The 55,339-nt window shown below is 64.8% G+C and carries 55 protein-coding genes, 1 tRNA gene, 1 pseudogene and 2 riboswitches (2 of these 59 only partly in view); of the genes and pseudogenes, 23 read left to right on the top strand and 34 right to left on the bottom strand.

What is annotated here, in order from left to right; genetic code table 11:
* Both AB7535_RS20765 and lepB read left to right on the top strand, forming a co-directional pair.
* Positions 1-678, top strand: the 3' portion of a protein-coding gene (locus tag AB7535_RS20765; RefSeq protein ID WP_085404364.1) for a slipin family protein. Its footprint begins 474 nt before the window's first position; the window shows 678 of its 1,152 coding nt (coding positions 475-1,152); its start codon lies off the left edge, out of view; the stop codon is at positions 676-678.
* Positions 679-840: 162 nt separating this feature from the next.
* Positions 841-1,587 (top strand): signal peptidase I, encoded by a 747-nt coding sequence (lepB, locus tag AB7535_RS20760; protein WP_085404365.1) that lies wholly within the window; start codon positions 841-843, stop codon positions 1,585-1,587.
* 127 nt (positions 1,588-1,714) lie between these two features.
* Here lepB and groL read toward each other — a convergent pair whose 3' ends face one another.
* On the bottom strand, positions 1,715-3,355 hold the full coding sequence (groL, locus tag AB7535_RS20755; RefSeq protein WP_071912538.1) for a chaperonin GroEL: 1,641 nt from the start codon (positions 3,353-3,355) through the stop codon (positions 1,715-1,717).
* 44 nt (positions 3,356-3,399) lie between these two features.
* Complete coding sequence (locus AB7535_RS20750; protein ID WP_008139213.1) at positions 3,400-3,714, bottom strand: co-chaperone GroES; 315 nt, start codon at positions 3,712-3,714, stop codon at positions 3,400-3,402.
* A 378-nt stretch (positions 3,715-4,092) separates the two neighbouring features.
* Between AB7535_RS20750 and AB7535_RS20745 the strand changes: the two genes are divergently transcribed.
* Positions 4,093-4,380 carry an usg protein gene (locus tag AB7535_RS20745; protein ID WP_014494242.1) on the top strand — a complete coding sequence of 96 codons (288 nt, stop codon included), beginning with the start codon at positions 4,093-4,095 and terminating at the stop codon, positions 4,378-4,380.
* Positions 4,381-4,540: 160 nt separating this feature from the next.
* On the top strand, positions 4,541-5,080 hold the full coding sequence (locus tag AB7535_RS20740) for a cupin domain-containing protein (protein ID WP_085401601.1): 540 nt from the start codon (positions 4,541-4,543) through the stop codon (positions 5,078-5,080).
* A 117-nt stretch (positions 5,081-5,197) separates the two neighbouring features.
* Here AB7535_RS20740 and AB7535_RS20735 read toward each other — a convergent pair whose 3' ends face one another.
* Positions 5,198-6,448 (bottom strand): NupC/NupG family nucleoside CNT transporter, encoded by a 1,251-nt coding sequence (locus AB7535_RS20735; protein ID WP_085401602.1) that lies wholly within the window; start codon positions 6,446-6,448, stop codon positions 5,198-5,200.
* 160 nt (positions 6,449-6,608) lie between these two features.
* On the opposite strand from AB7535_RS20735, the gene AB7535_RS20730 reads away from it, so the two are divergent.
* A complete protein-coding gene (locus AB7535_RS20730) occupies positions 6,609-7,847 on the top strand; it encodes an MFS transporter (protein WP_085401603.1) in 1,239 nt (412 codons plus the stop codon).
* Between the two features lie 210 nt (positions 7,848-8,057).
* Here AB7535_RS20730 and AB7535_RS20725 read toward each other — a convergent pair whose 3' ends face one another.
* The 7 genes from AB7535_RS20725 to AB7535_RS20695 all read right to left on the bottom strand — a co-directional run bounded on the left by AB7535_RS20725 (position 8,058) and on the right by AB7535_RS20695 (position 14,920).
* Positions 8,058-8,816 carry an SDR family oxidoreductase gene (locus tag AB7535_RS20725; protein ID WP_028150002.1) on the bottom strand — a complete coding sequence of 253 codons (759 nt, stop codon included), beginning with the start codon at positions 8,814-8,816 and terminating at the stop codon, positions 8,058-8,060.
* 33 nt (positions 8,817-8,849) lie between these two features.
* A complete protein-coding gene (locus AB7535_RS20720) occupies positions 8,850-9,608 on the bottom strand; it encodes a proteasome-type protease (RefSeq protein ID WP_028154691.1) in 759 nt (252 codons plus the stop codon).
* 114 nt (positions 9,609-9,722) lie between these two features.
* Positions 9,723-10,130: a carboxymuconolactone decarboxylase family protein gene (locus AB7535_RS20715; RefSeq protein WP_028154692.1), complete on the bottom strand. Its 408-nt coding sequence runs from the start codon at positions 10,128-10,130 to the stop codon at positions 9,723-9,725.
* 54 nt (positions 10,131-10,184) lie between these two features.
* The gene (locus tag AB7535_RS20710) at positions 10,185-11,384 is read right to left on the bottom strand and encodes a flavin-dependent monooxygenase (RefSeq protein ID WP_085401604.1); all 1,200 of its coding nucleotides are present in this window, start codon (positions 11,382-11,384) and stop codon (positions 10,185-10,187) included.
* A gap of 150 nt (positions 11,385-11,534) precedes the next feature.
* A complete protein-coding gene (locus AB7535_RS20705; protein WP_063982452.1) occupies positions 11,535-12,383 on the bottom strand; it encodes a transglutaminase family protein in 849 nt (282 codons plus the stop codon).
* A 169-nt stretch (positions 12,384-12,552) separates the two neighbouring features.
* Positions 12,553-13,497, bottom strand: coding sequence for an alpha-E domain-containing protein (locus tag AB7535_RS20700; protein WP_028150006.1), 945 nt, complete (start codon positions 13,495-13,497; stop codon positions 12,553-12,555).
* A gap of 4 nt (positions 13,498-13,501) precedes the next feature.
* Entirely contained in the window at positions 13,502-14,920 is a 1,419-nt protein-coding gene (locus AB7535_RS20695; protein WP_085401605.1) for a circularly permuted type 2 ATP-grasp protein, read from the bottom strand.
* A 277-nt stretch (positions 14,921-15,197) separates the two neighbouring features.
* Here AB7535_RS20695 and AB7535_RS20690 point away from each other — a divergent pair, with 277 nt between their 5' ends.
* The 3 genes from AB7535_RS20690 (at position 15,198) to AB7535_RS20680 (ending at position 17,208) form a co-directional block, all read left to right on the top strand.
* On the top strand, positions 15,198-15,935 hold the full coding sequence (locus AB7535_RS20690) for a competence/damage-inducible protein A (protein ID WP_085401606.1): 738 nt from the start codon (positions 15,198-15,200) through the stop codon (positions 15,933-15,935).
* Between the two features lie 38 nt (positions 15,936-15,973).
* Complete coding sequence (gpt, locus tag AB7535_RS20685) at positions 15,974-16,501, top strand: xanthine phosphoribosyltransferase (RefSeq protein ID WP_028150009.1); 528 nt, start codon at positions 15,974-15,976, stop codon at positions 16,499-16,501.
* Between the two features lie 86 nt (positions 16,502-16,587).
* Entirely contained in the window at positions 16,588-17,208 is a 621-nt protein-coding gene (locus tag AB7535_RS20680; RefSeq protein WP_085401682.1) for a hypothetical protein, read from the top strand.
* A gap of 39 nt (positions 17,209-17,247) precedes the next feature.
* On the opposite strand, the gene AB7535_RS20675 is transcribed toward AB7535_RS20680, so the two are convergent.
* Together AB7535_RS20675 and AB7535_RS20670 are read right to left on the bottom strand one after the other, a co-directional pair.
* Positions 17,248-17,478 (bottom strand): hypothetical protein, encoded by a 231-nt coding sequence (locus AB7535_RS20675; protein ID WP_439036804.1) that lies wholly within the window; start codon positions 17,476-17,478, stop codon positions 17,248-17,250.
* The gene (locus AB7535_RS20670; protein ID WP_085401607.1) at positions 17,478-18,500 is read right to left on the bottom strand and encodes a methionine synthase; all 1,023 of its coding nucleotides are present in this window, start codon (positions 18,498-18,500) and stop codon (positions 17,478-17,480) included. Before AB7535_RS20670 ends, AB7535_RS20675 begins: the two co-directional genes overlap by 1 nt.
* A gap of 110 nt (positions 18,501-18,610) precedes the next feature.
* Between AB7535_RS20670 and AB7535_RS20665 the strand changes: the two genes are divergently transcribed.
* The 3 genes from AB7535_RS20665 (at position 18,611) to AB7535_RS20655 (ending at position 21,069) form a co-directional block, all read left to right on the top strand.
* Entirely contained in the window at positions 18,611-19,312 is a 702-nt protein-coding gene (locus AB7535_RS20665; RefSeq protein ID WP_085401608.1) for a glutathione S-transferase N-terminal domain-containing protein, read from the top strand.
* Between the two features lie 171 nt (positions 19,313-19,483).
* Positions 19,484-20,092, top strand: coding sequence for a 2-hydroxychromene-2-carboxylate isomerase (locus AB7535_RS20660; protein ID WP_085401609.1), 609 nt, complete (start codon positions 19,484-19,486; stop codon positions 20,090-20,092).
* Positions 20,092-21,069, top strand: coding sequence for an NADPH:quinone oxidoreductase family protein (locus AB7535_RS20655; protein ID WP_085401610.1), 978 nt, complete (start codon positions 20,092-20,094; stop codon positions 21,067-21,069). Before AB7535_RS20660 ends, AB7535_RS20655 begins: the two co-directional genes overlap by 1 nt.
* A gap of 107 nt (positions 21,070-21,176) precedes the next feature.
* Here the strand turns inward: AB7535_RS20655 and AB7535_RS20650 are convergent.
* From AB7535_RS20650 to AB7535_RS20610, 9 genes and pseudogenes are all read right to left on the bottom strand, one after another.
* Positions 21,177-22,066, bottom strand: a pseudogene (locus tag AB7535_RS20650) (crotonase/enoyl-CoA hydratase family protein).
* A 138-nt stretch (positions 22,067-22,204) separates the two neighbouring features.
* Positions 22,205-23,626 carry an amidase gene (locus AB7535_RS20645; RefSeq protein WP_085401611.1) on the bottom strand — a complete coding sequence of 474 codons (1,422 nt, stop codon included), beginning with the start codon at positions 23,624-23,626 and terminating at the stop codon, positions 22,205-22,207.
* Between the two features lie 2 nt (positions 23,627-23,628).
* On the bottom strand, positions 23,629-24,792 hold the full coding sequence (locus AB7535_RS20640; protein WP_085401612.1) for a M20 aminoacylase family protein: 1,164 nt from the start codon (positions 24,790-24,792) through the stop codon (positions 23,629-23,631).
* 13 nt (positions 24,793-24,805) lie between these two features.
* A complete protein-coding gene (locus AB7535_RS20635) occupies positions 24,806-26,311 on the bottom strand; it encodes a M81 family metallopeptidase (RefSeq protein ID WP_085401613.1) in 1,506 nt (501 codons plus the stop codon).
* Between the two features lie 213 nt (positions 26,312-26,524).
* Complete coding sequence (locus tag AB7535_RS20630; protein WP_085401683.1) at positions 26,525-28,174, bottom strand: ABC transporter ATP-binding protein; 1,650 nt, start codon at positions 28,172-28,174, stop codon at positions 26,525-26,527.
* 14 nt (positions 28,175-28,188) lie between these two features.
* Positions 28,189-29,076, bottom strand: coding sequence for an ABC transporter permease (locus AB7535_RS20625; RefSeq protein ID WP_028150021.1), 888 nt, complete (start codon positions 29,074-29,076; stop codon positions 28,189-28,191).
* 20 nt (positions 29,077-29,096) lie between these two features.
* On the bottom strand, positions 29,097-30,038 hold the full coding sequence (locus AB7535_RS20620; RefSeq protein ID WP_014494267.1) for an ABC transporter permease: 942 nt from the start codon (positions 30,036-30,038) through the stop codon (positions 29,097-29,099).
* A 181-nt stretch (positions 30,039-30,219) separates the two neighbouring features.
* Positions 30,220-31,521, bottom strand: a complete 1,302-nt coding sequence (locus AB7535_RS20615) for a D-amino acid dehydrogenase (protein WP_085401614.1) — start codon at positions 31,519-31,521, stop codon at positions 30,220-30,222.
* Between the two features lie 67 nt (positions 31,522-31,588).
* Positions 31,589-31,703, bottom strand: a riboswitch (glycine riboswitch).
* A gap of 3 nt (positions 31,704-31,706) precedes the next feature.
* Positions 31,707-31,810: riboswitch (glycine riboswitch) on the bottom strand.
* A 94-nt stretch (positions 31,811-31,904) separates the two neighbouring features.
* Positions 31,905-33,035, bottom strand: a complete 1,131-nt coding sequence (locus tag AB7535_RS20610; RefSeq protein ID WP_085401615.1) for a M20/M25/M40 family metallo-hydrolase — start codon at positions 33,033-33,035, stop codon at positions 31,905-31,907.
* A gap of 267 nt (positions 33,036-33,302) precedes the next feature.
* On the opposite strand from AB7535_RS20610, the gene AB7535_RS20605 reads away from it, so the two are divergent.
* Together AB7535_RS20605 and AB7535_RS20600 are read left to right on the top strand one after the other, a co-directional pair.
* Complete coding sequence (locus tag AB7535_RS20605) at positions 33,303-34,913, top strand: ABC transporter substrate-binding protein (RefSeq protein ID WP_085401616.1); 1,611 nt, start codon at positions 33,303-33,305, stop codon at positions 34,911-34,913.
* A 213-nt stretch (positions 34,914-35,126) separates the two neighbouring features.
* A complete protein-coding gene (locus tag AB7535_RS20600) occupies positions 35,127-36,722 on the top strand; it encodes a glycosyltransferase family 39 protein (RefSeq protein WP_231142239.1) in 1,596 nt (531 codons plus the stop codon).
* A 203-nt stretch (positions 36,723-36,925) separates the two neighbouring features.
* On the opposite strand, the gene AB7535_RS20595 is transcribed toward AB7535_RS20600, so the two are convergent.
* Together AB7535_RS20595 and AB7535_RS20590 are read right to left on the bottom strand one after the other, a co-directional pair.
* Positions 36,926-38,128, bottom strand: coding sequence for a multidrug effflux MFS transporter (locus AB7535_RS20595; RefSeq protein WP_371497853.1), 1,203 nt, complete (start codon positions 38,126-38,128; stop codon positions 36,926-36,928).
* A gap of 197 nt (positions 38,129-38,325) precedes the next feature.
* Positions 38,326-38,910, bottom strand: a complete 585-nt coding sequence (locus AB7535_RS20590) for a TetR/AcrR family transcriptional regulator (protein WP_085401618.1) — start codon at positions 38,908-38,910, stop codon at positions 38,326-38,328.
* Between the two features lie 98 nt (positions 38,911-39,008).
* On the opposite strand from AB7535_RS20590, the gene AB7535_RS20585 reads away from it, so the two are divergent.
* Entirely contained in the window at positions 39,009-39,788 is a 780-nt protein-coding gene (locus AB7535_RS20585; RefSeq protein WP_085401619.1) for a crotonase/enoyl-CoA hydratase family protein, read from the top strand.
* A 203-nt stretch (positions 39,789-39,991) separates the two neighbouring features.
* Positions 39,992-41,323, top strand: coding sequence for a hypothetical protein (locus AB7535_RS20580; RefSeq protein ID WP_085401620.1), 1,332 nt, complete (start codon positions 39,992-39,994; stop codon positions 41,321-41,323).
* Between the two features lie 121 nt (positions 41,324-41,444).
* On the opposite strand, the gene AB7535_RS20575 is transcribed toward AB7535_RS20580, so the two are convergent.
* Positions 41,445-41,533 (bottom strand) — tRNA-Leu (locus AB7535_RS20575).
* Positions 41,534-41,708: 175 nt separating this feature from the next.
* Between AB7535_RS20575 and AB7535_RS20570 the strand changes: the two genes are divergently transcribed.
* On the top strand, positions 41,709-42,131 hold the full coding sequence (locus AB7535_RS20570; RefSeq protein ID WP_231142238.1) for a twin-arginine translocation pathway signal: 423 nt from the start codon (positions 41,709-41,711) through the stop codon (positions 42,129-42,131).
* 21 nt (positions 42,132-42,152) lie between these two features.
* Here AB7535_RS20570 and AB7535_RS20565 read toward each other — a convergent pair whose 3' ends face one another.
* Both AB7535_RS20565 and AB7535_RS20560 read right to left on the bottom strand, forming a co-directional pair.
* Positions 42,153-43,355, bottom strand: coding sequence for an FAD-dependent monooxygenase (locus AB7535_RS20565; protein ID WP_085401622.1), 1,203 nt, complete (start codon positions 43,353-43,355; stop codon positions 42,153-42,155).
* Positions 43,356-43,374: 19 nt separating this feature from the next.
* Positions 43,375-43,620 carry a zinc-finger domain-containing protein gene (locus AB7535_RS20560; protein ID WP_008562814.1) on the bottom strand — a complete coding sequence of 82 codons (246 nt, stop codon included), beginning with the start codon at positions 43,618-43,620 and terminating at the stop codon, positions 43,375-43,377.
* A 330-nt stretch (positions 43,621-43,950) separates the two neighbouring features.
* On the opposite strand from AB7535_RS20560, the gene AB7535_RS20555 reads away from it, so the two are divergent.
* Positions 43,951-45,087: a hypothetical protein gene (locus tag AB7535_RS20555; protein ID WP_231142237.1), complete on the top strand. Its 1,137-nt coding sequence runs from the start codon at positions 43,951-43,953 to the stop codon at positions 45,085-45,087.
* A 114-nt stretch (positions 45,088-45,201) separates the two neighbouring features.
* On the top strand, positions 45,202-45,957 hold the full coding sequence (locus tag AB7535_RS20550; protein ID WP_085401623.1) for an alpha/beta fold hydrolase: 756 nt from the start codon (positions 45,202-45,204) through the stop codon (positions 45,955-45,957).
* On the opposite strand, the gene AB7535_RS20545 is transcribed toward AB7535_RS20550, so the two are convergent.
* Positions 45,943-47,319, bottom strand: a complete 1,377-nt coding sequence (locus AB7535_RS20545) for a hypothetical protein (RefSeq protein ID WP_085401686.1) — start codon at positions 47,317-47,319, stop codon at positions 45,943-45,945. The genes AB7535_RS20550 and AB7535_RS20545 overlap by 15 nt on opposite strands.
* A gap of 277 nt (positions 47,320-47,596) precedes the next feature.
* On the opposite strand from AB7535_RS20545, the gene cysE reads away from it, so the two are divergent.
* Positions 47,597-48,421 (top strand): serine O-acetyltransferase, encoded by an 825-nt coding sequence (gene cysE, locus AB7535_RS20540; RefSeq protein WP_014494283.1) that lies wholly within the window; start codon positions 47,597-47,599, stop codon positions 48,419-48,421.
* A 124-nt stretch (positions 48,422-48,545) separates the two neighbouring features.
* Positions 48,546-48,764: a DUF3126 family protein gene (locus AB7535_RS20535; RefSeq protein WP_007602550.1), complete on the top strand. Its 219-nt coding sequence runs from the start codon at positions 48,546-48,548 to the stop codon at positions 48,762-48,764.
* A 116-nt stretch (positions 48,765-48,880) separates the two neighbouring features.
* On the opposite strand, the gene AB7535_RS20530 is transcribed toward AB7535_RS20535, so the two are convergent.
* Entirely contained in the window at positions 48,881-49,276 is a 396-nt protein-coding gene (locus AB7535_RS20530; protein ID WP_231142235.1) for a PaaI family thioesterase, read from the bottom strand.
* A gap of 72 nt (positions 49,277-49,348) precedes the next feature.
* Complete coding sequence (locus AB7535_RS20525; protein WP_085401688.1) at positions 49,349-50,056, bottom strand: hypothetical protein; 708 nt, start codon at positions 50,054-50,056, stop codon at positions 49,349-49,351.
* Positions 50,057-50,279: 223 nt separating this feature from the next.
* Here AB7535_RS20525 and AB7535_RS20520 point away from each other — a divergent pair, with 223 nt between their 5' ends.
* The 3 genes from AB7535_RS20520 (at position 50,280) to AB7535_RS20510 (ending at position 51,798) form a co-directional block, all read left to right on the top strand.
* Positions 50,280-50,609 carry a DUF6949 family protein gene (locus AB7535_RS20520; protein WP_014494286.1) on the top strand — a complete coding sequence of 110 codons (330 nt, stop codon included), beginning with the start codon at positions 50,280-50,282 and terminating at the stop codon, positions 50,607-50,609.
* 80 nt (positions 50,610-50,689) lie between these two features.
* Positions 50,690-51,220, top strand: coding sequence for a gamma carbonic anhydrase family protein (locus AB7535_RS20515; RefSeq protein ID WP_085398694.1), 531 nt, complete (start codon positions 50,690-50,692; stop codon positions 51,218-51,220).
* A 206-nt stretch (positions 51,221-51,426) separates the two neighbouring features.
* Positions 51,427-51,798: a hypothetical protein gene (locus tag AB7535_RS20510; protein ID WP_085398693.1), complete on the top strand. Its 372-nt coding sequence runs from the start codon at positions 51,427-51,429 to the stop codon at positions 51,796-51,798.
* A 221-nt stretch (positions 51,799-52,019) separates the two neighbouring features.
* Here the strand turns inward: AB7535_RS20510 and AB7535_RS20505 are convergent, their stop codons facing one another.
* The 5 genes from AB7535_RS20505 to AB7535_RS20485 form a co-directional block, all read right to left on the bottom strand.
* Positions 52,020-52,511 carry a hypothetical protein gene (locus AB7535_RS20505; RefSeq protein ID WP_085398692.1) on the bottom strand — a complete coding sequence of 164 codons (492 nt, stop codon included), beginning with the start codon at positions 52,509-52,511 and terminating at the stop codon, positions 52,020-52,022.
* Between the two features lie 177 nt (positions 52,512-52,688).
* Positions 52,689-53,420 carry an aspartate/glutamate racemase family protein gene (locus AB7535_RS20500; protein ID WP_085398691.1) on the bottom strand — a complete coding sequence of 244 codons (732 nt, stop codon included), beginning with the start codon at positions 53,418-53,420 and terminating at the stop codon, positions 52,689-52,691.
* Positions 53,421-53,440: 20 nt separating this feature from the next.
* Positions 53,441-54,319: an ABC transporter permease gene (locus AB7535_RS20495; protein ID WP_014494293.1), complete on the bottom strand. Its 879-nt coding sequence runs from the start codon at positions 54,317-54,319 to the stop codon at positions 53,441-53,443.
* 3 nt (positions 54,320-54,322) lie between these two features.
* Positions 54,323-55,282 carry an ABC transporter permease gene (locus AB7535_RS20490; RefSeq protein WP_085398690.1) on the bottom strand — a complete coding sequence of 320 codons (960 nt, stop codon included), beginning with the start codon at positions 55,280-55,282 and terminating at the stop codon, positions 54,323-54,325.
* A 4-nt stretch (positions 55,283-55,286) separates the two neighbouring features.
* On the bottom strand, positions 55,287-55,339 hold the 3' portion of the coding sequence (locus AB7535_RS20485; protein ID WP_028150047.1) for an ABC transporter substrate-binding protein. 1,237 nt of this gene lie beyond the right edge of the window; 53 of the gene's 1,290 nt are visible here — the last part of the coding sequence; its start codon lies off the right edge, out of view — the gene reads right to left on this strand; the stop codon is at positions 55,287-55,289.

Raw genomic sequence — 55,339 nt, 5'->3', positions numbered from 1 at the left:
GAGGGCCGGCTCGTGGAGCGGCTTGCGCCCGGCCGGCACGCCTTCTGGACCGTCGGCCGCAAGATCGAGGTGAAGCGCCTCGACCTGCGGCCCCAGGCGGTCGAGATCACCGCGCAGGAGATGCTGACCAAGGATCGCATCGCGCTGCGGGTGACGCTGACGGCGTTCCGCAGGATCGTCGATCCCGAGCGCACGGTTGCGACCGTGCCCGACGTGGATGCGTGGCTGTACCGGCTGGTGCAGTTCGCGATCCGCGAGGCGGTGGCGGGCCGGACGCTGGACGAGGTGCTGTCTGCGAAGGCGGCGCTGGATGCGGAGCTGCGCGACTATGTGCGTGCACGCGTCGCGGAGTCCGGCATGGAGGTGACCGAGCTCGGCGTCAAGGACGTGATCCTGCCCGGCGAGATCCGGGAGCTGGTGAACAAGGTGGTGGAGGCGGAGCGGGTCGCGAAGGCGAACCTGATCCGTCGGCAGGAGGAGACCGCGGCGACGCGTTCGCTCCTGAACACCGCCCGCCTGATGGAGGACAACCCCCTGCTGCTGCGGCTCAAGGAGCTGGAGTCGCTGGAGCGGCTGGTCGAGAAGGTCGGCCGCATCGACCTCCACGCCGGCAACGGCGAGGGCCTCGATGCCCTCCTGACCCGGCTCGTGCGCCTGAAGGCGCCCGAGATTGCATGAAGCAGAAGGGCCGCCCACGGGCGGCCCTTCACATGTTCATTGTCGACGCTTGCGATGAACGCGTGCGCGCGCCTGTGCGACCAAACCATGCGTGGGTATTGCACGCGCGCGAAGGTTGCGTAATCTCACGGTGACGACCACAATCTCGATCATGGCAAGCGAATGACCACTCTTCAGCAAACGATCCGCCCTACGGCCCGGCCGCGGGAATGGAAGGCGATCGTCGTCCTGATCCTGATGATCCCGGTGCTGTGGTCGCCGCCGTTCCTGTTTCGCTTCTTCCTGTATCAGCCGTTCAACATCCCGTCGGGTTCGATGGCACCGACGCTGATGGTCGGCGACTACGTCTTTGCCGCCAAATATGCTTATGGCTACGGCCGCTATTCCTTCCCTTTCGCGCCGTCCTGGATCTCGGGCCGTGTCTTTGCCGCCGAGCCCGAGCACGGTGACGTCGTCGTGTTTCGCGCGCCAAAGGACACCTCGGTCGACTACGTCAAGCGCGTGGTCGGGCTGCCCGGCGACCGCATCCAGATGCGGCAGGGACAGCTTGTCCTCAATGACAGACCGGTGACGCGCGTCGCGCTCGCAAACGGGCTCGCCGGCACCGCCTGCGGTCTGGATGGCAGCGTCAAGGTCAAGCGCTGGCGCGAGACGCTGCCCAATGGCAATTCCTACATCACCTACGACTGCGTCGAGAACGGCTACTACGACAACACCAATGTCTACACCGTGCCGCCCGGCCATTTCTTCGTGCTGGGCGACAACCGCGACAATTCGAGCGACAGCCGCGTGATGGCAACGATGGGTTTCATCCCGATGGACAACCTCGTCGGGCGGGTGACCCGGATCTTCTGGTCGCTCGATGAAGACGGAGAGCCGCACATGGAGCGGCTGGGGAAGGTCTGGTGAGGGGCCCTGTCATTCCGGGCTCGCGCTCCGCGCGCCCCGGAATGACGGGGGAGAGAGTTTGCCCAAAACAGAAACCCCGGCATCGCTGCCGGGGTTTCGCATTCCGTGTTGTGCCAGAGCTCGGCGCTTAGAAGTCCATGCCGCCCATGCCGCCGCCCGGGGGCATCGCCGGACCGGCGCCGCCCTTCTTGGGCAGCTCGGCGACCATGGCTTCCGTGGTGATCAGGAGCGCGGCAACCGAGGCTGCGTTCTGGATCGCGGTACGGACCACCTTGGTCGGGTCGATGATGCCCTTGGTGACCAGGTTGACGTACTCGCCGGTCTGGGAGTCGAAGCCGTAAGCGTAGGTCTTGTTCTCCAGGATCTTGCCGACGATCACCGAACCGTCTTCACCGGCGTTGATCGCGATCTGGCGAGCGGGAGCCGACAGCGCCTTGCGCACGATCTCGACGCCGGTCTTCTGGTCGTCGTTCTTGGTGCGCAGACCCTTGAGCTGCTCGGAGGCACGGAGCAGGGCGACGCCGCCGCCCGGGACGATGCCTTCCTCGACAGCCGCGCGGGTCGCATGCATCGCGTCATCAACGCGATCCTTGCGCTCCTTCACCTCGACCTCGGTCGCGCCGCCGACGCGGATCACCGCGACGCCGCCTGCGAGCTTGGCGAGACGCTCCTGGAGCTTCTCACGGTCGTAGTCCGAGGTGGTCTCCTCGATCTGCGCCTTGATCTGGGCCACGCGCGCCTCGATGTCGGCCTTCTTGCCGGCGCCGTTGACGATCGTGGTGTTCTCCTTGTCGATCATCACCTTCTTGGCGCGACCGAGCATGTTGAGCGTGACGTTCTCGAGCTTGATGCCGAGATCTTCCGAGATCGCCTGGCCGCCGGTCAGGATCGCGATGTCCTGCAGCATGGCCTTGCGGCGATCGCCGAAGCCCGGAGCCTTGACGGCCGCGACCTTCAGACCACCGCGCAGACGGTTCACGACGAGGGTCGCAAGCGCTTCGCCTTCGACGTCCTCGGCGACGATGACCAGCGGCTTGCCGGTCTGCACTACGGCCTCGAGCAGCGGCAGCAGCTCGTTCAGCGAGGAGAGCTTCTTCTCGTTGATGAGGATGTAGGCGTCGTCCATCTCAACGCGCATCTTGTCGGCGTTGGTGACGAAGTAGGGCGAGATGTAGCCGCGGTCGAACTGCATGCCCTCGACGACGTCGAGCTCGGTCTCGAGCGACTTGGCTTCCTCGACGGTGATGACACCCTCGTTGCCGACCTTCTTCATGGCGTCGGAGAGGAACTTGCCGATTTCGGCATCGCCGTTGGCGGAGATGGTGCCGACCTGGGCGATCTCGTCGTTCGAGGTGACCTTCTTGGAGTTCTTGACGAGGTCGGCGACCACGGCTTCCACGGCCAGGTCGATACCACGCTTCAGGTCCATCGGGTTCATGCCGGCGGCAACCGACTTGGCGCCTTCACGAACGATCGCAGCCGCGAGCACGGTTGCGGTGGTGGTGCCGTCGCCGGCCGCGTCAGCCGACTTGGAGGCGACTTCGCGCACCATCTGCGCGCCCATGTTCTCGAACTTGTCGTCGAGCTCGATCTCCTTGGCGACGGTGACGCCGTCCTTGGTGATGCGGGGAGCGCCGAACGACTTGTCGAGGACGACGTTGCGGCCCTTGGGGCCGAGCGTCACCTTGACGGCGTTGGCGAGGATGTCGACGCCACGCAGCATCTTGTCGCGTGCATCGACGCCGAATTTGACTTCTTTAGCTGACATCTGGATTTTTCCTTAGGTGTTTAGCTGGTGGGGAGAGGGGGCTCTTAGGCCGCCTTCTTCTTGGAAGCGGGGACGTCGAGGACGCCCATGATGTCGCTTTCCTTCATGATCAGCAGGTCGACGTTGTCGATCTTGACCTCGGTGCCGGACCACTTGCCGAACAGCACGCGGTCGCCGACCTTCAGGTCGATCGGGATCAGCTTGCCAGCTTCGTCGCGGCCACCGGGGCCGACGGCGACGACTTCGCCCTGCGAGGGCTTTTCCTTGGCAGTGTCGGGGATGATGATGCCGCCGGCGGTCTTCTCTTCTGCGTCGATACGCTTGACCACGACGCGGTCGTGAAGCGGACGGAATTTCATGCAGTCCTCCTAAGTAGTTGCACGGTATGGGAATTTTTTGGCGTTAGCAGTCTGTGCCAGCGAGTGCTAGCACAGGCGAGGCTGAAATAGGACAGGAATTTTGCGGGGGCAAGGGCTTCTAGCAGAAAAATCGGCACTCTGAAGGCCCGGGTGCCAGAATCTCTTTACCATCGTTAACCCGCCCGGTGACCGTATTAGCACGGAGCCGCCTCTGCTGCTAAAGCATTGAATTTCAACAGCTTGTTAAACTTTTAGGCTTGAGATGGATTGTCAGTTTGCGTCACATTTCTCTCATGTGAGCGCATCAGTACCGGGTGGCTCGTAAGGCGCACACCGACCAAGCCGCCCCTTGAATGCGCTCCTGCAAAGGAGGTTGGCATGGGCTTGCGGAGTGGGGGCGTTTCCGAAGATTTCCGGAAACAGCTTTTGGGTTACGGGCTGACGACGGCGCAAATTCTCTATCGGATGCCCGATCATCCCTCGCTTCTCCAGACCTACGTCTGGCAGAACTACGACATGTTTCCGAAATTTCCGGCGCTGAAGGATTTCCTGGCGTTCTGGCAGGAGAAGCTCGACGGTCCGCTCCATTCGGTCACCGTCGCGCATTCCAAGCTGATCAAGCCGGCCGAGCTGCGCGCCGTGGATGGCGTGTTCCGGCTGCATTGAACAGCGCGCCGGCATCGTAGAGTGGGCAAAGGCGCGCTCGCGCCATGCCTACCATCTCTCCACGATTGCATCTGGCAATGGTGGGCACGCTTTCGCTTTGCCCACCCTACGATATCTCGTTCTGTGCTAGCCTCCGCCCATAACAACAGGGAGGCGGCCCATGGCCAAGAAAACAAAATCGCGCAGTGCAGCCCAGGCCGCGGTGAAGAAGCGGAGCGGAGCCAAGGCCGTGGCACGATCCTCGGCGCGCAAGGCGGTGAAGGCGAAGGCGCGCACGACACCGGCAAAGGCCGTTCCGAAAAAGCCCGCGCGTCCCAAGCAGCGCATCGCCATCAGCCATCACCGCGAGGAAGACTTCAAGGCCGACGGCCTGCGCACCTACGCCAAGTACCGCGACCTCGGCATCGCCGAAGCCAGCCACGGCCTCGCGCAAGCCCACGTGATCCGCCTGCAAGGCCCCTGCGATCCGAACGAGGTGTCGAAGCTGCACTTCCACGACGTCGAATTCCAGATGGTCTACGTGCTCAAGGGCTGGGTGAAGACCTACATGGACGGCCAGGGCGAGACCTTGATGAAGGAAGGCAGCGCCTGGACCCAGCCGCCGAAGATCAAGCACATGATCCTGGATTATTCGGATGACGTGGAACTGCTGGAGGTGATCCTGCCGGCGGAGTTCAGGACGGTGGAGTTGAAGAGCTGATGTCATTCCGGGGCGCGCGCAGCGCGAGCCCGGAATCCATTTCTCGGCATGTGCTGACGCCCGATGGATTCCGGGCTCGCCGCTTCGCGGCGCCCCGGAATGACGGGTGGCGAGAGCCTAACTCAACACCCCCACGACCGCGCCCATCAAACACGTCGTCAGCGTCCCCGACACGATCGATTTCAGCCCGAGCGCGTTGATCTCCTCGCGCCGCTCCGGCGCCATCACCCCTAAGCCGCCGATCATGATGCCGAGGCTGGCGAAATTGGCGAAGCCGCACATTGCGTAGAGCATGATCAGGCGCGAGCGCGGATCGAGCGTATCGGGCGGCAGTTTTGAGAAGTCGACATAGGCGATCAGCTCGTTGAGCACGGTCTTGGTGCCCATCAGACTGCCGGCGGTCACCGCCTGGTCCCAGGGCAATCCCATCAGCCAGCACACCGGCGCCATCACGAGGCCCAGCAGGCGCTGCAACGAGATCGCGGCGCCGCCGATGTTTGGCAGCAGGCCGAGGATGGCATTGACGAGATAGACCAGCGCCACCAGCACCAGCAGCATGGCGACGATGTTGATCAGCAGTTCGATCCCCGCGCTCGTCCCCTTCACGATTGCATCCATCGGGCCGGAGACGTCCATCTCAGGATCCTCCAGCGCGCCGCCGGTGCGCTTGTCGGAAGTCTCCGGCACCATGATCAGGCTGACGAGGATCGCGGCCGGCGCGCCCAGCACCGAGGCGATGACGAAATGCGCGGCGGCATCGGGAATGAGCGGCGCCAGCAGCGTCGCATAGAGCACCAGCACCGTGCCGGCGATGCCGGCCATGCCGCCGGTCATCACCAGGAACAATTCGCTGCGCGTCATCTGCGCCAGGTACGGCCGCACGAACAGCGGTGCCTCGACCATGCCGAGGAAGATGTTGGCCGCGGTCGAGAGCCCGACTGCGCCGCCGACGCCCAGCGTCCGCTCCAGCAGCCAGGCCATGCCGCGCACGACCGGCGGCAGCACGCGCCAATAGAACAAGAGCGTCGTCAGCACGCTCATGACCAGCACGATCGGCAGCGCCTGGAACGCCAGGATGAAATCGGCGCCCGGCACCTTCAGATCGAAGGGCAGGGGACCGCCCCCGACATAGCCGAACACGAAGGAGGAGCCGGCGCGCGAGGCCGCGGAGATCGCGCCGACCGCGTCGTTGATGGCGCCGAAGGCGCGCGCGACGACGGGCACTTTCAGGAGGACAGCCGCGGTGACGAAGGTCGCGATGAGGCCAATCGCAGCCTGCCGCAGCGATACGGCGCGGCGATTCTCTGCCAACGTGAAGGCGATCAACAGCAATGCGAAAATGCCGAGTGCCGATTGCAAGCGCAGCATGGTGTCCCCAAAACCCCCAATGATTATGGCCGCGCCCGCGTTGCAAACGCAATGCCGGGAGATGACCTGAGCCTCCCGCTGTTGACAAGCAGGAGCGCCTCAGTCACGCGGGGGCACGTCGACATCAGGGGGCGGACGGTCCAGGGTGACCCAAGAGGCGATGCCAGAGCAGCCAATATCAGCCAGTCCGCCGGTCAGTGCCCGCGCGCTCCTTGCCCACCGCGCCTTCCTGTTCTTCCTGCTTTCGCGCAGCCTGTCGCGCTTCTCCAGCCAGATCGCGGCGGTCGCGATCGGCTGGCAGATCTATGATCTCACCGGCTCGGCCTTCGACCTCGGCATGGTCGGCCTCGTGCAGTTCCTGCCCACCGCGCTTCTGGTGTTCGTCGCCGGCCACGCCGCCGACCGTTTCGAGCGCAAGCGCGTGGTCCAGCTCTGCCAGCTCGTGGAAGCCGCGACCGCGCTCTATCTCGTGATCATCACCTATCTCGGCCTGGTCAGCGAGGTGCAGATCTTCATCGCGACCTTCGTGCTCGGCATTGCCGGCGCCTTCGAGAGCCCGACCACCGCTGCGCTGCTGCCGCTGATCGCGCCGCAGGGATCGCTCCAGCGCGCAACCGCAGTCGCGAGCGGCGCGGGGCAGGTCGCGACCATCACGGGTCCGGCGCTCGGCGGCTTTGCCTGTGCGGTCGCGCCGCATCTTGCCTATGCCGTGATGCTGCTGTTCTGGATTCTCGGGATGATTTTGACCGGCTTCATCCGGCCGCGTCCGCAGGCGGTCTCCAAGGAGGGGACGGACGCCGACAACATCTTCGCCGGCGTCCGCTTCATCCGCAGCAATCCGGCGATCCTCGGCACCATCTCGCTCGATCTGTTTGCCGTGCTGTTCGGCGGCGTCACCGCGCTGTTGCCGATCTATGCCCGCGACATCCTCCAGACCGGCCCGATGGGGCTCGGGATCTTGCGCGCCGCGCCCGCGGTCGGTGCGCTGCTGATGACCATGGTGCTGGCGCGTCACGCCATCTCGCGGCATGTAGGCCTGCGCATGTTCCAGGCCGTGATCGTGTTCGGCGTCGCCACGGTCGTGTTCGCGCTGTCGTCCTGGATGTGGCTGTCGGTGTTGTCGCTCGCCATTCTGGGCGCCGCCGACACGATCAGCGTCGTGATCCGCTTCTCGCTGGTGCAGCTCTCAACGCCCGACGAGATGCGCGGCCGGGTCGGCGCGGTCAACTTCCTCTTCATCAACGCCTCCAACCAGCTCGGCCAGTTCGAGAGCGGCGTCGCAGCCGCGCTGCTCGGCGCCATGCCTGCGGCCGTGCTCGGCGGCGTCTGCACCGTCGCGGTCGCGCTGCTGTGGATGAAGCTGTTTCCGGCGCTGCGGCAGGTGGAGAGTTTGGAGTAGGGCTCCGCTCTCTCATCCGTCGTTGCGAGGAGCAAAGCGACGAAGCAATCCAGAATCTCTCCGCGGAAACACCCTGGATTGCTTCGCTGCGCTCGCAATGACGATTGTGGAGGCAGCGCGGGGATTTAGCCGACGTCACCGCGTTTGCCAAAGGCAAGTCGCAACCCCACGCCGCCTACTGTGCATGGGGTTGTTTTTCACTTTTTTAGTTTAGCCCCGTCCGACGAACGGCATCTTGGTGGCCATGACGGTCATGGTCAGCACGTTGGCATCGAGCGGCAGGCCGGCCATGTAGGCGACGGCGTCGCCGACCGCCTTGGCGTCCATGCGCGGCTCGTGCTTGGTGGTGCCGTCGGGCTGCAGCACGCCGGGGCCGTTGACCATGCGATCGGTCATGGGCGTCGCGGCATTGCCGATGTCGACCTGGCCGACCGCGATGTCGTACATGCGGCCGTCGAGGTTGGAGGCCTTGGTGAGGCCCGTGATGGCGTGCTTGGTCGAGGTGTAGGCCGCCGAGAACGGCCGCGGCGCGTGCGCCGAGATCGAGCCGTTGTTGATGATGCGGCCGCCGCGCGGGCTCTGGTCCTTCATGATGCGGAAGGCGTGCTGGGTGCACAGGAACGGGCCGGTGAGGTTGGTGTTCACCACCGCCTGCCACTGCTCGAGGCTGAGATCCTCGAAGTTCACCGCCGGCGCGCCCATGCCGGCATTGTTGAACAGCACGTCGAGCCGGCCGTAGGTCGCCTTCACCTTGTCGAACAGCGCGGCAATGGAGTCCGGCTTGGTCATGTCCGCGGTGACGCACAGGCTCTTGCCTGCGGGGCCGAGCTTTGCGGTCTCCTCGAGCATGTCGAGCCGGCGCCCGACCAGCACCACGGTGAAGCCGATGTTCATCAACGCCAGCGACGCCGCGCGCCCGACACCGGTGCCCGCGCCCGTCACCACTGCGATCTTGTTTGCTTCACTCATCGTTTCCTGCCTTTTCTCTCTTCAAGTTGGCTGTCAGGTTTTTGGTTCTTTTTCGTTCTTGTAGGGCGGCCGCGGAATGTTCTGATGCGCCGCGCGCAAGGCCGCCGACCAGCGCGAGCGCAGGTCGTGGAAATAGGGCTCGCCCGCCTCGATGCGGTGGTTGAGATCGGCATCGCAGGCATCGCTACGCACCACCAGCACGTCGATCGGCAGGCCGACGCCGAGATTGGAGCGCATGGTCGAGTCCATCGAGATCAGGCCGGTCTTCAGCGCCTCGTAGAGCTCGACGTCGTAATGCATGGCGCGGTCGAGCACCGGCTTGCCGTATTTGTGCTCGCCGATCTGCAGGTAGGGCGTGTCCGTGGTGCACTCGATGAAATTGCCGGCGGTGTAGACCATGAACAGGCGCATGCGCGCGCCCTTGATCTGGCCGCCGAACAGGAAGGAGACGTCGAAGGAAACGTCTTCGGATCGCAGCGCGGGTCCTTCGGTCGCGTGCACCGCCCGGATCGCCCGGCCGATGCGCTGGGCGGCCTGGAACATGGTCGGTGCGTTCATCAGCGTCTCGACCTCGCCCGTGGTGGGGTCCTCCAGGCCTTCGGTCAGTGTCGACAGCACCGACTGGCTGATGGCGAGGTTACCGGCGCTGGCGATCGCCATGATGCGGTCGCCGGGTTTGGAGAAGATGTGGAGCTTGCGGAAGGTCGAGACGTTGTCGAGCCCGGCATTGGTTCGGGTGTCGGCGATCATCACCAGACCGTCCCGAACCAGGATTCCGCAACAATAGGTCATTTCCCGTCCCCGAACGCGTTTGCGCGGAATTACTAGCCAATTTCGGGGAGGCATGAAACCCCCGATTCCCCGGGGGAGGTCGTCATTCTCCGGCGAAACAGCTATCTCTGCCGCTCAGTCAGCGGCATCGACGAGAAACGCCTCGTCGACGGGGACGCCGAGCGCCGTGACCAGCCGGTTGGTCTCCGCGGCCATGCCGACGATGGCGAGCATCTCGCCATATTCGGCCTCGGTCATGCCCTTGGCCCGTGCGCCCGCGGTGTGCGAATGGATGCAATAGCTGCAGCCATGCGCGATCGAGACTGCGACATAGAGCATTTCCTTGATCTTGGGATCGAGCGCGCCGGGTGCCATCACCTCCTTGATGCTCTCCCAGGTCCGCCGCAGCGTCTTCGGATCATGCGCCAGCGCGCGCCAGAAATTGTTGACGAAGTCCGACTTCCGCACCTTGCGGATATCGTCGAAAACGGCGCGCGCCTCGGCGGAGAGTTCATCGTCCGAAAGCAGCTTTACGGTCGCCATGGGGTACCTCGCGGGGGCAGGTCTGATCCCGCGAGTGTAGCACGGCTCGAGCGCTCAGCCGGCATGTCCGGCCGATCGACGCAACGCCAGCTTGCCGACATCGACATATTGCCGCTGCTGCGCATGAGCGTGCTGTGCTGCGACGTGGAGGTCGCGCAGGCGCCGCTGCAGCGGCGAGCTGTCGTAGACAGCGCTGGCGCCGGCCAGCGCAAAGCAGGCATCCGCGATGCCGACGCAGGTCGTGGCGAGCCAGGTCGCGGAGCGGGCACCCTCGATCACGAGGTCTTCGTCGTTCAGCGTTCTCGCCAGTGCGTGACGCCAGTGGCTGGCGGCCTGGACCTCGTGAAACGCTTGCGCGGCCCCGAGGTTGGCGGAAATCCGGCCGAGATCGTATTGGAAGATCTCGGACTCCCGCATCGGCACGGCCGCGTACAATTGCTGCCTTCCGGTAGCGGCCAGCGCGAGCAGGTCGTCGACGGTGCCTTCGGCCATCCCCACCGAGAATGCGCCGTGCACCAATGGCAGCCATTGCCGCACCGCCTGATAGAGCGGCCCCGACTGGCGCGGGGCGGCATCGAGATCGAAGAAATGGGCTTCGGAAACCAGCGTCTCCCGCAGCGTGACGTGATGGCTGCCGGTGCCCTTGAGCCCTGCCGCGTGCCAGGTGTCCTCGATCTCCCAGTCACGCGCCGGCAGCACAGCGACGCGAACCTGCGGCTTGCCTTGCGGGCCGGGGACCGGCTTGCCGTTCTCGGTGACAATGCAGAACCCGCCGATCCAGTCGGCATGGGTGCAACCGCTGGCGAAAGGCCAGCGGCCCCTGACGCGATAGCCGTCGGCCACGCGCTCTGCTGTTCCACCCGGCTGGGATGAGCCGCAGATCGCCGTATCAGGTCCGTCCTGATAGATGCGCTGGTACAACTCCGGGGGTGACGCGGCGACGAAGAGGCTGCTCGCTCCGGCGACAACCGCGATCCAGCCAACCGACCCGTCGAGACGGGCGAGTGCCTTGATAACCTCCAGTCCGGCCGGAAAATCCAGCTCCAGCCCGCCATGGCTCCGCGGAACGAACATCCGGAAGAGCCCGATCGACCGCAGCCGTTCCACGAGGTCGGGCGGGACGCGGCGTGCGGCTTCGATCTCGGCGGCGCGGGCCTTGATCTCGGGAGCCAACTCCCGGATCCCCGCAAGCATGTCCTGGTGGGGATCGCGCAGGGGCACGGAATGCTTCTTGTTCTTTTCGTGAAGCCGCATCTGTCTCAACCTCTGTTGCGGAAACGGATCACAACGGAGGTTGAAGAGATGGCGCTACGGGACGGTTTCAGCGCGGGCCGTCGTCGATTACAGCTGTAACGCTGCGACGTGATTGCGCCGCGGATGCCTCGTGACGAGATACCGCAGCGCCTAGCTCTGCCGCTGTGACTGGGACTGCGATTGCCCGCCGCGGCCGGCCTGCTCGACCTTCACGGCCACCGTCAGCGTCTCCGCGCCGCCGCCATAGCGGGTGCCGCGCACGGGGGCTGCGCCGAGATAGTCGAGCCCGATCGCAACGCGGACATGGGCGTCGGTGGTGCAGATGCAGTTGGCGGGATCGAAGCCGACCCAGCCGAGACCGTCGACGTAAGCTTCCGCCCAAGCATGGCCGGCATCCTGGTGCACCGTGCCGTCGGAGCGCAGGAAATGGCCGGAGACGAAGCGCGCCGGCACGCCACCGCTGCGGGCGCAGGCGATGAAGATATGCGCGTAGTCCTGGCAGACGCCGCGCTTGAGCGTGAACGCTTCGGCCGCTGAGGTGCCGCTGTTGGTCGGATCCTCGTCGAAGGTCATGTGATCGCTGATTTGCGTCATCAGCGTGTGCAGGAAGCCGAGCGTGTCGCTCTCGGCCTCGCTGCGCAACTGCCGCGCGACCGCCGTCATCGCCGGATTGACGGTGGTGAGGTCGGTGGCCCGCAAGAACATGCCGGCCGGAAAGCGCTCGTCGGCGCCGCGCAGCACGCCGCCGGTGTCGTGGGTCTCGATCAGGCCCTCGGCGGTGATCTTGATGTCGCCGACGGGTCCGCAGGACAGCACATGGGTGACGTTGCCGAAGGCGTCCTCATGGGTGTCGAGCTTGGTGTCGGTCGAGACGTCGATCTGCCACTCCGCCACATACTGCCCGTCATGGCTGCCGGGCGTCATGCGCAGGATCTGGATCACGCTGGTGGCCGGCGGCTCGTAGCGATAGGTCGTGGTGTGCAGGATTCGCAGGCGCATGGTGGACCGTGAAGTTAGTGGTTAGACCCGCTGCCTATTGCGAAGAAGCTCGTCATGCCCGGGCTTGTCCCGGGCATCCACGATCTTCCTCGCCGCGCAAAAGCAAGAACGTGGATGGCCGGGACAAGCCCGGCCATGACGATATCCCGTTTTCGTCAGCCGGGGGACATCAGATCAAATACTGCTTTGTGATGATTTCGCCCAGCCTGGAATTGTCCGTGATAAATTCCTGAATGAATTCATGCACGCCGTGCTGGAAAATGTCGTTCATATTGCTGTGTTCCAGCCGGTTGCGGATGCCGCGGGCGTGGCGCTGGGCGGGGCCCTGGCGGCCATAGGCGACGCCGATCTGGTCGAGGTTGCGCACGAGATTGCCGTAACAGCTTGCCAGCGAGCGCGGCAGCGTGTCGTTGAGGATAAGCAAGTCCGCAATCAGCCACGGCTTCAGTGTCTCGCGATAGACCCAGTGATAGGCCGTCAGCGCCGAGACCGAGCGCAGGATCGAGCTCCACTGATAGAAGTCGAGCGGGCCGCCGACATGCTCCTCCTCGGGCAGCAGCACGTGGTACTTCACGTCGAGGATGCGCGCGGTGTTGTCGGCGCGCTCCAGATGCACGCCCATCCGCGAGAACCAGTAGGCGTCGTTGCGCAGCATGGTCCGGTAGGCCGAGCCGTCGAAGCGCAGCGAAGTCTCCTGCACGAAGCGCAGGAATTTTGCGAGATCCTCGCGCGTGGAGGTGCCCTTGCTCCAGACCTCCTGGAGCTCGATCCAGGCCGAATTGATGGTGTCCCACATCTCGCTGGTGAGCGCGGTGCGCACCGAGCGCGAGTTCAGCCGCGCCGCCTCGATGCAGTTCCGGATCGATGATGGATTGCTTGCCGAGAACGAGAGGTAGTCGACGACGTTGTGCTCGTTGGCGACTTCGTATTGCTGATAGAAGCTCGCGGCGACGCCGGCGGTGAGAAGCGCCGAGTCCCATTCATTGGTCTTGCCGATATAGGCGGCGGGAAGCGCAGTGACGCGTAGCGTCGCATCGATGGTGCGCGCGAGATACTCGGCCCGTTCGACATAGCGGGCGAGCCAATAGAGGTTTTCGGCGGTACGCGACAGCATCTGACTACTCGTCCAGGATCCAGGTGTCTTTGGTGCCGCCGCCCTGGCTCGAATTCACCACCAGGGAGCCTTCCTTGAGCGCGACCCGTGTCAGCCCGCCGGGCACGATCGTGGTGTTCTTGCTGCCGGTGAGCACGAAGGGCCGCAGGTCGACGTGGCGTGGCGCGAGGCCGCTTGCCGTACAGGTCGGGCAGGTCGAGAGCGCCAGTGTCGGCTGCGCGATAAAACCTTCCGGCTCGCGCTTGAGCTTCTCGCGGAAGGCCTCGATTGTCGCTTTCGTCGCGGCGGGGCCGATCAGCATGCCGTAGCCGCCGGAGCCGTGGACCTCCTTCACGACGAGCTCGCCGAGATTGTCGAGCACATAGGCAAGGTCCTTCGGTTCGCGGCAACGCCACGTCGGCACGTTCTTCAGGATCGGCTCCTCGCCGAGATAGAACTTCACGATGTCCGGCATGTAGGAGTAGATCGCCTTGTCGTCGGCGATGCCGGTGCCGACCGCGTTGGCGAGCGTGATGTTGCCGGCCGCATAGGCCGACATCAGCCCGGGCACGCCGAGCACGGAGTCGGGGCGGAAGGTGAGGGGGTCGATGAAATCGTCGTCGACGCGGCGATAGATCACGTCGATCCGCTTCACTCCCTCGGTCGTCCGCATGAACACTTCGTTGTTCTTGACGATGAGATCGCGGCCTTCGACCAGTTCGATGCCGAGCTTGTCGGCAAGGAAGGAGTGCTCGTAGTAGGCCGAGTTGTAGACGCCAGGCGTGAGCAGGGCGACGGTCGGCTCACCGGAGGCGCCTTGCGGCGCCACCGATCGCAGCGCGGAGAGCAGCTCGTCCGGATAGCGTTCGACCGGCGCCACCCTGTGGCGGGCGAACAAGTCCGGAAACAACCGCATCATGATCTCGCGGTTTTCCAGCATGTAGGACACACCCGACGGCGTACGGGCATTGTCCTCCAGCACGATGAAGTCCTCGGCATCGACCCGGACGATGTCGATGCCGGCGATGTGCACGTAGACGTCGTGCGGCACCTGCTGGCCGTTCATCTCGGGGCGGAACACCGGGTTCTGGAAGATCAGGTCGTCGGGCACGACCTCGGCGCGCAGGATGTCGCGGCCATGATAGATGTCGCGCAGGAACATGTTGAGTGCGCGCACGCGCTGCTTCAGGCCCTTCTCCAGCAGCGCCCATTCCTTGCCGGACATGATTCGCGGGATCACGTCGAAGGGGATCAGGCGCTCGGTGGATTCGGAATCGCCATAGACGGCAAAGGTGATGCCGATGCGGCGGAACAGGAGCTCGGCCTCCTGGCGGCGATATTCGAGCGCCTCGGGAGGCGTCTCCTTGAGCCAGCGCGCCAGCTCCTGATAGGCGGGGCGAAGGTCCCCGCCGGGAATGTTCATTTCATCAAACGCGACTGCCATAGATCCCGACTTGTCTCCGCAAGGCGTTGCGCCATTCGACAGGTCGTCAGGCCTTCGTGAAGACCGCAACGTCCTGGCCATGCGGCAAGAGTGCATGACTCTGAGGAGGTAGCAAGGGCTGGGCCAGCGCGATAAGCATGGAGTTGTGGCATTTGCCGGGGACAGCCGGGAGGGTGCCTCAAAAAATGGCTGAGGACTGCTTATTTCGGCAGCAAAACCGCGTGACTTCAACGCGTTACCTCGGCAAAGTCGGGCCGACAGGTGAGGGACTTAAGGTATGAGCGACATCGTCACGGCGGGCATTCTGGTCATCGGGGATGAAATCCTGTCCGGCCGCACCAAGGACAAGAATATCGGCTTCATCGCCGAATACCTGACCAATATCGGCATCGACCTGAAGGAAGTCCGGGTCGTCTCCGACGACGAGGACGACATCATCGCGGCGTTGGATGCACTGCGGCATCGCTACGCCTATGTCTTCACCACCGGCGGCATCGGGCCAACCCATGACGACATCACCGCCGACAGCGTCGCCAAGGCGTTCGGCGTCGGCATCGACCACCATCCGGAGGTCGTCGCCCGCTTCCGCGAGCGCTGGAGCGAGCAGGACCTCAACGAGGCCCGCCTGCGCATGGCCCGCATCCCCGACGGCGCCGAGCTGATCCAGAGCGCGACCATCCTCGCCCCCGGCTTCAAGATCGGCAACGTCATCGTGATGGCCGGCGTGCCCTCGATCATGCAGGCGATGATGGACATCGTCTCGCCCAAGCTGAAGTCGGGCGTGCGCATGCTCTCCGAATCGGTCCGCGCCAATGCGCGCGAAGGTGACATCGGCAGCCCGCTGCGCGCGATCGCCACCGCCCATCCCGACACCATCATCGGCAGCTATCCGTTCATGGACGAAGATCAGAAGCCGAACACCAATCTGGTGGTGCGCTCGCGCGACGCGGACAAGCTGGCAGCGGCGATGGCGGCGGTGAAGGAAATGCTGGCGGGATTGAACATCACCCGGTAGCAGAAAGGCTGCCGGATGAAGATTGGCAGGAGACAACAATGGCTGGCGAAGCACCGGAACTGAGCGCGCAGGAGCGGGCCGGCAAGGCCTTTCCTGTTTCGTGGGACCAGTTCCACCGCGACTGCCGGGCGCTGACCTGGCGGCTCAACGAGGTCGGCCCGTTCCACGCCGTCATCGCGATCACCCGCGGCGGGCTGGTGCCGGCCGCGATCGTGGCGCGCGAGCTCGGTGTCCGCATCATCGATACGGTCTGCATCGCCAGCTACGACCACGACAAGCAGGGCGAGCTCCAGGTCCTCAAGGGCATGTCCGAGGCGGCGATGAAGCTCGGCGGCGGCACGGGGAAAGGGCTGTTGATCGTCGACGACCTCGTCGACACCGGCAAGACCGGCAGGCTGGTGCGCGACATGCTGCCCGATGCGCATTTCGCCACCGTCTACGCCAAGCCGAAGGGACGCCCGCTGGTCGACACCTTCATCACGGAGGTCTCGCAGGACACCTGGATCTTCTTCCCCTGGGACACCGCGCTGTCCTACCACCCGCCGCTGCGCGACGGCGCGGCGTGAGTGAAGCGACGAAGCAATCCAGACGATTTCCGCAGACGCATTTCTGGATTGCCTCGCTTCGCTCGCAATGACAGGTGGAGGTGGCCATGCCCCTGCAAAACCGTGTCACGCCGACCGGCGACATCATCGCCACGCCGCACCGTGGCCTGTTCACCGGCAATCGCGGCATCATCCATGATCCCGCGACCAGGACGCTGCTCAAGAAGCGGTGGTCGTCGCCGGCCTGGCTCACCTGTGTTTGCGAATTCCGCGGCCGCCGTCGCGAGGTGATGACGACGCATAGCTGGACCGAGCTGTTCTTCCTCGACGAGGCCACCGCGCTCGCCGCCGGCCATCGCCCCTGCTTCTACTGCCGCCGTGACGATGCCAATCGCTTCCGGGCTGCGTGGGAGAAGGGCAACCGCGTCCGTGATGTCCGCATGCACGATATCGACACGGTGCTGCACCACGAGCGGCTCGATCACGGCAAGAAGCGGCTTCATGCGCTGCTGGTGCCGCTCGACCAGCTTCCAGACGGCGCGATGCTGCAGCAGGGCGAGGAAAGCTTTCTGCTGATGCAGGGCGGGGCGCTGCTGTGGTCGACGGCGGGTTATGTTGAAGGCGCGCGAGAGCTTGACGATGCGCAGTTGCTGACCCCGCCATCGACGCTGCGCGCGATGAGCGCCGGCTATGAGGTCACATTGCACCCCAGCGCGCACCGCGCCTGACCGTCCCCGCAAGGGGGAGGGAACGCAGCGAGCGTGTGGCTATTTCAGCGGCCGCCCTTGCTCATCCACCGTCGTCCGCGCATCGCGCAGCGCACATTCGCGCATGATCTGGCGGCAGCGGGTGAGCTCGGCCTCGGTTGCCGTACCCGTATCCTTCGACGCACGCTCGACCATGGCCTTGCAATTCAGCAGCACGGAGCGATCCTCCGCGCGCGCAGCGAATGTGATCCCCGCAAGAGCCGTGACGACGAGTGCCGTTCGGAGCACCATCACCCCAGCTTCTCGCGCGCCAGCGCGGCACCGGCGCCGAGCGCCATCAGCTTGGCCTCGGCGATCTCCCGCCGCATCGGCGCCATGCCGCAATTGGTGGTGGCGATGATATTGCTCTTGGGCACGAACTTCGACACCGCGTCGATCACCTGCACGACGTCCTCGGCCGTCTCCACCGTGTCGCTGGCGACGTCGATCACGCCGGCCTGCACGATCTTGGTCTTGAGCAGCGCGAGCAAATCGAGCGGCACTTTCGAATTGCGGCACTCGATCGCGACCTGCTGGATCGGGCTCGCGTCGATCGCCGGAAAGATCTGCTCGTACTGCCGCCACTGCGCGCCGAGCGTCTCCTTCCAGTCGGTGTTGGCCTTGATGCCGTAGCCGTAGCAGATGTGCACGGCGGTGGCGCAGGTCAGCCCCTGCGCGGCACGCTCCAGCGCCTTGATGCCCCAGTCGTTGACCTCGTCCATGTAGACGTTGAAGGCGGGCTCGTCGAACTGCACGAGATCGACGCCGTCGGCCTGCAATGCCTTGGCTTCCTCGTTGAGGAGATCGGCGAAGGCAAAGGCCATCTTGACGCGATCACCGTAGTAACGGTCCGCAATCGTGTCGATGATGGTCATCGGGCCGGGCAGGGTGAACTTCAGCTTCTTCTTCGTGTGCGTGCGCGCCACGCGCGCCTCGTCGGCATGAACACGACCCTTGAGCTGAAGCGGCGCGACCACCTGCGGCACCATCGCCTTGTAGCGGTCCTTGCGGATGCCCATCTCGACCTTGTGGGCGAAATCGATGCCGTCGATCTTCTCCAGGAAGCCGTGCACGAAATGCTGGCGGGCCTGCTCGCCCTCCGTGACGATGTCGATGCCGGCATCCTCCTGGACCTTGACGGCAAGCATCGTCGCGTCGCGCTTGGCGCGGAGAAGCTCGGCGCCTTGCGACTTCCAGGGCGCCCACAGCATGTTGGGCTCGGCAAGCCATTCGGGTTTCGGCAAGGAGCCGGCGATCGTGGTTGGAAACAGCATGGCGGCTCTCCCGGCAGGTTGTGTTGCGCCCCTTCCTGCCATGTCTTAACGTCAAGGTACAGAACAACAAAAGTCGCTCTCTATTCCATTGGCGACGACAGGGAAGGGCGATGATCGACCTCTATTATGCGCCGACGCCGAACGGCTGGAAAATCTCGATCATGCTGGAGGAACTCGGGCTCCCCTATAACGTGAAGCCCGTCAATATCCGCGCCGGCGAGCAGTTCAGCCCCGAATTTCTGGCAGTCTCCCCGAACAATCGCATTCCCGCGATCGTCGACCACGCACCCGCCGACGGCGGCGCGCCGTTCTCGGCGTTCGAGACCGGTGCGATCCTGATCTACCTCGCGGAAAAGACCGGCCGCTTCCTGGCCAGCGATCTGCGCGGCCGCTCGACGACCATCCAGTGGGTGATGTGGCAGATGGCGGGCCTCGGGCCGATGCTCGGCCAGCACGGCCATTTCGCGCTCTATGCTGCGGAAAAGATCCCTTATGCGATTGAGCGCTACCGCGACGAGGCCGCGCGGCTCTATGGCGTGCTCGACCGGCAGTTGGCCAAGACCGGCGCCTATGTCGCCGGCGATTATTCCATCGCGGACATCGCCTGCTTCCCCTGGACCATGACCCACAAGGCGCAGGGCTTTACGCTCGACGACTATCCGAACGTGAAACGCTGGTACGCCGAGGTGCGCGCAAGGCCGCTCGTGCAGGCGGGGCTTGCGATCGGCAAGTTCGTGAAAGAGCCGTTCGACGAGGAATCACGCAAGATCATGTTCGGACAGCGTGCCAGGGAAGTGCTGGGAAAGAAGTAGGCTGCTCGCCCCATCGTTATTGCGAGGAGCGAAGCGACGAAGCAATCCAGACTGGTTCCGCGGAAAGATTCTGGATTGCTTCGCTTCCGCCGTCGCTCTTCGAGCTATGGCGGACAAGTCGCTCGCAATGACGGGGATAGAGCACGACAAACAAGACGCAAAGGAAACGCCATGATCGAATTCTTCTTCGACTGTTCCAGCCCCTGGACCTACCTCGCCTTCCACAACATCCAGCCGCTGGCAAAGGAGCTGGGGGCCGAGATCATCTGGCGGCCGATCCTGGTCGGCGGCATCTTCAACACGGTCAATCCGAGCGTCTACGCGCAGCGCGAGACGCCGGTGCCGCTGAAGGCGCGCTATATGAAAAAAGACCTCGCCGACTGGTCGCGCTCGGCCGGCCTTGCGATCAAGATGCCGCCGACGGTGTTCCCGGTGAACAGCGTGAAGGTCATGCGCGGCTGCATCTGGCTGGGGAAAGACATGGTGCCGTTCGCCACCGCCGTGTTCGAGACCTATTGGGGCGGCGACAAGGACATCTCGCAGGACGCCGTGCTCGCCGAGATCTGCAGGAAGGTCGGTGTCGACGAGCAGAAGTTCTTTGCCGGCATCTCCGAGCAGGCAATCAAGGGCCAGCTCAAGGCCAACACGGAAGAGGTCGTGGCACGCGGAGGCTTCGGCTCACCGACGATCTTCGTGGGCAAGACCGACATGTACTTCGGCAACGACCGCCTGCCGCTGATCCGCGAGGCGCTCGAACGCAGCAAGGCGAGTGCGGCCTGATGGTGCGGGCTGTCGTCTGCCGCGCGCTCGGCGCGCCCGAGACGTTGCGGCTGGAGGAGTTTCCGTCGCGCGCCGTCAAACCGGGTGAGGTTCGCGTTGCGATCCGCGCCGCCGGATTGAACTTTCCGGACGTGCTGATGGCGGCCGGCGAATATCAGCTCAAGCCGGAGCTGCCTTTCACGCCCGGCATGGAGGCCGCCGGCGACGTCACCGAGGTGGGCGCAGAGGCAAGCGGCGTGTCCGTCGGCGACAAGGTCATCGTGAAGATGCGCCATGGCGCCTTCACCGACGAAGCGGTGGTGACGCCGACGCAGCTAACGCCGATGCCGTCGACGTTCGACTATGCGGAAGCCGCGACCTATCTCGCCGGCCACGGCACCGCCTATCACGCGCTGATCGATCGCGGCCGGGTCATGCCGGGCGAGGTGTTGCTGGTGCACGGCGCCGGCGGCGGCGTGGGGCTTGCCGCGGTCGAGATCGGCAAGATGCTGGGCGCGACCGTGATCGCGACCGCCTCCAGCGACGAGAAGCTCGCCATTGCGAAATCGCGCGGCGCCGATCATCTCGTGCGCTACGATCGCGAGCCGTTTCGCGATGCCGTCAAGCGCATCACCGACGGCCGTGGCGCTGACGTCGTGTTCGATCCTGTCGGCGGCGAGGTGTTCGAGAACTCGATGCGCTGCATCGCCTGGGGCGCGCGGCTGCTGGTGATCGGCTTTACCGGTGGTATCGGCTCGGCCAAGACCAACCTGCTGCTGATCAAGGGCGCCAGCGTGCTCGGCGTGCGTGCGGGTGAGGCGGTACGGAAGAATCCCGCGCTCGGCGAGGTGCGCCTTAAGGCGCTACTGCAATGGGCGGAGGAGGGGAAGCTGCGCCCGAACATCTCGCACCGCCTGCCGCTGCAGGATTATGCCAAAGCGATGCGGCTGTTGATCGACCGCAAGGCGATCGGGCGGGTGGCGCTGGTGATGGAGTGACGGTGCCGTAGGGTGGGCAAAGGGCGCTCTTGCGCCGTGCCCACCATTTATCACTCACCGAAATCAGAGTGGTGGGCACGCTCCGCTTTGCCCACCCTACGATCCCTCTATTTGTACTCCCGCTCGCTCCACCACGGAAAATAATCCGGCATATCGCTCGACACCTTGTTCTTGAACTGCGCCGGACGCTTCTCCAGGAACGACACCACGCCTTCCCTAACGTCGTCCGAGCGGCCGCGCGTGTAGATGCCGCGGCTGTCGACCTTGTGGGCTTCCATGGGATCGTCGGCACCCATCATGCGCCACATCATCTGGCGGATCAGGGCGACCGACACCGGCGCGGTCTTGGCGGCGAATTCCTTGGCCAGCGCGCGGGCGGTCGGCAGCAGATCATCCGGGGCTACGACCTTGCTGACGAGGCGGCCCGCAAGCGCTTCCTGGGCCGGGAAGACGCGGCCGGAATAGCACCATTCCAGCGCCTGTGAGATGCCGACGATGCGCGGCAGGAACCAGCTCGAGGCGGCCTCCGGCACGATGCCACGCTGGGAGAACACGAAGCCGAAGCGCGCGGCATCCGAGGCGATGCGGATGTCCATCGCGAGTTGCATGGTGACGCCGATGCCGACGGCAGGGCCGTTCACGGCGGCGATGACGGGCTTCAGGCACTTGAAGATGCGCAAGGTCACCTGACCGCCGCCATCGCGCACCTGCGGATCGCTGTAATCGACCTTGCCGTCCGCGAAGCGCTTTACCGGCCCGCGCCGCGCATCGCGATCGAAGGTATCAGCGCCCGATGAAAGATCGGCGCCTGCGCAAAAACCGCGGCCAGCGCCGGTGACGATGATGGCGCGGACGTCGTCGTCCTTGTCGGCGGCGTCGAACGCGTCGATCAGCTCGGCCTGCATCTGCGCGTTGAAGGCGTTGAGCTTGTCGGCCGGTTCAGCGTGATGGTGAGGATCTGCTCGGCGACCTCGTATTTGATCGTCTCATACGCCATGGTGGTTTCCTTCCTCATCTTAAGTGCGATCTCAATGAGACGAGACGCATGGTCGCCGTTGTCCGTCTTGCGCGGACTGGGCATGCGAGCAGTACAAGAACGTGGATGGCCGGGACAAGCCCGGCCATGACGGAATGCCTACTTTGCCGGCGGGCTCGGCCAGGGCTGCTGTGCGCTGCGCAAGCCCTCGAACGCCTTGGCCATGCCGAGCACGCCGATATCGTCGAAGCGGCGGCCGACGATCTGCACGCCGATGGGAAAGCCGTTGGCGTCGAAGCCGCCGTTGATCGAGACGGCGGGGTTCTCCGACATATTCCACGGCACGGTATAGCAGATGTGCTCGAACGGCCGCATCGGATCGTTGGTGGGCGAGGCCCAGTCCGCCGCATAGTTCACGTTCGGCGCGGTCGGCGAGATCACATAGTCGAGCTCGCAGAATAGTTTTGAAGCGGCCGCCCGGATCGCCATGGTCTGGTTGAAGCCGCGGATGACATCCACACCCGAGAGCTTTGCGCCGGATGCGCCCCATTTGAAGATGTAGGGCAGCACCTTTGCCTGTTCGGACGGCGTCAGCTTGGCCAGATCGTCCCACATCCGTGCGCGCCAGAAATTGTCGAGGCCGTCGAGCATCTCGCGGGTCAAAATGCCGTCGACCTCGGTGACGACGCTCCCTGCGGATTCGAACGCCTTTGCGGCTTTCACTGCAACATCGCGGACCGACCGTTCTGCCGGCAGGCCGACGCCGGCATCGAGCATCAGGCCGATGCGGAGTTTGCGCGGGGATTTCTCCAGCCCCTTCCAGTTGAGAGGCTCGGCGGGGAGGCTCATGCCGTCGCGCCGGTCGGGCTTTGCAATCACGCTCATCATCAGCGCGCAATCGTCGACCGTGCGGGTCATGGGACCGGCGACACGGCCGACGTAGGTCGGGTCGATCGGCACGCGGCCAAAACTCGGTTTCAGGCCGACGAGACCGCACCAGCCCGCAGGCAGGCGGACCGAGCCGCCGATATCGGTGCCGAGATGCAAGGGGCCGTAGCCAGCCGCAGCCGCCGCGCCGGCGCCCGCGCTGGAGCCGCCGGGATTCTTGGAGAGATCCCAGGGATTGCGCGCCAGCGCGTGGAAACTGGAGAGTCCCGAGGACAGCATGCCGTAATCGGGCATGGTGGTCTTTGCGAAGATGATCGCGCCGGCCTCGCGCAGCCGCGCAGCCGGCGGGGCGTCCTTCTCGGCCGGCACGAGCTTCACGCTCGCAGCGCCGAGCGGGATGGGCACGCCCTTGGTCGCGATGTTGTCCTTCACCGTCACAGGCACGCCGTCGAGCGCGCCTGATGGCTCGCCCCCGCTCCAGCGCGCGGTCGAGGCCTTCGCGGCCTCGCGCGCGCTGTCGGGATCGAACGCGTAGAGCGCCTTGAGATGCGGTTCCCACGCAGCGACGTGCGCAAGCACGTCCTCCAGCACCTCGCTCGGCGAGAACTGCTTGGCGCGATAGCCCGCGATCAGATCGACCGCGGAGAGATCGTGCAGCGAGGTGACGGCCTCTTCGACGCTCTTTTTGTGCATTGCTAACCTACCGGCATGCGCGTTTCGATGATCCGGGCGAACATGCTGGCGCCGATCGGCAGGATCTTGTCGTCGAGCACGAAGCCGGGATTGTGCACGGGCACCGAGCCGTCGTGGCCGATCCAGAAATAGGCGCCGGGAATGGTTTGCAGCATGTCGGCGAAATCCTCGCTGCCCATCTTCGGCTGGGCGCGGGTGATCACGTTGGCGGGGTTGACGACGGTGCGCGCGACCTCCTCGACCACCTTGGACTGCTCGACCTGGTTGACCAGCACGCCGAAAGTGTCGCGGATGTCGGCTTCGATCACGCACTGATAGGCGCTCGCGATGCCGGCGCAGATCGTGCGGATGCGTTCGGCGATCAGGGCGCGGACTTCATCCGAGAAGGTGCGGATGGTGCCACAGAGATGGGCCTCGCCAGGGATGACGTTGTAGGCGGAACCGGCGTGAATCTGCGTGATCGAGATGACGGCGGCCTGCAGCGGCTCGACGTTGCGGCTGACGATGGTCTGGATCGCCTGCGCCAGCGTGGTCGCGATGATCACCGCGTCCTTGGAGCGCTCGGGCATCGCGCCATGCGCGCCGTAGCCGGTGATGCGCAGGTCGAAGAAGTCGGCGCTGGCCATCGCGGGGCCGGGCAGGATCGCGATTTCGCCGAGGTTGAGGTCGGGCGCGTTGTGCAGGCCGTAGAGCTCGTCGCAGGGAAACTTCTCGAACAGCCCGTCCTTGATCATCGCACGCGCACCACCGAGGCCTTCCTCGGCCGGCTGGAAGATCAGGTGCACGGTGCCGTCGAAATTCCGGGTCTCGGCGAGGTAGCGCGCGGTGCCGAGCAGCATGGTGGTGTGGCCGTCATGGCCGCAGCCGTGGAAGCGGCCGGGGATTTTCGAACTCCATTTCAGATTGGTGTTCTCTTCCATCGGCAGCGCGTCCATGTCGGCGCGCAGGCCGATGCGCTTGCCGCCCGAACCCTTGCCCTTGATGACGCCAATCACGCCGGTGCCGCCGAGACCGCGGTGCACCTCGATGCCCCAGCTCTTCAGCTTGTCGGCGACGATGCCGGAGGTGCGCACTTCCTCGAAGCCGATCTCGGGATGGGCGTGGAGGTCGCGCCTGATAGCAGTGAGTTCGTCGGCATAGCCGTCGATGCGGTCGATCGTGGGCATGTGTCCTGTCCGGTTAGCGTGATGGGGGCGTGAAAACGGGGCCGTTCGGCTTGATGCGGATGCCCGGCCGCAGGCGCGTCCAGGGCAGGGTGGCTGTGTCGGCCGGCATCGCGCCGGGCGCGGCGCAGATCATCAGCTTTTCCGCGATCGACTCGAAATCGGCGCGGAAGTGCACCGAGCTCTTGTTGACCAGAATCTTCTGCGCGGTCGGCTCGATGCCGACATAGCGGTACATCGCCTGATCGGCGAGCTGTGCCTTGTGCGAGGAGACGACGACGCGGACGTCACCGATGCGCAGGCATGCGGAGGGACCCATCTCCATCTCGCGGCCACCGTAATAGGGGCCGGGCGCGACGAAGCGGCCGTCGGAGAGCTTTTCGACGATGAAGGTCTCGCGATAGGGCTCATCCCCGGGAATGCCGGACTTGCCGCCGAGCGACAGCGTCACGGTGGCGCCGACGCCGGCCGCATGCGCGGCCTTGGCCGAGACCGGGTCGTAGATCACGCCGGTCGCAGCGCTCGCCTTGTTGCGTACCAGCGCGCGCAGCATGCCAGTGGTGTCGGAATCACCGCCGGCGCCAGGATTGTCCTGGGTGTCGGCGATGATGATCGGCTTGCTCGCGCCCTTGGCGAGTTCCATCGCATGGCGCACGCCGTCGTCGGGCGACCAGATCTTGCCGTCGAAATCGTCCTCGTGGCTTTCGATCAGTTTGACGATCGCATCGGCCGCGCGGTCGGCATCGGCCTGCGTCTTGCCATAGGCGAACACGCTCGGCCCGCAGTCGCGGAAGTCGGCGGCGGGGAAGCCGGGCGCGAAGGACAGCGTCGGAACGGCGTCGCTCTCCAGCGCGGCAAGTTTTTCGTAGATGCCCTTGGTGGGAAAGTCATTGGTGCATTGCCAGCTGATCGCGATCAGGAACGGCAATTGGCGAAACGACTTTGCAAAGCGCTGCCTGGTCTGCAGCAGCAGGGCGAGGTGCCTTGCGGAGGCGCGGCCGGTCTCGGCCATGTCGACATGCGGATAGGTGCGGTAGGCGATCAGCGCATCCGCGTGTTCCATCATCTCGGGCGTGACGTTGGCGTGCAGGTCGAGGCTGGCAACCAGCGGAACGTCCTTGCCGATGACGCGGCGCACGCGCGCCAAAATCTCGCCTTCGCCGTCGTCGAGATGCTCGGTCACCATCGCGCCATGCAGATCGAGATAGACCGCATCGAGCGGGCCGGCGGCGGCGATACCGTCGACCATCACCTTCACGATACGCTCGAAGGCGTCCCTGGTGACATGCGCCGACGGACTTGCGCCGCAGGCGATCGTCGGAATGAGGTTCCAGTCATTGGCTTCGGCGCTGTCGACGAAGCCGGCGAGGCCGACATTGATGCGGCGCATCACCTTCAATACGTCGGCGCCTTCCGTCATGGCCGGCCAGCCGCCGCCATGCTGGAAGTCCGCGAAAGTCGCCTTCGTCGGGGCGAACGTGTTGGTCTCGTGCAGGAAGCCGCCGACGGCTATACGTGTCATTAATTCTGGTCCAGCGTTTGAAAGTGCGCGACGTTAGCCTTGGCTTCGAGGCGGGGGCAAGCGAGGAGCCCATGCCGCCGCGCATGGCTTTAAGTCATTTTCGAATGATGATGGTCGCTACCCGTCACTGCGAGCGAAGCGAAGCAATCCAGAATCTTTCCGCGGCGGCAGTCTGGATTGCTTCGCTTCGCTCGCAATGACGGAGTATGCGGATCAAGCCGTCGCCGCGACGCCTTCCGACACCGGCCTGAAGTTCGCAAAATCCCAGCCGCGGCCCGGTGCGGCCTCCAGCAGCGCCTTGGTGTAGGCTTCCTTCGGATGCGTCAGCACCTCGGCGGCCAGGCCCTGTTCGACGACACGGCCGTGCTGCATCACCACGACCTCGTCGCAGATCTGGGCTGCGACGCGGAGATCGTGGGTAATGAACAGGATGGCGATGCCGAGCCGGTTCTGGATCTCGTCGAGCAGTTCCAGCACCTGCGCCTGAACCGAGACGTCGAGTGCCGAGACCGCTTCGTCCGCGACCAGCACGTCGGGGTCGAGCGCGAGCGCACGCGCAATGGCGATGCGCTGGCGCTGGCCGCCGGAGAACTGGTGCGGATAGCGCGTCACTGCGTCCGCGGGCAGGCCGACGAGCTCGAGCAATTCGCGCGCCCGCTTCATCGCATCGGCATGCGAGGTGCCGTAATTGATCGGGCCTTCCGCGATGCTCTCGCCGACGGTAATGCGCGGGTTGAGCGAGCGGTAGGGATCCTGGAACACGATCTGGATCTTCTGCCGGTGCGGCTGGAGCAGGCGGCGCGAGATGTCGGCGATCTCGCGGCCGGCAAGGCGCACGCCGCCGGAGGTCGGATCGATCAGGCGCACGATGCACCGCGCCACCGTCGACTTGCCCGAGCCGCTCTCGCCGACGATGCCGAGCGTGCGGCCCTTGCGCAGCGTCAGCGTGACCTTGTCGGCGGCGACGACCTCGCGGCCTTTGCCGAAGAAGGCGCGCTCCTTATAGACCTTGCCGAGCTCGTTGGCCTCCAGCACCACCGGCTCCTTGGTCTCGGGCCGTGCCGCGCGCGGCACCAGGCTCGGCACCGCAGAAAGCAAATTGCGGGTGTACTCCATGGTCGGGTTGCGCAGCACGGTCTCGAGCGGACCGGTCTCGACCAGCCGGCCCTGTCGCATCACAGCGACGCGGTCGGCGATCTCGGCAACCACGCCCATGTCGTGGGTGATGAACAGGACGGCGGTGCCGTGATCGCGCTGGAGGTCGCGGATCAGCGTCAGGATCTGCTTCTGCGTGGTGACGTCGAGCGCGGTGGTCGGCTCGTCGGCGATCAGCAGCTTCGGCTCCAGCACCAGCGCCATCGCGATCATGATGCGCTGGCGCTGGCCGCCGGACAGGCGATGCGGATAGGAGGCGAAGATGCGCTCGACCTGGGGCAGGCGGACCTGCTCCATCATGTCGAGAATGCGCTTCTTCCGCGCCTTGGCGTCGAGATCGGTGTGGGCGCGCAGGACCTCGTCGATCTGACGGCCGACCGGCACCACCGGATTGAGCGCGGTCATCGGCTCCTGGAAGATCATCGCCATCTGCGTCGCGCGGAGCTGGCGCAGGCGGCGATCGGTCGCGGTGAGAATCTCTTCGCCGACCAGCTTGACGCTGCCGCCGGTCGGAACCAGCGTGCCCTTCGGCAGCAGGCCCATCGTGGTGAGCGAGGTCACCGACTTGCCCGAGCCGCTTTCGCCGACGAGACACAGTGTCTCGCCCTTATGCACCTGGATCGAGATCCCGTCGATGATGTTTGCGCCCTTCGGCTTCTTGCCGATGGAGACGACGAGGTTGTTGATGTCGAGAACTGGGTTGGTCATCACTTGATCCGTCATCACTTGCCCTCCCGCTGCTTCATGCGGGGATCGAGGGCGTCGCGGGCGGCGTCGCCGATCAGATTGATGCTGAGGATGGCGATCGAAAGCAGCAGGCCCGGCCAGAAGATCAGCGTCGGCTTGAGCTGAAAATACTGACGGCCCTCGGCCATGATGTTGCCCCAGGTCGGCGTCTCCGGCGAGATACCGGCGCCGAGGAAGGAGAGAATGGCCTCGGTCAGGATCGCGGAGGCACAGACATAGGTGCCCTGGACGATCAGCGGCGCGATCGTGTTCGGCATCAGATGTCGCCACATGATCTTCGGCAGGCTGGAGCCGACCGAGATCGCGGCCTCGACGTAAGGTTCCTCACGCGCGGACAGCACGACCGAGCGCACCAGGCGTGCCACGCGCGGTATTTCGGGGATGGTGATCGCGACCAGCACGGTCCAGATGCTGGCGCCGGACAGCGACACCACGGCGATCGCGAGCAGGATGCTCGGCATCGCCATGAGGCCGTCCATGACGCGCATCAGGACGGCATCGACCAGCTTGAAGAAGCCGGAGACGAGGCCGATCGCAAGACCGATGACGATCGACAGGATCGCCGAGCCGATGCCGATCAGGAGCGAGATGCGGCCGCCATAGATGACGCGCGACAAGAGGTCACGGCCATAGGCGTCGGTGCCGAGCAGGAACTGCGCCGAGGCCGGCTTCAGCCGCTGCGAGGGCGCAAGCTGGACCGGATCGTGCGGCGCGATCAGCGGCGCCAGGATCGAGACCAGCACGATCAACGCGAGCAGGATCGTGGCCGCCGCGATGATCGGCGTCGAGGTGAGGAATCCGAAACGCGGCCGCAGCGGCGACGTGATCGGAATGGACGACTGGGGAAGGCTATCGACGGACATTTTTGTTGTTATCCTTAGCCCTAGTACCGGATCCGGGGATCGAGCAGCGTGTAGGCGACGTCGATCAGGAGATTGACGACGACATAGATCAGCGACGTCAGCAGGATCATCGCCTGGATGACTGGGTAGTCGCGCGCCAACACCGCGTCCACCGTGAGGCGGCCGATGCCGGGGATGTTGAACACGCTCTCGGTGACGACGACGCCGGAGATCAGCAGCGCAAAGCCGGTGCCGATCACGGTGATAACGGGCACCGCGGCATTGCGCAGCGCATGGCGCATCATCACTGCGACCTCGTTGATGCCCTTGGCGCGGGCGGTGCGGACGTAGTCCTCACCAAGCACGTCGAGCATCGCCGCACGCGTCATGCGCGCGATCAGCGCGATGTAGATGAAGGAGAGCGCGCAGGTCGGCAGGATGATGCGTTCGAAGAACGGTCCAAAGCCGTTGAAGATGCTGCGGAAGCCCTGCACCGGCACCCAGCGAAGGTCGATCGCGAAGACCTCGATCAGGAGATAGCCGACCACGAACACCGGCACGGAGAAGCCGAGCACGGAGAGGCCCATCACGAAACGATCGATCCAGGTGCCGTGCTTCCACGCCGCGATGACGCCCAGGGGCACGGCGACGATGACGGCCAGAATGATTGTCGAGAGCGCGATCGAGATCGACGGCTCGACGCGCTGGCTGATCATCTTCATGACTGGCAGGTTGGAGATCAGCGACGTCCCGAGATCGCCGTGCAGCAGCTTGTTCACCCAGGTGATGAATTGCACGATCAGCGGCTCGTTGAGGCCGAGCGAGTCGCGGATGCGTTCCAGCCGTTCCGGCGTCGCGTTATCGCCGGCGAGAATGGCGGCGGGATCGCCCGGCGTCAGCCGCAGCAGCAGGAAGACGAACAGTGCGACGACGCCCATCACGGGCACCGCGGCCAGAACGCGGCGAATGAGATAACCTAGCATGCACCTATCTCCGGCTGCGGAACTTGTGGGGCCGGGAGGCCCCCGTGGAATCGGTTCTGTCTATCATGCACGCCTGTCACTCGGGCTGGAAAGCCGGCCGTGGAAGCCGACGTTTCGGGGCAAATTGTGTGCCAAGGGCAGGGCGGTCGCAAGGGGCCGCCGAGCCTCCGATATCGACCACTCAGGATGCATGACGGAACTCGCGCTCAACCCTGAGTGAGGGGGCGGTCGGCGGTGCGTTGAGCCCGCGCCAGCCGTCGATGGTCCCGGCAATCATCTGCGCGGTCGCGGCCGACAAGGTCCAGCCGAGATGGCCGTGGCCGGTGTTGAAGAAAAGGCCTGGCATCCGTCCTGCGCGCACCACTGGCATCATGTTCGGCATCATCGGCCGCAGCCCGGCCCAGGGCACGACCTTGGACGTTTCGACGCCGGGGAAGTTGCTGCGCACCCAGTCGACCAGCGGCTGCACGCGGTCGGCGCGGATGTCGCGGTTGAAGTCGTTGAACTCGGCGGTGCCTGCGACGCGGAAACGATCGGCGCCCAGCCGGCTGGTGACGATTTTTGCGGCTTCGTCGAGCAGGCTCACGGTCGGCGTCGCATTGCGGCTTGCGGCAGTGTCGAGCTGAACGGTGATCGAATAGCCCTTCACCGGATAGACGTTGACGCGCTCGTCGAGGAGGGCGGCGAAGTGGCGGCTGGCCACACCGGCGCAGACCACGACGCCGTCAGCCTTCAGCATGCCGCGCACGGATGCGACAGCATCACTGGCCGAAAGATCAGCCCAGCCGATGACAAAGCCGCCACCTGCCTGGGCAATGGAATCGATGTTGGCTTCGTGGATAAAGGTCGCGCCGCGCCGCTTGCAGGCTTCCGCAAGTCCGCGCGTGAACTTGTGGATATCGCCGGTCGCATCCGACGGCGTGTAGAAGCCGCCAAAATAGTCCTTGCGCAGCGTCGGCTCGATGGCGCGGATCTCCTCTGGCGTTACCGGGCGGCGATCGAGCCCGCCTTCCTTCAGCAGCGCATTGACCTGCAGGCCGGATTCAAAACCCTTCTTGTCGTGATAGATGTGCAGGATGCCGCAGCGTTCGAGATCGAAGTCGATGCCTTCGCGCTCCGCGATCTCGAACAGATGCTTGCGGGCTTCGATCGCGAGCCGCGTGGTCTGGATCGTGTTGGCGCGGTAGTTGCCGATATTGGCGACGAACTCGCTCATCCACGAATATTTGTGCCAGTTCGGCCGCGGGTTCATCAGCAGCGGCGCGTCGCGCCGGAACATCCAGCGCAGGCCTTTCAGGATCGTGGCGGTGCTGTTCCACACCTCGGCATTGCTGGCGGAGAGCTGTCCGCCATTGGCGAAGGACGTCTCCATCGCGGCGTAGCGGTGCTTGTCGAGCACCGTCACCTTGTATCCGCGTTCGAGCAGGGCATAGGCAGTCGTTACGCCGGTGATGCCGGCGCCGATGATGGCGATATGGGTCATGGCAGGTTCGGGGCTCCCGTGAGTTAGAGTCGGCTAACCGCCGGCCAAAGGCCGTTGGCGGCGCCCCATCTGTCACGGTTACCTGAGAGCTTGATCCGGCGCGGACCTCGGCGAGGTCAGCTCCGGACTATCCCCTTCGGTGGACGTCACGACCACATTGGCCGTGCCGCCTCTCTCCAGATCGTCCTGACGATACGGTCCTTTTGCCTGAGAGTTTCCGGGGCGGTTGCTCCGTCGGCGCCGCAACGAAAGCCTGAACTCTCGTTGCGATCTCTCCCGCATCGTCGCGTGGACAATCGAGCAGTACGATGCGCCTCATTTTTAGACAAGGCTAAATTTAAACCGCGACTGCCAACGCATTGTGCAGTGCGAAGGCTGCGTCGTCAGTCGAGCGTCGCCAGCAAGCCCGCCATCAGGCGCCCGCGTTCAACTAGGCTCTCGACCTCGATGAACTCCTCGAGCGTGTGGCCGTTGCCGCCGCGCACGCCGAGGCCGTCGAGCGTCGGGATGCCCATCGCGCCGGTAAAGTTGCCGTCGGAGCCGCCGCCAGAGCTCGCATGCGGCAGCTCAGTGCCGAGCGACTTGGCGATGCCGCGCGCCTTTTCATACAGCGCCATGGTGCCGGCATCGGGCTCCCATACGGGGCGCGTGACGCCGCGCGTCACCTTGAACGTGACATCATTGGTCGTGCCCGACAGCGCCAGCATCCGCTCGACGCCGCGGTCGAGATCGGCCTGGCGCTTGGCCATGGACAGCGCCTCGCCGGTGGCGGTCGTGGCAACGCAATTGACCCATTGTCCGCCGTGCACGACGCCGACAGAGAAGGTGCAGTCCTCCGTCGTCATCGCGTCGATGGCGAGGATCTGCCGCGCCATCTCGCGGATCGCCGAGCGTCCGGCCGACAATGTCGCGCCGGCATGGCTCGGCCGGCCCGTCGCTTCCAGATTGAAACGCGCGATGGCGTAACGTCCGGTGGTGACACCGTTGTCGGCGCGGCCCGGTTCGGGCACCAGCACATATTTGTTGCGCGCGGCCTCCGCCTCGATGATGTCCCGCGTCGAGGGCGTGCCGACTTCCTCGTCGGGCGTAAACAGCACGGTGATCGGCAGCGGCGTGGTGAAGGAAGCGCGTGCCAGCTGCCGGATCGCTTCCAGCGAGAGATAGTTGCCGCCCTTCATGTCGTAGATGCCGGGGCCGTAGCACTTGTTGCCCTCGCGCCGCCATTTCAGCTTCTCGATGGTGCCGACCGGGTGGACGGTATCCATGTGGCCGGCGATCAGGATGCCCGGCTCGCCCTGTTTCGGATGCGGGAAGCGCGCGCGGATCACGCCGCCGAAGCCCTGTCGACCGCCGATGCGTTCGATCGTCGCACCCATGATCGCCATATCCCGCGCTGCGATATCGAGCATGCGGTTGACGGCACTCGCGTCCCAGGTCGGGCTCTCGCATTCCACCCAGGTGCGCAGGCCCTCGAGCATCGCCTCGGAATCGAAGGGAAGATTGGCTGGATTCATCTTAATGTCTCTCAAGCTTCGAAAGATGGAACGCGCATTGCATTGGCGCGGACGGGACTGGCGGAAAGCGTTGTAGAGCCAAACCGGTCTTTGTGGAGCCCGTGGGCGCGCCGCTTGGGGCTGCAGCGAAACCGGATTGACGCGCTCAACACTGTCTGCAAGTCTCGAAAGACAAAGGCATCGCATGAGGTTAGTTCGCCTAAAGAACGAACCGAATGCTCAACCAATAACCTGCCTTTGAACAGTTTCACGTCAGGAGAAACTTTTATGTTGAGCTTGATGCGCCGGGGGCGTCGCGCGTTCGCCTCCACACTTGCGCTATCGGTCGTTGCGCTTTCGACGGCGATGGCCTCGCCGGTACTTGCCGCCGCCAGCAAGACCATCACCGCGGTGATGCATTCGGATCTGCGCATCATCGATCCGATTTTCACCACCGCCTACATCACGCGTGACCATGGCTACATGGTCTACGACACGCTGATCGCGACGGACTCGAATTTCAAGATCCAGCCGCAGATGGCGGACTGGAAGATCTCCGACGACAAGCTCACCTACACCTTCACGCTGCGCGACGGCCTGAAGTGGCACGACGGTACGCCGGTGACGGCGGAAGACTGCGCCGCTTCGCTGAAGCGCTGGGCCGCGGTCGACGGCATGGGCCAGCAGATGATGCAGTTTACTGCGAGCATCGAGGCGACCGACCCCAAGACGATCACGCTGAAGCTGAAGGAGCCCTACGGCCTCGTGCTCGAATCCATCGGCAAGCCGTCCTCGCGCGTCGCCTTCATGATGCCGAAGCGTCTCGCCGAAACGCCGCCGGACAAGCAGATCCCCGAGCAGATCGGCTCCGGCCCGTTCAAGTTCGTGCAGGGCGAATTCCAGCCCGGCGTGAAGGCGGTCTACGTCAAGAACACCGACTACGTGCCGCGCAAGGAGGCGTCGAGCTGGACTGCCGGAGGCAAGCTGGTCAAGGTCGATCGCGTCGAATGGATCACCATGCCGGATGCGCAGACCGCAGTGAACGCGCTGCAATCGGGCGACATCGACTTCATGGAAGTGCCGCCGTGGGATCTGCTGCCCGTCCTTGAAGGCAATGCCGACCTCAAGACCGAGACGCTGAACAAGTTCGGCTACCAGACCCTTGGGCGCATGAACTTCCTCTATCCGCCCTTCGACAATCCGAAGATCCGCCGTGCCGCACTTCTGGCGATGAACCAGAAGGACGTGCTCGACGCGCTCGTCGGCAATCCCAAATACTACAAGATCTGCGGTGCGTTCTTCATCTGCGATACGCCGTTCGCGACCGACGTCGGCTCGGAATCGCTGGTCAAGGGCAACGGCATGGCGGAAGCCAAGAAGGCGCTCGCCGAGTCCGGCTATGACGGCACGCCCGTCGTGGTCATGGTGCCCGGCGACGTCGTGACGCTGAAGGCGCAGCCGACGGTCGCGGTGCAGTTGCTCCGCGAGGCCGGCTTCAAGGTCGACGCGCAGGCGACCGACTGGCAGACGGTGGTCAGCCGGCGCGCCAGCCAGAAGCCTCCGAAGGAGGGCGGCTGGAACATGTTCTTCACCAACTGGGTCAGCGCCGACGTGTCCAACCCGATCGCCAATCTGTCGATCGGCGGCCAGGGCAAGAAGGGCTGGTTCGGCTGGGCGGAGAACGCCAAGATCGAGAAGCTCAAGGACGACTTCGTCCGCGCCGCCTCGCTCGACGATCAGAAGAAGATCGCGACCGAGATCCAGAAGGAAGCCTATGACCAGGTGATCTACGTGCCGCTCGGCCAGTATCTGGCGCCGAGCGCGTGGCGGAAGTCGCTCACCGGCGTGCTCGACGGCCCGGCGACGCCGGTGTTCTGGAACATCGACAAGACCGAGTAAGGCGAGGGCGCGCCAGCGCGCCTTCCCCGAGCGTTACGCGGCGTCGCTGTCATCAGCGGCGCCGTTTTCGTTTGTCAGCCTCGCGTCAGCTTTTAACTCTTCCAGTGTCCAATCATTGCTATTTGTTTCTGACTTGAAATAGATGTGCGCGGTTCGCACATCACTTCCTTCCTGCATTTGAGTCCCGTGTCGATTGATTTTTCATTTCGGGCGATGGCCGAGCGGTCCGATCGCGCGCCGGCGCGATGGCGGCGGCCTTTCCTGCGCTGGCTCGACGGCGTCGAGGCGGGTTGGGCCGTTCCGCTTCTCATTGTTTGCTTTGTCGCGCTCTGGACGATCTATCTGGTCGTCGCCTATGCCGGCAGCGGCCTGCACCCTGATACCCTCGAGGCCTGGACGCTCGGGCGCCGTTTCGCGTGGGGCTACCACAAGCATCCGCCGCTGATGGGCTGGGTTACGGCGGTGTGGACCTCCGTTTTCCCGCTCAGCAACTGGTCGCTGCAATTGATGGCGATGGCCAATGCCGGGCTCGCCCTGTTTTTCGTCGACCGGATCGCACGGCAGTTCGTGACCGGGCACAAACGCATCCTGGTGCTGCTGCTCCTGATGCTGACGCCAGCCTATCAGTTCCACGCCCAGCGCTTCAACGCCAATGCGGTGCTGCTTGCGCTCTGGCCGCTCGCGACCTGGTGTTTTCTGCGCGCGTTCGAGACCCGCAGCGCGGCCTGGGCGGTCGCGGTAGGATGCACCACGGCGCTGGCGATGGTCGGCAAATATTATTCGGTCTTCCTCGTGGCGAGCTTTGCATTTGCCGCGCTGGCTCATCCCGCGCGCCGCGCCTATTTCACGTCCGCTTCGCCGTGGATATCGGTCGTGGTCGGACTCGCGGTGTTGTCGCCGCACATCTACTGGCTCGCGATGACCAGCGCGTCGGCCTTCACCTACGCGATGGCGCACGCCAACGGCAACTTCGTGAGCTCGCTCGGCGAGGTGCAGAACTTCCTGCTCGGACTCGTGGCGGCCATCAGCGTATCGGCCGTCTTCTGGGTGATCATCGCCGGCACACGGCTGAAACAATTTGCGGCCGACTTCGCCGCGATGAGTTCCGGCCTGCGGCTTCTTTTTTACGTTGCGATCGGCACGATCGTGCTGCCGGTCCTGACGTCGCTGGCGATGGGCACCGATCTGCCGTCGCTATGGGCGCTGCAAGGGCTGTTCCTGTTCGTCGTGCTGATCGTTTGCGGCACGCGCTACCCGATCGAAAGATTCTACACCGTCAATGTCACGGTCATCACCGCAATCGTTGGGCTCGCCGCTGTCTTCGTCGCCGCCCCGATTCACGCCGTCTATCGCAACAATCACGGCTACGAAGAGGGCCGGAATTTCTACGCGCAGGTAGCCAACGAGCTCACCCGGGAATGGCACGAGCTGACCGGGGAGCCGCTCAGCGCCGTCAGTGGCGACGATTCACTGGCCTTTGCGACCGCGTTCTACAGTCCGGACCATCCGTATTACGCGCGGCCGTTCGAGTTTCAGTACATGTGGGGCATGCCGCGAAAGACGACACTGGATCGCGGCTGGGCCGCGCTCTGTTTCAGCGGCCAGGACTATTGCGGCAGGTGGATGGAGTCCGTGTCCGCGCGCGCCGAGCATTTCGTCAGGCGCCAGTTCACCGTGCAGGCGACGCTATGGGGCAAGCCCGGCCTGACGCGGGACGTGGTCGTGCTGATCGTGCCGCCGCGAACGAGCAGCGCGACGCCCGAGAGCGCCGCGCAGGACTTCAGCGCCAGCAGGCGCCCGACGGACTAGGCTTTGCGCTCAGCAGTGGCTGTCGCGGATTCGCTCGAGGCCTTCGCTCGCGAAGGGGGGAGTGAACGCAGTTCGGTCGGCGCCCGGCGTCGGGCGCTCCGTTTCCGCCCGATCCGGGGTGGTGTTGTCTTCGCGATGTTCCGGTTCCATGAGGCGGCCTTTCGAATTGCTGCAGTACAACATCGACGCGGCCGGGAAGTTCCTCATGCGATGGGACGATGATGCGGCTTGAACAGCCGTCCCTTTTCCACCACCAGCACGATCGCAAGCGCCGCCAGCGTCGACAGGAAGAAGCCGACCGAGAACGGCAGCAGCGTGCCGTCGAAACTCTGGCCGATCGCCATGCCGACGACGATGCCGATCAGCGTCGTGATCGAGCCGTAGAGCGAGGAGGCGGTGCCCGCGATGTGGCCCTGCGGCTCCATGGCGAGTGCGGTGAAGTTCGCGACCATCATGCCGAATGAGAACATCATCAGGGCGGACAGCACCATGAACAACGAGAGCGGCAGCATGCCGAGAGTTTCCGTCAGCAGCATCACGCCCGCAACCGCGGTGTAGAGCGTCAGCGCGCCGTGCGAGATCACGCGCATGCCGAGCCGTCCGACCAGCTTCGCATTGAGGAAGCCGGCGATCGCGGTGCCGGCCGCGATCGCGGCGAAGGCAATCGGGAAATAATGGCCGAGATGATAGACGCCGGTGAAGACCTGCTGCGCCGAGAAGACATAGGCAAAGAGCGCGCCTATCACGCTGCCGGCGGCCGTCGCATAGCCGATGGTCTGGCGGTTGGTCACGGTCTGCCGGAACGCCGAGAGCACGTCTGCGGGCGCCAGCGACCTGCGCTCGGACTCGGGAAGGGTTTCGGGCAGCCGCAGCACGCTCCATGCGAGCGCGAGCAGTCCGTAGAGCATCAGTACGACGAAGATGCCGCGCCATTGCGTGACCAGCAGCACCGCCTGCCCGAACGAGGGCGCAATCACCGGCACCGCGATGAACACCATCATGGCGAGCGACATCACGCTCGCCATCCGGCGGCCGACATAACAGTCGCGCACGATCGAGGTCGCGATCACGCGCGTCGCCGACGTGCCGAGCCCTTGCAGCGCGCGCGCCAGCAGCAGCGTCTCGAACGAGGGCGCGGCGACCGCCAGCACGCTTGCCACCGCATAGACCGCCATGCCGCCGAGCAGCACCGGGCGGCGCCCGAAGCGGTCCGACAACGGGCCCATGACGAACTGGCCGGCACCGAAGCCGATCAGGAAGGTGGAGAGCACCAGCTGAAGATGGTTGGCGTTGGGAATGGCGAAGGCTGCCCCGATGTTGGGCAGCGCCGGCAGCATCATGTCCATCGCAAGCGGATTCAGCGCCATGATGGACGCGATCACGATGACGAATTCTGGAAAACCCATGGGCCGGTGTCCCGAGGACACCCAATCGTCGGCATTGACGTCGGACAAAGCTCACCTCTGAAAATCAGAGGCTTTTTGATCGGTTATGCTGCGTCGCACAACCCATGTTTCGGGATGGCTGACAGGCGGGGCGGTGTCGGACACGAGTTGGTGAGGTCGCCCGTCACGCCGGCGGACCCGTCGAGGTTAAGGACGGCTTAAGCGCGGCCCGACCTAGCCGTCTCGACTAGGCCGAGCGCCAATCGTCCCGCGGTGTCGACATAGTCGAGATCGCGATGGATCAGCATCACGGTCGTGGCGCCGTCGAGCAGGATCACGAGCTGGCGTGCGACCGCCGCTGCACCGGCAACGCCATGCCCGCGCAATTCGGTTTCGAGCCACGCTTCAAAACGCTTCTTGTGCGCCGCGCCGGCCTTGACCGCGGGATGTGCCGGCGTGTTTGCGAGCTCGGCGATGGTGCGCAGGAATCCGCAGCCGCGCCATCGCGGCGTATCCACGGAGCGTCCGAGCCTTGTGAAGAGACCGCGGACCTTATCGGCCACCGTGCCCTCGGTCTCGGCGAACCAGCGCATATAGAGCTCCAGCGTCGGCTGGTCCCTGGCCGCGATGGTCTCGGCGACGAGCTCGTCCTTGCTGGCGAAGTGATAATAGAGCGTCTTCTTGGTGACGCCGGCCTTCTCGGCGACCGCGTCCATGCTCACCGCCCTGATGCCTTCGCCATAGAACAGGCGCGTCGCCGCGATGACGATCTGCTCGCGAGTGGTGTCGCCTTTGCCTGACATCGCGAATGTATACTGCCTAGTGAGTATACACGACAAGATCGCTGTGGCTGACTTCCGCGCCTGTTCGACCTGGAATTCGACCCGGAAGGAGCCTGCACTTGTCCGATCTCGTACTCTCCGAAACGCGAGGCGCTGTCGCGCTGCTGACGTTCAATCGCCCGAACAAGCTCAATGCGCTGAGCTACGCCCTCGTCGACCGCTTGATGGCGATCCTCGATCGCATCGAGGACGATGCCGAAATCCGCGCCGTGATCCTGACCGGGGCGGGCGACCGCGCCTTCTCGGCCGGCGCCGACATCGCCGAGTTCTCGGAGAGCGTGAAATGCGGGCCGGACGCGGCGGTAAAGGCCTTCGTGCGGCGCGGGCAGGCGATGACGGCGCGCATGGAGGCGTTTCCGAAGCCGATCATCGCCGCCGTGAACGGCATCGCCTTCGGCGGCGGCTGCGAGATCACGGAAGCCGTGCATCTCGCCGTCGCGAGCGAGCGGGCGAGCTTCGCCAAGCCCGAGATCGCGATCGGCATCACGCCGACCTTCGGCGGCACGCAGCGCCTGCCACGGCTCGCAGGCCGGAAGCGGGCGCTCGAATATCTCCTGACAGGAGATTCCTTTTCACCACAGCGGGCTCATGAGATCGGTTTGGTCAACCAGGTCGTGCCGCACGGGCAGCTGCTGGACGCAGCCTTCGCGCTGGCAGACCGCATCACGCGGCATTCGCGCCTGGCGGTCGCCCGGGTCATCACCGCCGCCACGCGGGGCCTCAACGTCTCGATCTCGGAAGGCCTCGCCATCGAGAGCGAGCAGTTCGCACGCATGGCGGCGACCCGGGACGCGCGCGAAGCACTCGATGCCTGGCTTGCCGCCCGCTTGTCGCGGTAGGGGTAGCGCGGCGGATCTGGCGGTCACGGCGACAGGGAACCTGTTCCCCTGCCGTCCAGACGGACGGCTGGCAACCAGGGATTCACCATAAGCGCGAGCGCAACGCACAGGGGAGATGAATCCGCAACCCATCCTGTCCATGGTGGCACGGCCTGGCGCCGCGTTGGCGCCGGGAGAAACCTGGCCAAGCAAGGTATCCGATTGTGTCCGACGTCACCGGTGCAGCACGATGGTTGGACCCCTCGGCCGACATGGCTTCGCGGCGGAACTTCTGGCTTGCCTGCCTGATCGCACTGACCGCAATGCTGGTGCTCGGCAATCTCGCCAACGACGCCGTGCTCGATATGAAATATGGCTGGGACACCCGCGTCAATTGCGCGGCGGTCGAGGCGTATGCCAGCGGGCTCGATCCCTATTTCGTCAAGAACCTGAAGGGCACCAAGCTCTCTTATCCCTATCTCCCGGTGACGCTGGATGTCTTCCGCCCCATGTGCGCGGGTGGACTTCTGGTCGATCACTACAAGGGCATCTTTCCTGTCCTCGCCGTGCTTTGCGGGCTCCTCTTGCCCGGTCTTGGCCGAACGCGCTCGGGCGCGCGCGATGTTGCGCTGAGGGTGCTCTGCACGCTCGGCGCGTTCGTCGGTTTCGAATGGGTGCAGGCGTCCGGCAACTTCGCGATCCTGAGCGGCATGCTGACTGCGATTGCGCTGAGGTTTCTGCTTTCTCCGTCTGCGTCCGGCGCGTCTGAGGACCGCAGCTTTCCGTTGCGGTTCGCCGGCGCCGCGCTGCTCGGCCTCGTGACGTCGTTCAAGCTGGTGTTCTTTCCCGTGCTGGCCGCGCTCTATTTCCTGCCGCTGCCGCGCAGCCGCAAGCTCACGCTGATCGCGGTTGCGGCGTTCAGCTTCGCATTGCCGATCCTGATATCGCGGCTGATGTACCCCGAGCTGTTCGCGAGCTGGCAACTGGCGATGGGCGGAAAGATCCCCGACCAGCATCTCGTCGATCTCTTCGAGATCAATCCGTCGCTGCTGCTGGCGGCACGCGACCTCATGGATCATGCCGGCCTCGGTGACAGCAAGGCGGCGACGTTCGCGACCTATGCATTCGCAGCACTAGCGCTCGTGCTGGTGCCGTTTGCATTGTCCATCCTGCGCGTGGTCACGAGCGAACCAGCGCAGGAAGGCGGATCGCTTCTGACGCGACTGGATCGCTGGCTGATGGATCATCCCCGCGTTGCCATGCGCATCACGGTATTCGCGATGTTTGCGCTCTATCTCAGCTCGCCGCGCCTCAAGGAATATGCCTTCTTCGAGCTCGCGCTTTATGCCGCGATCCTCGTCGTCGATCTTCCGGCCCTGGCACTCGCCGCGTTCCTCGCCGTCGGTCTCGCGTTTCCGGCACTGATCTCGATTCTGGGGACGGCATTCGAGGGCAGCTTCATCCTCCTCATCATTGCGCTAACAAGTTTCTGGATCCTGCTGCTCGATTTTCGCGCCGAGCCGAAGCGGCTGGAGACGGAAGGCGCGCAGTCATAACGCATGCCGCCGTGTCCGCCGGGCAAGGACGGCGCCTTGCCCCCGCGCAGGCTCCAGCCGGTTCGTGACTGCATCCGTCTGCCGTCCGCCTTTGGGCGGAGGCTCGCCCCGTCAGCTCCGATGGTGCGGGCAGCCGGGGTCGAACCGGCACAGCGCTTGCGCGCCGAGGGATTTTAAGTCCCTTGCGTCTACCAATTCCGCCATGCCCGCTTGATCCAACGAGATCAACTAGTTAAGTCCACCTCCGGCCGTCTGGAATTGGCGCGTTTCGCGGGCCGGATGGGCGGTTCTTCCTTAAGCGAGCCGGCTGCGCAAGGCAAAGCCTCAATCCGGACATTTGTTGTTGCTTTAGGCATTCTCAATCCACGGGGACTATTCATCCGGCATGGCTGCTTCGCTTCCCTCTCCGCTGCGCTTCTGCGGCGCGCTCGTTGTGCTGCTTGCGGGCGGCGCACTATCCGGCTGCGCCAGCATGAGCGAGACGGTCGCTCCGGCCTTTGCCGACCCCGGCAAATACGAATTGTACGACTGCAAGCAGCTCGAGGGTGAGCGCAAGGCGCTTGCCGCCCGCACCGCCGATTTGCAGAAGCTGATGGACAAGGCCGAGACCGGGGCCGGAGGCGCCGTCGTGTCCGAGCTCGCCTATCGCAACGACTATGTCGCGGTGCGCGGGCAGTCGCAACTTGCCGAGGAGGCATGGCGCCGCAACAAGTGCCGGGAAACGCCGCCCGGTGCGACGCCGGCGGCCTCTGCTCCGCAGCGGCCGGACATCAAGCCCGCCCCGAAATCCGGTAGCGCCGTTCGCTGAGTTGATACGATTGCGCCCGCCTCAGGGGCGCCAGCCGTAGATCCAGTCCTGCCGCGCCAGCATGCGCTCCGGGCCGAGCGCGCGGATCGCAACATCGCGCGCGATCGCGAGCGGCCCACCGAGATGATAGATGCGGCCCTGCTGCCGCGCCGTCCGCTGCACCCGCCGCACCCGCGCCTGCCGCGCGCGGCCATATTGCTTCAGCGCCGCCGTGATGCCGGCCGCGCTCTCGGCAGCCTCGAGGCTCAGATGCCGCGCGAGCACGGCGGCATCCTCGATCGCCATGCCGGCGCCCTGGGCCGCGAATGGCAGCATCGCATGCACGGCGTCACCGAGCAGGCCGACCGGTCCATCGCTCCACGGGCAGCCGTCGGGCACGCCGAACAGCGCCCATTTGCGCCAATTGTCGACGGCAGTGAGCATCATCCTGGCCGCCGACGGCCAGCGCGGTGCCGCGAAGGCGTCCATCACCTCGAACGGGTCGCCCGGCGTGCTCCAGCCGGGCCTGTTCCAGGTCCCCGGCAGCACCGCGACCACGTTGATCTGGCGCCCGCCGGCGATCGGATAAGCGACGAGATGGGCGTTCGGACCCATCCAGAGCTGCACCCGCCGCGCGGTAAAATCCTTCGGCAGTTGCGTGGCGTCGAGCGTGCCGCGCCAGGCGATCAGGCCGGAGAAGCGCGGCTGCACCTCGGGAAACAGATGCTGGCGTACCGTCGACCAGATACCGTCGGCGCCGATCAGTGCGCTGGCCAGATCGCTGCGGCGTATCGTGCCGCTGCGATGGACGACCGTCAGCCCCTTGGCGTGGGGCGCCACATCCTCGAAGGTCGCACCTAACTTCAGATCGATATCGGGATGGTCGGAGACCGCACCGGCCAGCGCGGATTGCAGGTCGGCGCGATGCACCACCCAATAGGGTGCGCCGGCCCGCGCGGAAGCGGCTTCGCCGAGCGGCATGCGCAGCAGTTCGCCGCCGGCCCGCGCGCTCATGACGCAGAGCGCCTCAGGCGTGACGGCGCTTCGCTTGAGCCGCTCGGTGAGGCCGAGCTCGACCAGCACGCGGCTGGCGTTGGGGGAGAGTTGCAGGCCGGCGCCGACTTCCTCGAGCCGCTCGGCCTTTTCCAGCACGACGATGCGGAAGCCACGGGCTGCGAGCGCAAGCGCGGCCGTCAGTCCACCTATGCCGGCACCGGCGATGACAATCGTTCGGGAGAGCGCCACCCCTGACCGTGAGAGGCGGTCAGGCCACCTTGTCCTTCAGCACGCATTCCGGCGGACGGGCTTCGCCCGGCTTCAGGTCGGCGGCGAAACGGTACAGCGTCGAGCAATAGGGGCAGATGATCTCGTTGTCGTTGCCGAGGTCCAGGAAGACGTGCGGATGATCGAACGGAGGATTGGCGCCGACGCACATGAACTCTTGCGAGCCGATCTCGATGACGGGGACACCGGCATCGTTATGGAAGTGCGGGACGACATGGTCGGACATCGTAGTTCATCCTGGAGTGGCAATGGCGGCAGACACAATCAAACACTGACGCGGCATCTTTGAGGCGCCGCGGACCATACTGTTGGGTGCAGATGATTGCTAGTCCAGCGGAACCGAAAGGTTCGCAATTGCCCCATGCTCATTTGCTCATGCAAATTCGACACAATCTTGCGGCCTGAGAGAAGCCCTTCTTTCGTCGGGGACGTTGTGTCGCAATTTTGGCATACTATGTCTTTGGACAAGCGGAATTGCGACGAAAGACGAACCATCAGGCGCAATGATCTCGGGATCGTCCAGGCTCTTGGCACAACTCTTGGTATGACTCTTGGCATGAAGTGGCTGCGAATCAGCACGGCGTTGACCGGTATTGCAGCATGCAGCTTCATGCTCGCGCAGGTAGCGCCGCATGCCCGCGAGGCCGGCGCGCTCCTCTCCGCCCAGGACGATCCGGCGGCGCTCTCCGAGCTCAAGCTCGATGCGCTGCTGCGGCAGAACGACCGCCTGGTTCAGGACAATATCGAGGCCGCGCTCGCCGCCGGCGACGCTGATCTCGCCGACAGTTTTGTCGCGCTGGCGCGTGACCGTAACATCGCGCTGCCCGACGACCTCCTCAACCGTGTGAGCGATGCGGTCAAGGAAGAAAATTCCACGCGGCATTTCGCCAAACAGTTCGCGACCGGTCTCGTCACCGGCAACGCCGACGATGTCGCGAGCCTGTCCGGAACCGTCGCCGGCGATCTCTTCGTGATCGGCGACATCAGGGACGTTGTGCGCGAGGGCAAGCGTCTCGCCATGGGCGAGGACACCGACCATCTGGTGCTCGGCCTTGCGACCGCCGGCCTTGCGGTGACGGCGGTGACCTACGTGTCGGTCGGCGGCGCCGCGCCCGTGCGCGCTGGACTGACGCTGGTGAAGGATGCCCGCAAGGTCGGACGGCTCGGCGAGGGACTTGCCGCATGGGCCGGCCGGTCGGCGCGTGAGGTGGTCGATACGCCGATGCTCCAGAACGCCGTCGCCAAGGGTTCGGTGTTCCGCCCCGGCGAGACCGCGAGCGCGATCAAGGCCGCGTTCCGCGCCGAGAAGGCCGGTGCCCTGGTCCGGCTCGGCAAGGACGTCACCCGCGTTGCCGAAAAGACCGGCACGCGCGGCGCCATGGATACGCTGCGCATCGCCGAGGGCCCGAAGGACGTCGCGCGCGCGGCCCGGCTGGCGGAAGCGCAGGGCGGCAAGACCCGCGCGATCATGAAGCTGCTCGGCCGCGGCGCGCTGCTGCTCGTCGGCGGCATGTTCGATCTGGCGCTCTGGCTGTTCGGCGCGGCACTGACGCTGTTCGGCCTGCTGTCTTCGATCAAGGCGGCGACGGAGCGCCTGACCCAGGCCTGGTGTGATCGCAGACGGGCGCGCCGGCTCCGCCGCGCGCAGGCCGCTGCCGAGGCCGCTCTGGCGGACGGGGCCCTCACGGCCTGAACCGGGATACGGTTCAGGTTATCGTTTGGGCATGATCTTGCCGGAAAACCGCTGCACACTTTTCCGGATCATGCTCTAAGATCAACCTTTCCCCTCAAGATTGCGGAATATGTGATGCCGAGCTTTCACAACGGCGCCGTTGAAATTGCCTATCTCGACGAAGGCGAGGGCGATCCGATCATCCTGGTGCACGGCTTTGCCTCGAGCAAGAACGTGAACTGGGTCTATCCGACCTGGGTCTCGGAACTGCGCAAGAACGGCCGCCGTGTCATCGCGCTCGACAATCGCGGCCATGGCGAAAGCGCAAAGCTCTACGAGCCCACGCAGTACTCGATCCCGACCATGGCCGGCGACGTGCTCGCGCTGATGGATCATCTCGCGATTCCGCAGGCGGACATGATGGGCTATTCGATGGGCGGACGGATGACGGCCTGGCTCTCCCTCAACGAGTCGCAGCGCCTGCGCTCGGCGATCCTCGGCGGCATCGGCATCGGCGGCCTGATCGAGGGCACCGGGCCCGGCGAGAACGTCGCGAAGGCGCTGGAGGCGCCCTCGCTCGACGACGTCACCGATCCGGTCGGCCGCACGTTTCGCGCCTTCGCAGATCAGACCCGTTCCGACCGTCGTGCGCTCGCCGCCTGCCTGCGCGGCACCCGCGACCTCATGACGAAGGAAGAGGCCGCGCGCATCGACGTGCCCGTGCTGATCGCGGTCGGCAGCGCCGACGACGTCGCAGGATCAGCCAGCGCGCTCGGCGCCATCATCCCGGGATCGGAAGTGCTCGATATCCCCAACCGCGACCACATGCGCGCGGTCGGCGACAAGGTCTACAAGACCGGCGTGCTCGACTTCCTGTCACGCCGCGGCTGAGGTCTCGTCGTCAGGCTCGTCGTCACCGAAACGACGCGCCAGCGCCATCAGGACCACGAAGGTCGCGACCCACACCATCCGTGCGCCGTAGCGGTCGTGCGGACCCGAGATCACGCCGCAGATGAAGGCGTTGCCGAGCAGCGCCAGCGTGACGGTTGCCGCCAGCAGCGTCAGATCGTCGAGCCGGCGGCTTGCCAGCGCATGCGCGAGCAACCCGACCAGCGCCAGCATCGAGGCCAGCGCGACGGGAACGTGCAGCCAGTTGACGTGATCGAAATCGAGGCCGTGATTCTGTTGCCGCGCCGCGCGCATCGGCGCGATCTGCGCCGGGATGTAGCGCTCGATGATGCCGTAGGTATGCCCGATCCAGACACTGGTGCCTTCGCCGGTGGCCACATGCAGCAATTGCTGGCCCATCGCCCGCAACGCCGCGCCGGCCTGCCACGCCGGATAGTCGGCGAGCGAATGCACGACGATATAGCCCATCTCGTCGTTCATGCCTTCGAAGCGGCCGAGCGTGTTGAACATGCTCTTGCCCCACAGGAACTCGTCGGCGGTCGCCGGCAATTGGTTGCGATAGGGACAGAGCTTGTAGTGCTCGCGCGGGCAATGATCGCTCAGGAAGCGCGCGACGATACCGTCCTGCATCATGCGTCCGAAAGCGACGCCATAGCCGCCGGGCGTCCAGGCCCATTTGCCCGACAGCGCATGGTTTGCCGACACCAGCATCAGGCCGCCCGCGACGATGGTGAGGCTTGCCTGCGCCAATCCGGCGAGCGGCAGGCGCGCGCCGAGGAACGGCCGCACCATCCAGCCGGCGGCGCAGAGCCCGAACAGCACGCCCAGTGTGGCGCTGTGGGTTGCGGCGGCAAAGGCGGTGAAGACGAACAGCGAGATCTTTTCGAGGCCCGATGTCCGGCTCGCGCCGACGACCAGCAAGAACAGGGACAGGATCGACAGCCCTGCAAAGATGTCCGTGAGCAGCATGCTCGCGAGCCAGGGCAGCGCGGTCGACAGGATCAGGCAGAGGCTGATCGCGACGAAGCGAGACGTCTGCATCAACCCGAGTACGCGCAGCGTCAGTTGCAACAGCCACAGCGTCGCCAGCGACTGGACCGCGAGATTGATCCAGAAGCCGAAATTCTCGCCGTAGTGCAGATAGAGGCCGAACACGGTGGAGCGGCTCGGGACCAGATAGCCTTCGTACCAGCGCGCCAGATAGCCGCCGGTATCCCATTGCAACAGCGGATAGCCGTTCCAGAACGCCGGCGCGATCAAGAGGAGGGGCAGTCCCACCGCCGCCAGCCGCAGCCAAAGCGAGCCCGTGGCGCCCGCGCGCAATTGATCGGTGGTGATGCTCAAATCCGCTCCGTCGTGTTCCCCGACCATGCCCGCAATAGCCGTCGAGGCGGAATTCACCAATAGTTTGACGCTGCCCGGCTTGAATTTGGCAAAACCCTGACCATTTTGAGCCGACCTCGCCGCCTGGGGGCGTCAGAAGAAACTGTTGTGTTTCAAGGCGTTGGCGTGCTTTCGCGGAGCAACTCACTGTTCACTCTCAGGCAAGCCCGTCGGGACTTCGTCGGCTAGACTGTGGTATAGAGCCAGCAAAATGAGCCAATTCGAAAGAGCAGATCCTATGGCAGTGCATCAGGTCAGTCCGGGAGGAAAGCTCGCAACGCTCGATCCGATCTGGGATCGGATCCGCGGCGAGGCGGAGGACATCGTCCATCGCGAGCCGGAGCTTGCGACCTTCATCTACTCGACGGTGCTGCATCACAGTCGCCTGGAAGATTCGGTGATCCATCGTCTCGCCGACCGGCTCGATCATTCCGCGCTGTCGGGTGATCTCGTTCGCCAGACCTATGACGAGGCGCTGCGCGAGGCTCCCGATCTCGGCAACGCCTTCCGCGCCGATCTCGTCGCCGTCTACGACCGCGATCCCGCGACGTCGCGCTTCATCGACCCCTTGCTCTACTTCAAGGGCTTTCACGCCATTCAGACCCATCGCCTCGCGCACTGGCTCTATCTGAAGGGCCGCAAGGACTTTGCGTATTATCTCCAGAGCCGCGCGTCCGCGGTGTTCCAGACCGACATCAATCCCGCCGCGCGCATCGGCCGCGGCATCTTCCTCGACCACGCCACCGGCTTCGTCTGCGGTGAGACCGCGGTGATCGAGGATGACGTCTCGATCCTGCACGGCGTCACGCTCGGCGGCACCGGCAAGGAGAACGAGGACCGCCATCCGAAGATCCGTCACGGCGTCCTGATCGGCGCCGGCGCAAAGATCCTCGGCAACATCGAGATCGGTCATTGCGCGCGCATCGCCGCCGGCTCGGTCGTGGTCAAGCCGGTGCCGCACAACGTCACGGTTGCCGGTGTGCCCGCCAAGATCGTCGGTGAGGCCGGCTGCGCCGAGCCGTCGCGCACCATGGATCAGATGATCAACGCGATGGGACTTTGAGCGAGAGAAAAGGGCCGGATTCTCCGTCCCCGCTCGTCCCCAAATTCTTTGGCAATTCATGCTGGCGGTTCGTCGCGTCTCGTCCTAAAACCCCGCCAACCCAGATTTCGATTGGAGACTTGCCGTGGACGTCAAGGAAGTAAGGAAGCTCGACGCGTATCTGAAGCGCGTATTCGGCAATCCCAAGATCCGCGTCGTGCCGCGGCCGAAGAAGGATGATTCCGCCGAGGTCTATATCGGCGAGGAGTTCATCGGCGTGCTCTTCGTCGATGACGAGGATGATGATCGCTCGTTCCAATTCCAGATGGCGATCCTCGAGGACGATCTCGTCGATCAGGAATAGTTTCTCTCTCCGTCATTGCGAGCGAAGCGAAGCAATCCAGGATCTTTCCGCGGAGGGATTCTGGATTGCTTCGCTCTGCTCGCAATGACGAACGTTAACTCCGCGGTTCCGTAGTTCTATTTCTTCGCGAGAATGCGCAGCCGCGCCGTGGCATCAGCGACAGTGATGCCGTTCGCATCGACGAGCTCGGCCTGCACGACCATATCGCGATCCGTCCGTTCGACAACGCGCGCGCGTGCCGTGATGGCTCCGACCGCTGCAGGCTTCAGGAAACGCGTATCCAGACTTCTGGTGACCACTGTCAGGTCGGGAGACAGCGCTGCCAGCGCGCCAATCCCGGTGGCGGAGTCCAGCATCGCCGCGAGGAAGCCGCCCTGGATCGTGCCGTGCCTGTTGGTGAATGCGAGCTGCGCCTGAAAGCGGATCAAGGCCCGCCCGCCCTCGTCAAAGCCGAGCCATTCGCGCCCCAACAATTGGGCGCCCGGAGGCAGGTTTGCTGCTGCATCGGTCACGTCGATCACCGCGCTTGATGTTGTTGGCGACGAGCCTATCAGCCGGTCAATGCGGCGCAAAGCGATCGGGGGTCAGCCCTTCGGTCCGCGCAATTGCGCTGACAGCCGGTCCAGCGCTTCCGCGACATCGCGCCATTGCGACAGCCAGCTCCGCGGAAAACGGAAGGTGAGATCGGCGCCGTCGACACGGCGTTCGGAAAGGCACATGCCCGGCGTGGCGGCATCGCGCGTGCAGCGTGCGGTCAGCGCGGGGCTTGCGGCGGAATAGAAGTCCTCGCTGCCATAGGGCGTGTCGGCGCGGAACATCCGCATCGTCAGGCCGTCCGCCGCACTGGTCGCGGCCTGGTCGAGATAGCGCGGATAGATCGTGGCCGTTCGCTGCTCCGGCGCCAGCGCATCGTGATGCGCCGATATCGACAGGAAGACACGGTCGATCGGTTGCATCGCCTCTTCCACGGTGTCGGCGGTGACATGTTTCGGCGCGCCCGGCGGCTCAAGCGAAGGGTAGAGGAAGTCGAGATCGATGCGCTCCTGCGGCCCGGAGTGCCGCTGGATCTTCATCCTGATCGCGGTCGTGGGAACGTTGAACAGCGTGCCGCCGACGCTCACCGGCAGCCGGTCCGGCGCATTCGCGCCGCCCGAGCCCCAGGTCGGCCACAGCAAATAGGCGACGAGCGCCACCGCGCCCAGCGCCGCAATGCCGCCGAGCACGATCGGGACGACATGCGCCCGAGGGTGCGTCCTGGAGGACCTAAGGGGAGCTGCCGAAAACATCGTCATGAGCTTGCGCAAGTCGAACCGGGAAGTCGGCCGGTGGCCGACGAATCAGCGGCGAATATGCCATGCGGCGGCGAATTCGCGGAGCGTTCCCGGCCGCCGGGACGGGGGAGGGCCCTGCGCGGATCGGCCCCCGCTGTTAACCTTCCCTTAAGGATAATGTAGCGTTAACCGGCACTCTTTGTCACAGGAAGGCTCCGGCGTTGCGTAAGGGCGGACCGTTCCGATGACACCTGAAGCCTTCAATTCTCTGTTCTCGATCTGCATCGGTTTCGCGCTCGCGGGCGCGCTCGTGAACGGATACCAGGCGTTTGCGCAGCGGCCGGCGGGCTTCGGCCTGTTGCAGGACGGCGTGGCGCCGAAGACGTTTGCCGCGGTTCCGTTCCTGGTGTTCGCGGCGCCCTTCATCATCATGCGCAACACGCTGCGCGGCATGCGGGTGGAAAGCCGCCGCGTCGAATTCGTGATGATGGCGACCGTCATCGCCGGCTTCTGGAGCATGATGAGCGGCACCTTCTTCCTGATGACGCTACGCGCCGCCGGCGTTCTGGTCTGACAGAGCTGCGTGGCGCGGCGGCCCTTTGCCTCCGCGTCGCCGTTTCGCTATGGCTGGAGTCGACGCGACAGGAGAACCCCATGGCGATCTACGAGCTCGACGGACAGGCACCCGATCTTCCCGCCGACGGGAATTACTTCATCGCCGAGACCGCGACCGTGATCGGCCGCGTGCGCCTGAAGCCGGGTGCGAGCGTCTGGTTCGGCGCCGTGCTGCGCGGCGACAATGAATGGATCGAGATCGGCGAGGGCGCCAATGTGCAGGATGGCTCGACCTGCCACACCGACCTCGGCTTCCCCATGGTCATCGGCAAGAATTGCACCGTCGGCCACAACGTCATCCTGCACGGCTGCACGATCGAGGAGGGTGCGCTCGTCGGAATGGGCTCGATCGTGATGAATGGCGCGAAGATCGGCCGCAACAGCATCGTCGGCGCGGGCTCGGTCATCACCGAGGGCAAGGAATTTCCCGAACGCTCCTTGATCATCGGCTCACCCGCGCGCGTGATCCGCACGCTCGACGACGCCCAGGTGCAGAAGATGGGGAGTGCGGCGAGGTTCTACGTGGCCAACGGCCCGCGCTTCAAGAAAGGCCTGAAGCGGATCGGCTGAAAATAGCCGTGGGCCGCCGAGAAGATGGCGGCCGCCGCATAGCTGTCCGCGCGCGCAGCGCGTCAGCTTCCTCCGGATTCACATGCTTCGATCGCGGCTGCTGATGCTCGCGCGGAAGTGAGACAGTGAGGCTGTCAGGAAGGCGCGGGTGACGTTAGCTTGGTCCCGCTTTGAGCGTGGAACGTCTCCACGCGGAGGATCGAGTGATGTTACGCAAGATGATGATGGCGGCGCTGGCCGTCGCGGCAGTCGGCTTGTCGGCGCCGCAGGCGGCTGAGGCGCGGGGCGGTTTCGGTCATGGTGGCGGTGGCTGGGGCCACGGCGGCGGCTGGGGCCATGGTGGCGGCTGGGGCCATGGCGGCCACTGGCGTGGCGGCGGCTTCTGGCCCGGATTGGCGATCGGGGCAGGTATCGCCGGCGCCGGCTACTACGGCGGCTATTACGGCTACGGTTACGGCGATCCCTATTACTATGGTACCGGCTATGACGACGGCGGTTACGGCGGCTGTTACGTGGTGCGGAAGCGGGTCATGACGCCGGCAGGCTGGCGTGTCCGCCGCGTGGATGTCTGCGAATAGCGGCCGCGAGGCTCAGCCAGACTAGGAAGCCAGATCTACCAAAAGACTGGACCCACTAAAGAACAAGGCCGTTGACGCAGTATACCGTCAACGACCTTGCCAGCCCCGGACATTGAAATCGGCTCACGCCATCCGGTAACCGCCAGCATGGCGCGGAATCATACGGGGGAATGTGATCCAGTTCACATGTGGAAAAATTTAAGTCGCAGGCCCTGACCCGGCTAGCCGCGCGAGCGCTTGCGGGCGCTGGCGTGGACACGGCGCGACGGTTTCCTGCGGGTAACCGAGGGTGTCTCCGCCTCTGTGGCCCGGGCGCTGGCAAAGGACTGCCGAAGGCTGTCGATGGACTCGTTCAGCGTCGTGACCTGCTCGGACAGTCGCTTGGTGTCGGCCTGCTGGAATGCGAGCAGCTTCTTCACCGTCTGGAGCTGGTCCTGCACGACCTGGAGCTGGTCGATCGATTCCTGCTGGGTCGCCTCGAGACCCTTGGTCTTCTCGACGAGTTGCTCGGAGGCCTGGGCCGTGCGGGCCTGGAGCTGCCGCGACGCCACCACGCGGTCGGTCTCAGGAGTTGCACCGGTAGAGGCGCGCCAGATCGCGATCGAGGTCACGCCGGCGATGAGGAGCAGGAGGGCTGCGGCGGTCAGCGCAATCGGCTGGGCGCCAAGGCGAAGGAGGGGGTTGGACGGCCTGTCCTGGGCGAGATCGATCATCGCTGACAAAACCCAAATTGAAACTTGGTGAGTGGCGAAGTGCGGCAACCAGAGGTCGCCGGGACGTCCCGAAAGTGTTACCATTCAGCAACAAATGGGACCAAAAAGAGGCTAACGGCAAAAAACCAGCAATCAGCTGGTCTTGGGACCCCTGAAGGTCCTCGAAAAGAGCCGGGATCAAGGCTGGAACGGCGAAAACGGTCCGGAATAGGTCTTCGAGCGCGGCGCCGCATAGGGCCCGAGCCGGGAGGTTTTCAGTCCCAGCCGCACCAGTGATTCTGCCAGCGTGACCGCCGCGGCGACGCCGTCTACCACGGGCAGGCCATGTGTGGCGGCGAGCTCGGCGGCGAGGTCAGCCATGCCGGCGCAGCCGAGCACGATGGCTTCCGCCCGATCGTCACGGACCGCGGCGGTGATCTCGGCGGAGATCTTGCCGAGGGCATCGGCATTGCGCTCCTCGAGCGCGAGCACCGGGACCTCGGCGGCGCGGACGCGCGCGCAGCGCTCGGCGAGGCCGTATTTCCGCAAATTATGCTCGATCGGCACGATGGAGACACCGAGCGTCGTCACCACGGCAAAGCGCGCCGCGATCAGGCTCGCCATGTGGAAGCCGGCTTCCCCGATGCCGATCACCGGCGCTTTCGCGGCGGCACGCGCAGCGTCGAGGCCGGTGTCGTCGAAGCAGGCGATGATGTGGGCGTCGGCGCCGTCGCGGTCGGCGTCGCGGATGCAGCCGAGCATGCCGGGCACGGCGAAGGCCTCGTCGTAAAAGCCCTCGATCGAGACCGGGCCCATCCCGGGCTGGCGCGCGTCGATCAATGTGTCGGGCAGGGCGACGCTGCGTGCTGCAGCGGCGATCTTCGCCGTCATCGACGCGGTGGTGTTGGGATTGACGACGTGAAGTCGCATCAGATCAGACAAGCCCCTTGTCAGACAAGCCCTTGGCCGGCATCCGAGCCCTTGGCCGCCTGCCGTTTGTTGAGCATGTGGATGGTGCCGAGTGCAAGGGCGATCACGGTGAACGACACCGCCGAGATCACGGTGCCGAGCGCATAGATATCGGGGTTCGTCACGGTCGTGGTGAGGCCCTGGAGATCGAGCGGCAGCGTGTTCACCGCCCCGATCGCCTGGCTGGAGCGGGCGAGCTCGTCCCAGGACAGCGTGAAGCCGAACAGGCCGATGCCGATCACGGAGGGCAGGATGATCGGCAGCACGACATGACGGAAGGCCTGCCACGGCGTCGCGCCGAGATCGCGCGCGGCTTCCTCGAGGCGCGGGTCGAAGCGATTGAAGATCGCGAACATGATCAGCAGGCCGAACGGCAGCGTCCAGGTCAGGTGCGCGCCTAAGCCCGAGGTCAGCAGGCCCATCGAGGTCTCGAAATTCTCGTTCCAATGCGCCTTGATCAGGTCGTCGATGATACGGAATTCAAGCGAGATGCCGAGCGAGGTGATGATCGAGGGCACGATCAGGCTCGCGATCGCCGAGTAAAATAGAATGCCCTGCGCCTTGAACTTGCGGCGGAAGGCCATGCCGGCGGCGACCGACAGCACGACGGTCACAACCATCACGATCAGGCCAAGCAGCAGCGAGCGGCGGAAGGCCGCGCCGAGATCGACGATGCCGGTGCCCTGGAACAGTTTTGCGATCCAGAAGGTCGACACGCCATTCATCGGGAAGGTGAGGCCGCCCTGCGGGCCCTGGAACGAGAGGACGTAGATCGCGATCATCGGGCCGTAGAGAAACAGCACATAGGCCGCGAAGAAGATCGCGAGCACGTAGAACGAGCGCGGGCGTCCCTCCTTCATGCCCTAGAGCTCCTTCTTGATGTCGACGATGCGCGACATCATGGTGATGATCAGGAAGGTGATGACGAGCAGGATCACGGCATTGGCGGCCGCGGCCGGGAATTGCAGCGCGTTGACCCGCGTCTCGATGATCTTGCCGGCAGCCGCGATCTGCTGGCCGCCCATCACGCCGATGGTGATGAAGTCGCCCATCACAATGGTGATGACGAAGATCGAGCCGATCACGATGCCTGGCTTGGAGAGCGGGATGATGACGTTGACGAGCGTCTGGAAACCGGTGGCGCCGGCGTCATAGGCGGCCTCGATCAGCGACTTGTCGATGCGGATCATCGAATTGAAGATCGGCACCACCATGAAGAAGGTGAAGAGGTGGACCAGCGCCAGCACCACGGAGAATTCGGAGAACAGCAGCCATTCCAGCGGATGGTTGATCAATCCGCTCTTGACCAGTCCGGAGTTCACGAGGCCATTGCGTCCGAGCAGCGGGATCCAGGCGATCATGCGGATCACGTTGGAGGTCCAGAACGGGATCGTGCAGAGCAGTGACAATCCCATCTGCCAGGTCTTGGACTTGACGTGGAAGGCGAGGAAGTAGGCGACCCAGAAGCCGATGAAGAGCGTGATGACCCAGACCAGGAAGCACAGCTTCAGCGTCTTCAGATAGGTCTTGGCGATGGTGCAGAGATCGGGGAGCTGCGCGATGCAACCCTCGAACGTGTCGGTGTAGCCGCGGCCGGAGAAGGCCGGCAGCAGCTGGTATTCGTTGTAGTCCCAGAACGAGACGATGACGACGAAGACCAGCGGGATCAGGAAGAAGGCGAGAAACACCAGCATCATCGGCCCGGCCTGGAGCCAGGAGATGAAGGACGGCGACAGGCGCGTCGCTTTCGCGGCGCGCGCCGTGCCCGACCCCGGGATCAAGCCCGGGGACGCCTGTTGCAGGATGTCCTCTGACGTGTCCATCACGTTAGGCCGCGATGAACTCGTTCCACTTGCGGACCATGTAGTCGTTCTCGTCCA

It is taken from the genome of Bradyrhizobium sp. 956_D2_N1_4 (genome assembly GCF_052076025.1).
Classification (GTDB): domain Bacteria; phylum Pseudomonadota; class Alphaproteobacteria; order Rhizobiales; family Xanthobacteraceae; genus Bradyrhizobium; species Bradyrhizobium barranii.
This window is presented reverse-complemented; position numbering and strand designations above follow the sequence as displayed.

What these genes read in the sequence shown, in the direction of transcription:
- lepB (WP_085404365.1), top strand. Translation starts at nt 841, where the DNA reads ATGACCACTCTTCAGCAAACGATCCGCCCTACGGCCCGGCCGCGGGAA.
- groL (WP_071912538.1), bottom strand. Translation starts at nt 3,355, where the DNA reads ATGTCAGCTAAAGAAGTCAAATTCGGCGTCGATGCACGCGACAAGATG.
- AB7535_RS20750 (WP_008139213.1), bottom strand. Translation starts at nt 3,714, where the DNA reads ATGAAATTCCGTCCGCTTCACGACCGCGTCGTGGTCAAGCGTATCGAC.
- AB7535_RS20745 (WP_014494242.1), top strand. Translation starts at nt 4,093, where the DNA reads ATGGGCTTGCGGAGTGGGGGCGTTTCCGAAGATTTCCGGAAACAGCTT.
- AB7535_RS20740 (WP_085401601.1), top strand. Translation starts at nt 4,541, where the DNA reads ATGGCCAAGAAAACAAAATCGCGCAGTGCAGCCCAGGCCGCGGTGAAG.
- AB7535_RS20735 (WP_085401602.1), bottom strand. Translation starts at nt 6,448, where the DNA reads ATGCTGCGCTTGCAATCGGCACTCGGCATTTTCGCATTGCTGTTGATC.
- AB7535_RS20730 (WP_085401603.1), top strand. Translation starts at nt 6,609, where the DNA reads ATGCCAGAGCAGCCAATATCAGCCAGTCCGCCGGTCAGTGCCCGCGCG.
- AB7535_RS20725 (WP_028150002.1), bottom strand. Translation starts at nt 8,816, where the DNA reads ATGAGTGAAGCAAACAAGATCGCAGTGGTGACGGGCGCGGGCACCGGT.
- AB7535_RS20720 (WP_028154691.1), bottom strand. Translation starts at nt 9,608, where the DNA reads ATGACCTATTGTTGCGGAATCCTGGTTCGGGACGGTCTGGTGATGATC.
- AB7535_RS20715 (WP_028154692.1), bottom strand. Translation starts at nt 10,130, where the DNA reads ATGGCGACCGTAAAGCTGCTTTCGGACGATGAACTCTCCGCCGAGGCG.
- AB7535_RS20710 (WP_085401604.1), bottom strand. Translation starts at nt 11,384, where the DNA reads ATGCGGCTTCACGAAAAGAACAAGAAGCATTCCGTGCCCCTGCGCGAT.
- AB7535_RS20705 (WP_063982452.1), bottom strand. Translation starts at nt 12,383, where the DNA reads ATGCGCCTGCGAATCCTGCACACCACGACCTATCGCTACGAGCCGCCG.
- AB7535_RS20700 (WP_028150006.1), bottom strand. Translation starts at nt 13,497, where the DNA reads ATGCTGTCGCGTACCGCCGAAAACCTCTATTGGCTCGCCCGCTATGTC.
- AB7535_RS20695 (WP_085401605.1), bottom strand. Translation starts at nt 14,920, where the DNA reads ATGGCAGTCGCGTTTGATGAAATGAACATTCCCGGCGGGGACCTTCGC.
- AB7535_RS20690 (WP_085401606.1), top strand. Translation starts at nt 15,198, where the DNA reads ATGAGCGACATCGTCACGGCGGGCATTCTGGTCATCGGGGATGAAATC.
- gpt (WP_028150009.1), top strand. Translation starts at nt 15,974, where the DNA reads ATGGCTGGCGAAGCACCGGAACTGAGCGCGCAGGAGCGGGCCGGCAAG.
- AB7535_RS20680 (WP_085401682.1), top strand. Translation starts at nt 16,588, where the DNA reads ATGCCCCTGCAAAACCGTGTCACGCCGACCGGCGACATCATCGCCACG.
- AB7535_RS20675 (WP_439036804.1), bottom strand. Translation starts at nt 17,478, where the DNA reads ATGGTGCTCCGAACGGCACTCGTCGTCACGGCTCTTGCGGGGATCACA.
- AB7535_RS20670 (WP_085401607.1), bottom strand. Translation starts at nt 18,500, where the DNA reads ATGCTGTTTCCAACCACGATCGCCGGCTCCTTGCCGAAACCCGAATGG.
- AB7535_RS20665 (WP_085401608.1), top strand. Translation starts at nt 18,611, where the DNA reads ATGATCGACCTCTATTATGCGCCGACGCCGAACGGCTGGAAAATCTCG.
- AB7535_RS20660 (WP_085401609.1), top strand. Translation starts at nt 19,484, where the DNA reads ATGATCGAATTCTTCTTCGACTGTTCCAGCCCCTGGACCTACCTCGCC.
- AB7535_RS20655 (WP_085401610.1), top strand. Translation starts at nt 20,092, where the DNA reads ATGGTGCGGGCTGTCGTCTGCCGCGCGCTCGGCGCGCCCGAGACGTTG.
- AB7535_RS20645 (WP_085401611.1), bottom strand. Translation starts at nt 23,626, where the DNA reads ATGCACAAAAAGAGCGTCGAAGAGGCCGTCACCTCGCTGCACGATCTC.
- AB7535_RS20640 (WP_085401612.1), bottom strand. Translation starts at nt 24,792, where the DNA reads ATGCCCACGATCGACCGCATCGACGGCTATGCCGACGAACTCACTGCT.
- AB7535_RS20635 (WP_085401613.1), bottom strand. Translation starts at nt 26,311, where the DNA reads ATGACACGTATAGCCGTCGGCGGCTTCCTGCACGAGACCAACACGTTC.
- AB7535_RS20630 (WP_085401683.1), bottom strand. Translation starts at nt 28,174, where the DNA reads ATGACCAACCCAGTTCTCGACATCAACAACCTCGTCGTCTCCATCGGC.
- AB7535_RS20625 (WP_028150021.1), bottom strand. Translation starts at nt 29,076, where the DNA reads ATGTCCGTCGATAGCCTTCCCCAGTCGTCCATTCCGATCACGTCGCCG.
- AB7535_RS20620 (WP_014494267.1), bottom strand. Translation starts at nt 30,038, where the DNA reads ATGCTAGGTTATCTCATTCGCCGCGTTCTGGCCGCGGTGCCCGTGATG.
- AB7535_RS20615 (WP_085401614.1), bottom strand. Translation starts at nt 31,521, where the DNA reads ATGACCCATATCGCCATCATCGGCGCCGGCATCACCGGCGTAACGACT.
- AB7535_RS20610 (WP_085401615.1), bottom strand. Translation starts at nt 33,035, where the DNA reads ATGAATCCAGCCAATCTTCCCTTCGATTCCGAGGCGATGCTCGAGGGC.
- AB7535_RS20605 (WP_085401616.1), top strand. Translation starts at nt 33,303, where the DNA reads ATGTTGAGCTTGATGCGCCGGGGGCGTCGCGCGTTCGCCTCCACACTT.
- AB7535_RS20600 (WP_231142239.1), top strand. Translation starts at nt 35,127, where the DNA reads ATGGCCGAGCGGTCCGATCGCGCGCCGGCGCGATGGCGGCGGCCTTTC.
- AB7535_RS20595 (WP_371497853.1), bottom strand. Translation starts at nt 38,128, where the DNA reads ATGGGTTTTCCAGAATTCGTCATCGTGATCGCGTCCATCATGGCGCTG.
- AB7535_RS20590 (WP_085401618.1), bottom strand. Translation starts at nt 38,910, where the DNA reads ATGTCAGGCAAAGGCGACACCACTCGCGAGCAGATCGTCATCGCGGCG.
- AB7535_RS20570 (WP_231142238.1), top strand. Translation starts at nt 41,709, where the DNA reads ATGGCTGCTTCGCTTCCCTCTCCGCTGCGCTTCTGCGGCGCGCTCGTT.
- AB7535_RS20560 (WP_008562814.1), bottom strand. Translation starts at nt 43,620, where the DNA reads ATGTCCGACCATGTCGTCCCGCACTTCCATAACGATGCCGGTGTCCCC.
- AB7535_RS20555 (WP_231142237.1), top strand. Translation starts at nt 43,951, where the DNA reads ATGAAGTGGCTGCGAATCAGCACGGCGTTGACCGGTATTGCAGCATGC.
- AB7535_RS20550 (WP_085401623.1), top strand. Translation starts at nt 45,202, where the DNA reads ATGCCGAGCTTTCACAACGGCGCCGTTGAAATTGCCTATCTCGACGAA.
- cysE (WP_014494283.1), top strand. Translation starts at nt 47,597, where the DNA reads ATGGCAGTGCATCAGGTCAGTCCGGGAGGAAAGCTCGCAACGCTCGAT.
- AB7535_RS20525 (WP_085401688.1), bottom strand. Translation starts at nt 50,056, where the DNA reads ATGACGATGTTTTCGGCAGCTCCCCTTAGGTCCTCCAGGACGCACCCT.
- AB7535_RS20520 (WP_014494286.1), top strand. Translation starts at nt 50,280, where the DNA reads ATGACACCTGAAGCCTTCAATTCTCTGTTCTCGATCTGCATCGGTTTC.
- AB7535_RS20515 (WP_085398694.1), top strand. Translation starts at nt 50,690, where the DNA reads ATGGCGATCTACGAGCTCGACGGACAGGCACCCGATCTTCCCGCCGAC.
- AB7535_RS20510 (WP_085398693.1), top strand. Translation starts at nt 51,427, where the DNA reads ATGTTACGCAAGATGATGATGGCGGCGCTGGCCGTCGCGGCAGTCGGC.
- AB7535_RS20505 (WP_085398692.1), bottom strand. Translation starts at nt 52,511, where the DNA reads ATGATCGATCTCGCCCAGGACAGGCCGTCCAACCCCCTCCTTCGCCTT.
- AB7535_RS20500 (WP_085398691.1), bottom strand. Translation starts at nt 53,420, where the DNA reads ATGCGACTTCACGTCGTCAATCCCAACACCACCGCGTCGATGACGGCG.
- AB7535_RS20495 (WP_014494293.1), bottom strand. Translation starts at nt 54,319, where the DNA reads ATGAAGGAGGGACGCCCGCGCTCGTTCTACGTGCTCGCGATCTTCTTC.
- AB7535_RS20490 (WP_085398690.1), bottom strand. Translation starts at nt 55,282, where the DNA reads ATGGACACGTCAGAGGACATCCTGCAACAGGCGTCCCCGGGCTTGATC.